Annotated in this window: 54 protein-coding genes (1 of these 54 cut by a window edge); 23 read left to right on the top strand and 31 right to left on the bottom strand. The window is 60.5% G+C overall.

Annotated elements, in window-relative coordinates:
• The 5 genes from ABWL43_RS00270 to ABWL43_RS00250 form a co-directional block, all read right to left on the bottom strand.
• A protein-coding gene (locus ABWL43_RS00270; RefSeq protein ID WP_106576015.1) for a carbonic anhydrase crosses the window boundary here: on the bottom strand, positions 1–626 show its 5' portion. Its footprint begins 106 nt before the window's first position; 626 of the gene's 732 nt are visible here — the first part of the coding sequence; its start codon is at positions 624–626; the stop codon falls past the left edge of the window.
• A gap of 228 nt (positions 627–854) precedes the next feature.
• Positions 855–1,913 carry a PA0069 family radical SAM protein gene (locus ABWL43_RS00265; RefSeq protein WP_404486150.1) on the bottom strand — a complete coding sequence of 353 codons (1,059 nt, stop codon included), beginning with the start codon at positions 1,911–1,913 and terminating at the stop codon, positions 855–857.
• Between the two features lie 70 nt (positions 1,914–1,983).
• A complete protein-coding gene (locus ABWL43_RS00260) occupies positions 1,984–3,282 on the bottom strand; it encodes a c-type cytochrome (protein ID WP_404486148.1) in 1,299 nt (432 codons plus the stop codon).
• A gap of 12 nt (positions 3,283–3,294) precedes the next feature.
• On the bottom strand, positions 3,295–5,079 hold the full coding sequence (locus ABWL43_RS00255) for a GMC family oxidoreductase (RefSeq protein ID WP_145158488.1): 1,785 nt from the start codon (positions 5,077–5,079) through the stop codon (positions 3,295–3,297).
• Positions 5,080–5,081: 2 nt separating this feature from the next.
• Positions 5,082–5,834, bottom strand: coding sequence for a gluconate 2-dehydrogenase subunit 3 family protein (locus tag ABWL43_RS00250; RefSeq protein WP_242200508.1), 753 nt, complete (start codon positions 5,832–5,834; stop codon positions 5,082–5,084).
• A gap of 272 nt (positions 5,835–6,106) precedes the next feature.
• Between ABWL43_RS00250 and ABWL43_RS00245 the strand changes: the two genes are divergently transcribed.
• Positions 6,107–6,793 carry a dual specificity protein phosphatase family protein gene (locus tag ABWL43_RS00245; protein WP_369302759.1) on the top strand — a complete coding sequence of 229 codons (687 nt, stop codon included), beginning with the start codon at positions 6,107–6,109 and terminating at the stop codon, positions 6,791–6,793.
• Positions 6,794–6,799: 6 nt separating this feature from the next.
• Here ABWL43_RS00245 and ABWL43_RS00240 read toward each other — a convergent pair whose 3' ends face one another.
• Positions 6,800–7,072, bottom strand: coding sequence for a YheV family putative zinc ribbon protein (locus tag ABWL43_RS00240; RefSeq protein ID WP_065902760.1), 273 nt, complete (start codon positions 7,070–7,072; stop codon positions 6,800–6,802).
• Positions 7,069–9,168 carry an oligopeptidase A gene (gene prlC, locus ABWL43_RS00235; RefSeq protein ID WP_178119644.1) on the bottom strand — a complete coding sequence of 700 codons (2,100 nt, stop codon included), beginning with the start codon at positions 9,166–9,168 and terminating at the stop codon, positions 7,069–7,071. The genes ABWL43_RS00240 and prlC overlap by 4 nt, the downstream gene beginning before the upstream one ends.
• 54 nt (positions 9,169–9,222) lie before the next feature.
• On the opposite strand from prlC, the gene ABWL43_RS00230 reads away from it, so the two are divergent.
• Both ABWL43_RS00230 and ABWL43_RS00225 read left to right on the top strand, forming a co-directional pair.
• Positions 9,223–9,765 (top strand): gamma carbonic anhydrase family protein, encoded by a 543-nt coding sequence (locus ABWL43_RS00230; RefSeq protein ID WP_404486144.1) that lies wholly within the window; start codon positions 9,223–9,225, stop codon positions 9,763–9,765.
• The gene (locus ABWL43_RS00225) at positions 9,762–10,421 is read left to right on the top strand and encodes an HAD family hydrolase (RefSeq protein WP_404486142.1); all 660 of its coding nucleotides are present in this window, start codon (positions 9,762–9,764) and stop codon (positions 10,419–10,421) included. The genes ABWL43_RS00230 and ABWL43_RS00225 overlap by 4 nt, the downstream gene beginning before the upstream one ends.
• Positions 10,422–10,516: 95 nt before the next feature.
• Here the strand turns inward: ABWL43_RS00225 and ABWL43_RS00220 are convergent, their stop codons facing one another.
• Positions 10,517–11,560 carry an aminopeptidase gene (locus ABWL43_RS00220; protein ID WP_404486140.1) on the bottom strand — a complete coding sequence of 348 codons (1,044 nt, stop codon included), beginning with the start codon at positions 11,558–11,560 and terminating at the stop codon, positions 10,517–10,519.
• Between the two features lie 142 nt (positions 11,561–11,702).
• On the opposite strand from ABWL43_RS00220, the gene ABWL43_RS00215 reads away from it, so the two are divergent.
• Entirely contained in the window at positions 11,703–12,125 is a 423-nt protein-coding gene (locus tag ABWL43_RS00215; protein WP_404486138.1) for a hypothetical protein, read from the top strand.
• On the opposite strand, the gene ABWL43_RS00210 is transcribed toward ABWL43_RS00215, so the two are convergent.
• Both ABWL43_RS00210 and ABWL43_RS00205 read right to left on the bottom strand, forming a co-directional pair.
• The gene (locus ABWL43_RS00210; protein ID WP_010207769.1) at positions 12,126–12,365 is read right to left on the bottom strand and encodes a DUF1161 domain-containing protein; all 240 of its coding nucleotides are present in this window, start codon (positions 12,363–12,365) and stop codon (positions 12,126–12,128) included. It lies immediately after the preceding gene.
• A 250-nt stretch (positions 12,366–12,615) separates the two neighbouring features.
• Positions 12,616–13,047 (bottom strand): OsmC family protein, encoded by a 432-nt coding sequence (locus ABWL43_RS00205; RefSeq protein WP_141156381.1) that lies wholly within the window; start codon positions 13,045–13,047, stop codon positions 12,616–12,618.
• Positions 13,048–13,263: 216 nt separating this feature from the next.
• Here ABWL43_RS00205 and ABWL43_RS00200 point away from each other — a divergent pair, with 216 nt between their 5' ends.
• Positions 13,264–14,265, top strand: a complete 1,002-nt coding sequence (locus tag ABWL43_RS00200) for an LLM class flavin-dependent oxidoreductase (RefSeq protein ID WP_404486135.1) — start codon at positions 13,264–13,266, stop codon at positions 14,263–14,265.
• A 63-nt stretch (positions 14,266–14,328) separates the two neighbouring features.
• On the opposite strand, the gene ABWL43_RS00195 is transcribed toward ABWL43_RS00200, so the two are convergent.
• Positions 14,329–14,556 carry a DUF1161 domain-containing protein gene (locus ABWL43_RS00195; protein WP_145158474.1) on the bottom strand — a complete coding sequence of 76 codons (228 nt, stop codon included), beginning with the start codon at positions 14,554–14,556 and terminating at the stop codon, positions 14,329–14,331.
• A gap of 115 nt (positions 14,557–14,671) precedes the next feature.
• Entirely contained in the window at positions 14,672–14,887 is a 216-nt protein-coding gene (locus ABWL43_RS00190) for a dodecin (protein ID WP_145158472.1), read from the bottom strand.
• 154 nt (positions 14,888–15,041) lie between these two features.
• Between ABWL43_RS00190 and ABWL43_RS00185 the strand changes: the two genes are divergently transcribed.
• Complete coding sequence (locus ABWL43_RS00185) at positions 15,042–15,368, top strand: YqjD family protein (protein ID WP_003170746.1); 327 nt, start codon at positions 15,042–15,044, stop codon at positions 15,366–15,368.
• Positions 15,369–15,376: 8 nt separating this feature from the next.
• Here the strand turns inward: ABWL43_RS00185 and ABWL43_RS00180 are convergent, their stop codons facing one another.
• Positions 15,377–16,273: a LysR family transcriptional regulator gene (locus ABWL43_RS00180; RefSeq protein ID WP_404486132.1), complete on the bottom strand. Its 897-nt coding sequence runs from the start codon at positions 16,271–16,273 to the stop codon at positions 15,377–15,379.
• A gap of 109 nt (positions 16,274–16,382) precedes the next feature.
• Here ABWL43_RS00180 and trpB point away from each other — a divergent pair, with 109 nt between their 5' ends.
• From trpB to ABWL43_RS00165, 3 genes are all read left to right on the top strand, one after another.
• Complete coding sequence (gene trpB / locus ABWL43_RS00175; protein ID WP_404486130.1) at positions 16,383–17,609, top strand: tryptophan synthase subunit beta; 1,227 nt, start codon at positions 16,383–16,385, stop codon at positions 17,607–17,609.
• The gene (trpA, locus tag ABWL43_RS00170; protein ID WP_404486128.1) at positions 17,609–18,418 is read left to right on the top strand and encodes a tryptophan synthase subunit alpha; all 810 of its coding nucleotides are present in this window, start codon (positions 17,609–17,611) and stop codon (positions 18,416–18,418) included. Before trpB ends, trpA begins: the two co-directional genes overlap by 1 nt.
• A 138-nt stretch (positions 18,419–18,556) precedes the next feature.
• Positions 18,557–19,012 carry an RcnB family protein gene (locus ABWL43_RS00165; protein ID WP_262206846.1) on the top strand — a complete coding sequence of 152 codons (456 nt, stop codon included), beginning with the start codon at positions 18,557–18,559 and terminating at the stop codon, positions 19,010–19,012.
• Positions 19,013–19,163: 151 nt separating this feature from the next.
• On the opposite strand, the gene ABWL43_RS00160 is transcribed toward ABWL43_RS00165, so the two are convergent.
• From ABWL43_RS00160 to ABWL43_RS00135, 6 genes are all read right to left on the bottom strand, one after another.
• Positions 19,164–20,474: an MFS transporter gene (locus ABWL43_RS00160; protein ID WP_404486126.1), complete on the bottom strand. Its 1,311-nt coding sequence runs from the start codon at positions 20,472–20,474 to the stop codon at positions 19,164–19,166.
• A gap of 165 nt (positions 20,475–20,639) precedes the next feature.
• Entirely contained in the window at positions 20,640–21,788 is a 1,149-nt protein-coding gene (gene dgoD / locus ABWL43_RS00155; RefSeq protein ID WP_017137927.1) for a galactonate dehydratase, read from the bottom strand.
• Positions 21,789–21,849: 61 nt separating this feature from the next.
• Entirely contained in the window at positions 21,850–22,470 is a 621-nt protein-coding gene (locus ABWL43_RS00150) for a 2-dehydro-3-deoxy-6-phosphogalactonate aldolase (RefSeq protein WP_145158462.1), read from the bottom strand.
• Between the two features lies 1 nt (position 22,471).
• Positions 22,472–23,431, bottom strand: a complete 960-nt coding sequence (locus tag ABWL43_RS00145) for a 2-dehydro-3-deoxygalactonokinase (RefSeq protein ID WP_145158460.1) — start codon at positions 23,429–23,431, stop codon at positions 22,472–22,474.
• 162 nt (positions 23,432–23,593) lie between these two features.
• The gene (locus ABWL43_RS00140; RefSeq protein ID WP_106575995.1) at positions 23,594–23,920 is read right to left on the bottom strand and encodes a DOPA 4,5-dioxygenase family protein; all 327 of its coding nucleotides are present in this window, start codon (positions 23,918–23,920) and stop codon (positions 23,594–23,596) included.
• A gap of 30 nt (positions 23,921–23,950) precedes the next feature.
• Positions 23,951–24,901, bottom strand: a complete 951-nt coding sequence (locus ABWL43_RS00135) for a choline sulfate utilization transcriptional regulator (RefSeq protein ID WP_262206842.1) — start codon at positions 24,899–24,901, stop codon at positions 23,951–23,953.
• A gap of 103 nt (positions 24,902–25,004) precedes the next feature.
• Between ABWL43_RS00135 and betC the strand changes: the two genes are divergently transcribed.
• From betC to ABWL43_RS00120, 3 genes are all read left to right on the top strand, one after another.
• The gene (gene betC / locus ABWL43_RS00130) at positions 25,005–26,519 is read left to right on the top strand and encodes a choline-sulfatase (protein ID WP_404486122.1); all 1,515 of its coding nucleotides are present in this window, start codon (positions 25,005–25,007) and stop codon (positions 26,517–26,519) included.
• Between the two features lie 18 nt (positions 26,520–26,537).
• Positions 26,538–27,452: a choline ABC transporter substrate-binding protein gene (choX, locus tag ABWL43_RS00125; protein WP_145158452.1), complete on the top strand. Its 915-nt coding sequence runs from the start codon at positions 26,538–26,540 to the stop codon at positions 27,450–27,452.
• Between the two features lie 173 nt (positions 27,453–27,625).
• The gene (locus tag ABWL43_RS00120; protein WP_404486120.1) at positions 27,626–29,194 is read left to right on the top strand and encodes a SulP family inorganic anion transporter; all 1,569 of its coding nucleotides are present in this window, start codon (positions 27,626–27,628) and stop codon (positions 29,192–29,194) included.
• A gap of 128 nt (positions 29,195–29,322) precedes the next feature.
• Here the strand turns inward: ABWL43_RS00120 and aroE are convergent, their stop codons facing one another.
• Positions 29,323–30,141: a shikimate dehydrogenase gene (gene aroE / locus ABWL43_RS00115; protein ID WP_242200555.1), complete on the bottom strand. Its 819-nt coding sequence runs from the start codon at positions 30,139–30,141 to the stop codon at positions 29,323–29,325.
• Positions 30,141–31,073 carry an oxygen-dependent coproporphyrinogen oxidase gene (hemF, locus tag ABWL43_RS00110; RefSeq protein WP_145158446.1) on the bottom strand — a complete coding sequence of 311 codons (933 nt, stop codon included), beginning with the start codon at positions 31,071–31,073 and terminating at the stop codon, positions 30,141–30,143. Before hemF ends, aroE begins: the two co-directional genes overlap by 1 nt.
• 176 nt (positions 31,074–31,249) lie before the next feature.
• Between hemF and ABWL43_RS00105 the strand changes: the two genes are divergently transcribed.
• Positions 31,250–32,227, top strand: a complete 978-nt coding sequence (locus ABWL43_RS00105; RefSeq protein WP_145158444.1) for an NADPH:quinone reductase — start codon at positions 31,250–31,252, stop codon at positions 32,225–32,227.
• Between the two features lie 132 nt (positions 32,228–32,359).
• Here ABWL43_RS00105 and ABWL43_RS00100 read toward each other — a convergent pair whose 3' ends face one another.
• The 3 genes from ABWL43_RS00100 to ABWL43_RS00090 form a co-directional block, all read right to left on the bottom strand.
• On the bottom strand, positions 32,360–32,917 hold the full coding sequence (locus ABWL43_RS00100; RefSeq protein ID WP_106575988.1) for an L-threonylcarbamoyladenylate synthase: 558 nt from the start codon (positions 32,915–32,917) through the stop codon (positions 32,360–32,362).
• Between the two features lie 54 nt (positions 32,918–32,971).
• The gene (gene dprA / locus ABWL43_RS00095; protein WP_262206836.1) at positions 32,972–34,066 is read right to left on the bottom strand and encodes a DNA-processing protein DprA; all 1,095 of its coding nucleotides are present in this window, start codon (positions 34,064–34,066) and stop codon (positions 32,972–32,974) included.
• A gap of 63 nt (positions 34,067–34,129) precedes the next feature.
• Positions 34,130–34,897, bottom strand: coding sequence for a peptidoglycan-binding protein (locus tag ABWL43_RS00090; protein WP_404486117.1), 768 nt, complete (start codon positions 34,895–34,897; stop codon positions 34,130–34,132).
• A 135-nt stretch (positions 34,898–35,032) separates the two neighbouring features.
• Here ABWL43_RS00090 and def point away from each other — a divergent pair, with 135 nt between their 5' ends.
• The 5 genes from def (at position 35,033) to ABWL43_RS00065 (ending at position 39,713) form a co-directional block, all read left to right on the top strand.
• The gene (gene def / locus ABWL43_RS00085) at positions 35,033–35,539 is read left to right on the top strand and encodes a peptide deformylase (protein ID WP_016970668.1); all 507 of its coding nucleotides are present in this window, start codon (positions 35,033–35,035) and stop codon (positions 35,537–35,539) included.
• 69 nt (positions 35,540–35,608) lie between these two features.
• Complete coding sequence (fmt, locus tag ABWL43_RS00080) at positions 35,609–36,562, top strand: methionyl-tRNA formyltransferase (protein ID WP_242200561.1); 954 nt, start codon at positions 35,609–35,611, stop codon at positions 36,560–36,562.
• The gene (gene rsmB, locus ABWL43_RS00075; protein WP_404486114.1) at positions 36,559–37,869 is read left to right on the top strand and encodes a 16S rRNA (cytosine(967)-C(5))-methyltransferase RsmB; all 1,311 of its coding nucleotides are present in this window, start codon (positions 36,559–36,561) and stop codon (positions 37,867–37,869) included. The genes fmt and rsmB overlap by 4 nt, the downstream gene beginning before the upstream one ends.
• 21 nt (positions 37,870–37,890) lie before the next feature.
• Entirely contained in the window at positions 37,891–39,264 is a 1,374-nt protein-coding gene (trkA, locus tag ABWL43_RS00070; RefSeq protein ID WP_106575983.1) for a Trk system potassium transporter TrkA, read from the top strand.
• A 137-nt stretch (positions 39,265–39,401) separates the two neighbouring features.
• On the top strand, positions 39,402–39,713 hold the full coding sequence (locus tag ABWL43_RS00065; RefSeq protein WP_404486112.1) for a hypothetical protein: 312 nt from the start codon (positions 39,402–39,404) through the stop codon (positions 39,711–39,713).
• Between the two features lie 136 nt (positions 39,714–39,849).
• Here the strand turns inward: ABWL43_RS00065 and ABWL43_RS00060 are convergent, their stop codons facing one another.
• Entirely contained in the window at positions 39,850–40,737 is an 888-nt protein-coding gene (locus ABWL43_RS00060) for a lysophospholipid acyltransferase (RefSeq protein WP_242200567.1), read from the bottom strand.
• A 40-nt stretch (positions 40,738–40,777) separates the two neighbouring features.
• The gene (locus ABWL43_RS00055; protein WP_262206830.1) at positions 40,778–41,335 is read right to left on the bottom strand and encodes a DNA-3-methyladenine glycosylase I; all 558 of its coding nucleotides are present in this window, start codon (positions 41,333–41,335) and stop codon (positions 40,778–40,780) included.
• Positions 41,336–41,416: 81 nt separating this feature from the next.
• Here ABWL43_RS00055 and glyQ point away from each other — a divergent pair, with 81 nt between their 5' ends.
• From glyQ to ABWL43_RS00035, 4 genes are all read left to right on the top strand, one after another.
• Positions 41,417–42,370, top strand: coding sequence for a glycine--tRNA ligase subunit alpha (glyQ, locus tag ABWL43_RS00050; protein WP_003187265.1), 954 nt, complete (start codon positions 41,417–41,419; stop codon positions 42,368–42,370).
• Positions 42,367–44,421 carry a glycine--tRNA ligase subunit beta gene (glyS, locus tag ABWL43_RS00045; protein ID WP_404486109.1) on the top strand — a complete coding sequence of 685 codons (2,055 nt, stop codon included), beginning with the start codon at positions 42,367–42,369 and terminating at the stop codon, positions 44,419–44,421. The genes glyQ and glyS overlap by 4 nt, the downstream gene beginning before the upstream one ends.
• Positions 44,421–44,960 (top strand): D-glycero-beta-D-manno-heptose 1,7-bisphosphate 7-phosphatase, encoded by a 540-nt coding sequence (gene gmhB / locus ABWL43_RS00040; RefSeq protein WP_177410061.1) that lies wholly within the window; start codon positions 44,421–44,423, stop codon positions 44,958–44,960. Before glyS ends, gmhB begins: the two co-directional genes overlap by 1 nt.
• Positions 44,961–45,042: 82 nt before the next feature.
• On the top strand, positions 45,043–45,813 hold the full coding sequence (locus ABWL43_RS00035) for a 1-acyl-sn-glycerol-3-phosphate acyltransferase (protein ID WP_106575978.1): 771 nt from the start codon (positions 45,043–45,045) through the stop codon (positions 45,811–45,813).
• 181 nt (positions 45,814–45,994) lie between these two features.
• Here the strand turns inward: ABWL43_RS00035 and ABWL43_RS00030 are convergent, their stop codons facing one another.
• Positions 45,995–48,256 (bottom strand): CHASE2 domain-containing protein, encoded by a 2,262-nt coding sequence (locus ABWL43_RS00030; RefSeq protein WP_404486107.1) that lies wholly within the window; start codon positions 48,254–48,256, stop codon positions 45,995–45,997.
• Positions 48,257–48,589: 333 nt separating this feature from the next.
• Here ABWL43_RS00030 and ABWL43_RS00025 point away from each other — a divergent pair, with 333 nt between their 5' ends.
• On the top strand, positions 48,590–49,315 hold the full coding sequence (locus ABWL43_RS00025) for a response regulator transcription factor (protein ID WP_242200576.1): 726 nt from the start codon (positions 48,590–48,592) through the stop codon (positions 49,313–49,315).
• Between the two features lie 103 nt (positions 49,316–49,418).
• Here the strand turns inward: ABWL43_RS00025 and gyrB are convergent, their stop codons facing one another.
• From gyrB to dnaA, 4 genes are read right to left on the bottom strand one after another with little or no spacing between them, the layout of a single operon-like run.
• A complete protein-coding gene (gyrB, locus tag ABWL43_RS00020; RefSeq protein ID WP_145158421.1) occupies positions 49,419–51,836 on the bottom strand; it encodes a DNA topoisomerase (ATP-hydrolyzing) subunit B in 2,418 nt (805 codons plus the stop codon).
• 4 nt (positions 51,837–51,840) lie between these two features.
• Complete coding sequence (gene recF / locus ABWL43_RS00015; protein ID WP_010565854.1) at positions 51,841–52,944, bottom strand: DNA replication/repair protein RecF; 1,104 nt, start codon at positions 52,942–52,944, stop codon at positions 51,841–51,843.
• Positions 52,945–52,964: 20 nt separating this feature from the next.
• The gene (dnaN, locus tag ABWL43_RS00010; protein ID WP_083355987.1) at positions 52,965–54,068 is read right to left on the bottom strand and encodes a DNA polymerase III subunit beta; all 1,104 of its coding nucleotides are present in this window, start codon (positions 54,066–54,068) and stop codon (positions 52,965–52,967) included.
• Positions 54,069–54,106: 38 nt separating this feature from the next.
• A complete protein-coding gene (dnaA, locus tag ABWL43_RS00005) occupies positions 54,107–55,627 on the bottom strand; it encodes a chromosomal replication initiator protein DnaA (RefSeq protein WP_119741254.1) in 1,521 nt (506 codons plus the stop codon).

Below are 55,627 nucleotides of genomic sequence, written 5' to 3'. Positions count from 1 at the left end.
TTGTAGATCCAGCCATGGATAAACAAATGACCATTGGCCATGCGTGAGGCCACGGAAGGGTGGGTGCGCAAATGCTGCAACTGGGCGATGACGTTTTCTTCGGTCAGCACCTTCATGCTTTCGCCTTCATTGGCGCAGTCGCAGTTGTCCTCAACCATCGACTTGGCGACCTCGGCATGACGCAGCCAAGCCCGGACTGTCGGCATTTTTTCCAGGCTCTGGGGGTTGAGTACCGCGCGCATGGCGCCGCAGTCGGAATGCCCGCACACGATAATGTGCTGCACGCCCAGAGCGAGAACCGCGTACTCGATGGCCGTGGAAACGCCGCCGTTCATCTGTCCGTAGGGTGGCACCACGTTGCCGACGTTACGCGTGACGAACAGGTCGCCAGGGGAGCTTTGGGTGATCAGCTCGGGCACGATCCGCGAATCGGCACAGGTGATAAACATCGCCCGTGGGCTCTGGGCCGTGGCGAGTTTTTTGAAGAGTTCTTCCTGCTGGGGGAAGACGTCGTGATGGAAATGCAAAAAGCCGTCAACGATGTGCTTTAGCGCTGCATCGGCGGACTCGGCCACCTGAGGGGCTGAAGCCGACGCAGCCAACGGCTGTTTATCCTTGTCACTCATGATTCATCCTCTTGATTAATGCAGGGAGAGTGTTCAGGTCATTTCGACGCTGGGCCAGTGGATTAGTTGTAAAACGCTGAAGACCAAGGTTCCGACCCACCAGTCACTCGCAGAACAAGGTAACCGCCGAAACTTAACTCAAACTGAATGAACCGCTCTAGATCGCGGGTTTCATTGATGTCAAAACGCGACTACTCCTACAGGCATGTCGCGCCCCTCTTGGTCAGTTTACAACAATGCCATCTGCCTGCCCGGTGGGCAGAACGCCGTGCAATCCAGATTAAACCCTTCCCGACGATTAAGCCCCAGGCGCTTGATCGCCTTGCTGAAGCGCTGCGCCAGCAGATCGGCGAACGGCTCCTCGCCCCGCATGCGCACACCGAAGCGGCTGTCGTACACCTCACCACCGCGCACCTGGCGCACCAGGCTCATCACATGGGCCGCGCGCTGCGGGTAATGCGCCGCCAGCCACTCCTCGAACAACGGCGCCACCTCCAGCGGCAGGCGCAGCATCATGTAGGCCGCACTTTGCGCACCCGCCGCGTGGGCTTCGGTCAGCAGGCTTTCCAGCTCGCTGTCGTTGATCATTGGAATCATCGGTGAACACAACACGCCCACCGGGATGCCGGCCTCGCGCATCACCCGAATCGCCCGCAACCGCGCCTTGGGCGCCGCCGTGCGCGGTTCCAGAATGCGCTTGAGCTCATCGTCCAGGCTCGTGAGGCTGATCATCACCGCCACCAGCCGCTGCCGGGCCAGCTCGGTCAGCAGGTCGAGGTCACGCAAAATCAGCGAGCCCTTGGTGATGATGGTCACCGGGTGGCGGTAGCGCAGCAGCACTTCGAGGGTCTGCCGGGTGATCCTGTACTCGCGCTCGATGGGCTGGTAGGGGTCGGTATTGGAGCCCAGATTGATCGGCGCACACACATAACCTGGCTTCGACAGCTGTTGCTCCAGCACCTGGGCGGCATTGGTCTTGGCGATCAGCTTGGTTTCGAAATCCAGCCCCGGCGACATGTCCCAATAGGCGTGACTGGGCCGCGCGTAGCAGTAGATGCAACCGTGCTCGCAGCCGCGATAGGGGTTGATCGAGCGATCGAACGGCAGGTCCGGCGAGTTATTGCGGGTGATGATGCTTTTGGCCGTTTCGATACGCACTTGGGTGCCCTGGGTCGGCGGCACCTCCTGAAACCAGCCGTCGTCCTCGGCCACACTGACCGTAGGCGCAAAGCGATTGTGCAGGTTGGTGGCCGTGCCCCGGCCACGGGGCGGTAAAGGTGTAGACATGAAAACGCCCCAATACTGTTTTTATATACAGTAATGGGGCGTGATGGTTATGACCAGTGCCGTCTGGCGGTCAGTGCTTTTGCGTCACTTGCCCCAAGTCATCGCCCGAGGTGGTGCGCATATCGCTCTTGCGCAGGTCCGCCACGTCGCTGGCTCTTACTGGCGCGCCTTTGTTGCCCCAGCTGCCGCGGACGAAACTGACCACATCCGCCACTTCCTGGTCCGACAACCGCCAGGCAAACGCCGGCATGGTGAACGTCGACGGTGCCGTGTGCGTAGCCGGCAAGGTACCGCCATTCAACACAATGTTGATCAGCGACGTGGCATCTGCCGTCTGCAACACCGGGTTACCCGCCAGCGCCGGGAACACCCGCGTATAGCCATGGCCGTCGGTACGGTGGCACGCCGCGCAGTTGTCGATGTACACCGACGCGCCCGGCTTGCTGTCGTCACCTTTCCACAACGCCTCGGCGACCTGTTTGTCGTACTGATGCGGCTGATCCTTGGGATCCACCGCCGGCAGGCTCTTGAGGTAGCGGGCAATAGCAGTCAGATCGTCCTGCGACATGTACTGCATGCTGTGCACCACCACATCGCTCATGCCGCCAAACACGGCGCTGCGATCACTGCGGCCGGTCTTGAGAAATTGCACCAGTTCGTCCTCGCTCCAGCTGCCGAGGCCGTCCTTGTGATCGCCACGCAGGCTTTTCGCGATCCAGCCTTCCAACGGCGCGCTGCCGGACAGGAAGGCGTTGCCGTCAGTGGCGCTGAGGGCTTTTTCCTGCATGGTCAGGGCGCGCGGCGTATGGCAGGCGCCACAGTGTCCCAAGCCTTCAACCAGGTACGCGCCACGACTGACCACCGGGTCGGCGGCCGGTTGTGCCGGATGCTCCTCAACGGCCGGCGCAAACATCCAGCGCCAGGCCGCCAACGGCCAGCGCATGCTCAAGGGCCAAGGAATATCGCTGTCTTTGTTCTCTTGGGCGACCGGCTCTACACCCTTCATGAAGTAGGCATACAACGCCTGCATGTCGCTGTCGCTGACACGCGCGTAAGACGGGTAGGGCATCGCCGGGTAAAGCGTACTACCGTTCTTGGCGACGCCATGGCGCACGGCCTTGTCGAAATCTTCGAAGCTGTAGTCGCCCAGGCCGGTCTTGTCCGGGGTGATGTTGGTGGAGTAGATCACGCCGATCGGGGTTTCCATCGGCAGCCCGCCGGCAAAGGGTTTGCCACCCTTGGCGGTGTGGCAGGCCACGCAGTCACCGGCGCGGGCCAGGTATTCGCCCTGCTTGACCAGGTCGGTCTCAGCGGCGCTTACCGAACAGCTGCTCAAGAGTGCCAGGGAGGCGATAACAAGTGCTTTCATGGTCATCGCTCCTTATGCCTGAACCAGTGGGCCGGGGTTTTTCAGGTACTGCTCGCGGATCGCTCGCGCCGACCAATAGGTCAGTGCCGCCACCAGGCCGGTAGGGTTATAGCCCAAGCCCTGTGGGAAAGCTGACGCGCCTGGGACAAACACGTTGTGTACGTCCCAGCTCTGCAGGTAGCGGTTCAACGCACTGGTTTTCGGGTCGGTGCCCATGATCGCGCCGCCGTTGAGGTGGGTGGTCTGGTAGGCCGCAGTGTTGAAGTGCTCACCGACCTTTTTGCCGAGCACAGCAATGGCCTTGGGGTTCATCGCTTCGGCGACCTTGCCCATTTTCTCCATCATGAAGCGGTTCATCTTGATGTCGTTTTCCTGCCAGTCGAATGTCATCCGCAGCAGTGGCAGGCCGTAGGCATCGCGGTACACCGGGTCCAGATCCAGGTAGTTGCCCCGGTAGGATTGGTGCGCACCGTGGGCGTCCATCGATACCTGGTGGGTGTAGTAATCGGCGGTCGCGCGCTTCCAGGCACTGCCCCACGCTGGCGTGCCTGGCGGGTTGGACGTACCGGCAATCGGCCGGCTGCCGGCCTGGTTGACCCACATCGGCGAACCGCCGACAAAGCCGTGCGGCCCATGGTCGAAGTTATCCGCGTTGAAATCATCAATGGCCACGCCATTGCCGCCCGCACCGATGAAGTTGTTGGTGTGGGTGTCCTTGTCGAAGAAGGCTTTGATGGTGCCCATGTTCTGGTAGGCGAAGTTGCGGCCCACCACGCCCTCATTGGTAATCGGGTCGTAAGGTTTGCCGATACCCGAGAGCAACATGAGGCGCACATTGTTGAACTGGAAAGAGCCGATGATCACCAGGTCAGCCGGCTGTTCGCATTCGCGACCCTGGGCGTCGATATAGGTCACGCCGGTGGCCTTGCTCTTGGTGCTGTCCAGGTTGACCTTAAGCACGTGGGAATTGGCCCGCAGCTCAAAGTTCGGTACCTGACGCAGCGCCGGCAGGATGTTCACATTCGGCGAGGCCTTGGAGTACATGTAGCACACGTAGCCGCTGCAGAAACCGCAGAAGTTGCACGGGCCCATCTGTGCGCCGTAGGGGTTGGTGTACGGCCCCGACGTATTGGCCGACGGCAGGTTGTAGGGTTTGTAACCAACCTCGGCGGCCGCTTTCTGAAACAGCTGTGCGGAGACGGTGTTTTTCTGCGACTCCAACGGGAACGGGTTGGAACGATCCGGCGCGTACGGGTTGCCACCACGGCCTTCGCCCACCACCTGACCTTTTACGGTCCAGGCCTGGCCGGAGGTGCCGAAGACTTTTTCCGCGTAGTCGAAAAACGGTTCCAGCTCTTCGTAGCTGACGCCGAAGTCCTGGATGGTCATGTCCTTGGGAATGAAGTTTTTGCCGTAGCGCTCTTCGTAGTGGCTGCGCATGCGCAACTCGATAGGGTCCACACGAAAGTGCACGCCCGACCAGTGCAGGCCCGCGCCGCCCACGCCATTGCCCGGCAGAAACGCACCCAGCTGGCGGTTGGGCAGGGCGACGTCATTCACGCTATGGCGAATGGTCACCGTTTCTTTGGAGATGTCCTGAAAGAGTTTTTTACGCACGCTGTAGGTCAATTCGTCGATGACCTGCGGATAGTTGCCGTCCGGGTAGGTGTCCTGCATCGGGCCGCGCTCCAGCGCTACCACGTTGAGGCCAGCTTCCGTGAGTTCCTTGGCCATGATCGCGCCGGTCCAGCCGAAGCCCACGATCACCGCGTCCACTTTCTTCATGATGGTCGCCACGTTTATGCCCTCTCGCCGCGAATGGAAACAGCCGGGAAGGGGTATTGCTCGTTGCGTTCAACCCAGTCCATAAAGTCGGCGCGGGCGCCGGGGAAGCCGATCATGGTCCAGCCGACCATGCCTTTGTTGCCGCCGTGGATCGGGTCGCAGAAGAACCCTTCCTTGGTGTTTTGCAGCAGCAGGTTGAAGAACATCTTTGCGGGCACCGTCTCAAAGTGCGCAGTCACTTCGCTGCCGCCGGCTTCAAGGCGACGCAGCATATCGTCCTGGGTAGCGCTGTCTTGCGCGGCAAAGGCCTTGCCGTTAAACGCCTTCGACCACGCATCCGTCGCTGCAATGCCCAGGCGATAAATGTCCTTGGGCACCAGCTTGCTCTGCCAGCCCATCTCCGGGGCCGCATCGGCGTTGAACGGGCCCTGCATGAACCACAGCGCGCCCGCGGCGTAAGGCGTGTTCATCTGGCGGTCGATGTATTCCGGCGCACCAGCCTCCAGGGCGCCAGGGCCTTGGGCATCAGCAGGAATCAAACGCGCGACGGCGGCGTTGAGAAACGCCCACTCTTCAGCCGTGAAATAGCTCGGCTCGTAGGCGTTGTCGCTGACCGGCGGCTTAGCCTCGGCAGCCTGCACCGGTTCCGGCGTGGCCATCAGCATCGAACCACCAAAGCCGGTGCTGGCAACCGTGACCACCGGGATCAAGGTCAAGGATTTGCGCAAAAAATCACGCCGGGGGTTGTCTTGATCTTGATCAGACATGGGTGCACCTCATCATGTGGTCACGGGTTTATCAGCCGCTTCTGGGAGCAGCGTGAAGGCTTGCCAGGAAATTGGATCCAAAGGGATAGAACACAGTGGCAAACAATAGTTACAAATGATAGCAGGCTAAGAATTGAGAAAATCGGTTCAGCGAGAAAAACAGCAGATCAGATCGGTATTCACGATTCTTTGACGAGTACCTCACGCCGCATTGACCCCGCGTAGGCGAATCTTTGGCCCATCAGCCATTTCCCTATTCGGTTACAACGCGCATGTTCGAGATTCGATTGCTGCCTGCCCTCGGCATGGCGCTTCTGGCCCTGTTCGCCACCGCGCACGCCCAGGCGGACGGCGCCTCCTCCCTACGCTCACCGGAATGGGCCCAGCCTGTGGGCGACCAGTTCAATCTGCACCAAATGACGCCCACGCTGTATCGCAGCGCGCTGCCCAACGGCAATGCGCTCCCCGTATTGGAAAATCTGAAGATCGCCACGGTGATCAACTTTCTGCCGGAATCTGATGCGACGTGGCTCAAGACTTCTGATATCAAACAGGTGCAGCTGACTTATCGCACCAATCACGTCGACGATTCGGACGTGCTCGCGGCGTTAAGGGCCATTCAGGATGCAGAAACCAAAGGCCCGGTGCTGATGCACTGCAAACACGGCTCGGACCGCACAGGTCTGATGGCGGCGATGTACCGCGTGGTGATCCAGGGCTGGAGCAAGGAAGATGCGCTGAACGAAATGACCCTGGGCGGTTTTGGTACCAGCAACGGTTTCAGGGACAGCGTTCGCTACATGATGAAAGCCGATGTCGACAAGTTGCGTACGGCCTTGGCGAATGGCGATTGCAGCACCAGTGCGTTTGCCCTGTGCTCGATGAACAGTTGGCTCAACACGGCCAATAGCAGCCGTGTCGACACCAAAAAAGACGCTGAACTGGTACTGACACCCTGATGGGCGTCAGTCTTTTTTCAGCTTCGGATTGGGAAAAAACTGCACGGCCTGCACCTTCGGGTCCGGCGCTTTCAATGCCGATGTATTAACCCGCGTGCCCAACTCCTTGGGCACCGACAGACCTTGGTCATTCAACGTGTCGGTATAACCGCAAGCCACACATTCGCGGTGCGGCACGTTGTCTTCGGTCCACATCTTCAACTTGTCCGGCTCGCTGCACGCCGGGCAGACCGCCCCGGCGATAAATTGCTTTTTGGTAATCACAGGCCCTTCGCTCATGCTGCCGCGTCCTCACTCAGGCCGCTGTGGCGCAAGAGTGCGTCAATCGACGGCGCACGTCCGCGGAAGTCGACGAACAGCACCATCGGTGCCTGCGAACCGCCGCGCGCCAGAATGGCTTCGCGGAAGGCGCGGCCGGTCTCGGCGTTCAGCACGCCGTCTTCTTCAAACTTGGAGAAGGCATCCGCCGACAGCACTTCCGCCCACTTGTAGCTGTAGTAACCCGCCGCGTACCCGCCGGCAAAGATGTGCGCGAAGCTGTTAGGGAAGCGGTTGTACGCCGGTGGGCGCATCACCGAGACCTCATCGCGCACGCCTTCAAGCACTTGCGCAACGCTGCGGCCATCGCCGTGGGTGGCATGCAGTTCGAAGTCGAACAGCGAGAACTCAAGCTGGCGCACCATCATCAGGCCGGACTGGAAGTTCTTCGCCGCGAGCATTTTTTCCAGCAGGTCCTGGGGCAGCGGCTCGCCGGTTTCATAGTGGCCGGAAATCAGTGCCAGGCCTTCCGGCTCCCAGCACCAGTTCTCCATGAACTGGCTCGGCAATTCCACCGCGTCCCAGGCCACGCCGTTGATGCCGGAGACGCCGGCGTGTTCGACACGGGTCAGCAGGTGATGCAGGCCGTGGCCGAATTCGTGGAACAGCGTGGTCACTTCATCGTGGGTCAGCAGGGCAGGCTTGCCGCTGTCGGCCGGGGTGAAGTTGCACACCAGGTTAGCCACCGGGCTTTGCAGCACGCCGTCAACCGTGCGGCGACGGTCACGCGCGCCGTCCATCCAGGCGCCGCCACGCTTGTTGGCGCGGGCGTACAGGTCGAAGAAGAAGCGGCCGACGTGCTGGCCGTTTTCCTTGATTTCAAACAGGCGAACGTCCGGGTGCCAAGTGTCGAAACCTTTTTGCTCGGCGATCTCGATGCCGTACAGGCGCTGGACGATGGCAAACAGGCCGCCCAATACTTTGTCGATCGGGAAGTAGGCGCGCAGGGCTTCCTGGGACACGCTGTAGCGCTGCTCGCGGAGTTTTTCGCCGTAGAAACCACTGTCCCAGCTCTGCAGATCCGCACAGCCTTGTTCGGCGGCATACGCCTTGAGCTGTTGCAGGTCCTGGGCGGCAAACGGCTTGCTGCGCTTGGCCAGGTCGCGCAGAAAGCTCAGCACCTGGTCGCTGGACTCGGCCATTTTGGTCGCCAGGCTCAGCTCGGAGAACGACGCATAGCCCAACAGCTGGGCCAGCTCCTGACGCAGGTCGAGGATCTGTTCCATCACCGGACCGTTATCATTCTTACCGGCATTCGGGCCTTGGTCCGACGCGCGGGTGCAGTAGGCCGCGTAGACCTCTTCGCGCAGGGCGCGGTCGTGGGCGTAGGTCATCACCGCGTAGTAGCTGGGGAATTCCAGGGTGATCAGCCAGCCATCGAGGCCTTTGGCCTGGGCGGCGGCGGCCATTTGCGCCTTGGCCGAATCGGTCAGGCCGGCGAGGGTGGCTTCATCGGTAACGTGCTTGGTCCAGGCCTGGGTGGCATCCAACAGTTGGTTGGAAAATTTGCTGCCCAGCTCGGACAGCTTGCTCTGCACTTCGGCGTAGCGCTTTTGCTGCTCAGGCGGCAAATCGATACCCGACAGGCGGAAGTCGCGCAGCGAGTGCTCAAGGATAGTCTTTTGCGCCACGTCGAAACCGGCCGCTTCGGGGCTGTTAGCCAAGGCTTCGAAGGCCTGGAACAGTGCGCGGTTCTGGCCCATTTCGGTGGAGTAGGCGCTCAATGCCGGCAGGCAAGCCTCGTAGGCTTCACGCAGTTCAGCGCTGTTGCATACGGCATTCAGGTGGCTGACCGGGCTCCAGGCGGCGCCCAGGCGGTCATTCAGTTCATCCATCGCCAGCACCAGGCCGGCCCATGTAGGATTTTTACCCTGGCTTTGCAGGATGCCTTCGATGGCAACACGGTTGTCGGCGAGGATCTGTTCGATGGCCGGTTGCACGTGCTCGGCACGGATCGCCGAGAACGGCGGCAGGTCGTAGGACTGCAGAAGAGGGTTGTTCGCGCTCACGGTGGGCACCTTGGCTGAAGAAACATGTAAGAACAAAGATGGGGCCATCTTAATTACAATCAACACCCACCGCAGCTATCAGCAGAAGAGAGAGAGGCTATCGTGACCCTTCGCACCTATCAGAACCACACGCCAACCCTGGGCGCCGGGGCTTTTGTCGATATTTCGGCGGTGGTGATCGGCGATGTCGAAATCGGCGCCGACAGCTCGGTTTGGCCGCTGACGGTGATTCGCGGCGACATGCACCGCATCCGCATCGGTGCGCGCACCAGCGTGCAGGACGGCTGCGTGTTGCACATCACCCATGCCGGGCCGTTCAACCCGGACGGCTTCCCGCTGCTGATCGGCGATGACGTAACCATCGCCCACAAGGTCATGCTGCATGGCTGCACGGTGGGCAACCGCATCCTGATCGGCATGGGCAGCATCGTGATGGACGGCGCCGTGGTGGGGGACGACGTGATCATCGGCGCCGGCAGCCTGGTGCCGCCGGGCAAGAAACTGGAGAGCGGTTTTTTGTACGTGGGCAGCCCGGTTAAACAGATCCGCCCATTGACTGACAAAGAGCGTGCCTTTTTCACCTACAGCGCCGCGAACTACGTGAAGCTCAAAGACCTGCACCTGGCGCAAGGATTCGACCGATGACCCTGAACTACTCCACCGTGCTGTTCGACCTGGACGGCACCCTGACCGACCCGCGCGAGGGCATCACCCGTTCGATCCAGTACGCCCTCGGCAAACTCGGCATTGATGAACCCGACTTGACCAAGCTGGAACACTTTATCGGCCCGCCATTGCTGCAAGCCTTCATGCAGTTCTATGGCTTCGATGAGGCCAAGGCCTGGGAAGCGGTGAATTTTTATCGCGAACGCTTCAAGGTCACCGGCCTGTATGAAAACCGCGTATTCGACGGCGTCATGCCGTTGCTTGAGGAACTGAATGGCCAAGGCCGCCAGCTGTATGTGGCCACGTCCAAGCCGTGGGTATTCGCCCGCGAGATTGCCCGGCACTTTGATTTTGCCAAGCACTTCAAGGTGATCTACGGCAGCGAACTGGACGGCACGCGCACCAACAAGGTTGAGTTGATTGCGCACTTGATGAATGAAGAGGGCCTGGACCCGGCGACCACGTTGATGATCGGGGACCGCAAGCATGACCTGATCGGGGCCCGCAGCAATGGGCTTGACTCCGCGGCGGTGGGGTATGGGTTTGGCAGTTTTGAAGAGCTGAATGCCGAGGCGCCGACCTGGCATTTTGAGACGTTGGATGAGATGCATCAGGCGTTCATGAGGCGCGGCTGATGCCGCTATCGCAGGCAAGCCAGCTCCCACATTCGACCGCATTCTCATGTTGAAACTGGGTCAAGTGTGGGAGCTGGCTTGCCTGCGATGAGGCCCTAACGGCCGCCATCCTCCAACTGCCGCAACGCCGCCTTACGCTGCTCCACCGGCAAGCCACCCATCTTCTCCACCGCCGCAAAGAACTTCACCCAATCCCCACCTTCCTGCGCAAACAACGCCGCAAACGCCGGCACCCATTGGTCATACAGCCCAAACGGCAGCAACCGCGCGTTGTTCATCGGCTGGTTGATCCACACGTCGTAACGTTTATCACCTCCCCACTGGCTATCGCGCATTTGCCGGTAATCGCTGCGCAAACGCTCGAATTCCGCCGCCTTGGCCTGGCGCATCACATCAACTGCCAAGGGCTGTGCGTAAAGCTTTTCCAGGCGTTTACGGGTATCCAGCACCAGTCGGATAAATTGATCACGCTGCTGCAAGGCCGCATCGCTCAGAGGCGCCAAGCCCCGCGCGGCACGCCATTGACGAGTGCCTTCCTGCTCGACGAAGTTGGCATACGACTCGTTGAACTCGGTGTCGTCCTTCACATAAAAACGCTGGTGCGCCAGCTCATGAAAAATCAGCGTGGCCAGGCGCTCATCGCCCCAGTTCATCATCGAATTCATGATCGGGTCGTTGAACCACCCCAAGGTGGAATAGGCCTCGACGCCACCAATCGACACGTCCATGCCTTGTTGCTGCAGCAACGCCGCCTCACCGCGCGCCGCGCCCTGGTTGTAATAACCGCGATAGGCGACGCATCCGGCAATCGGGAAGCAATGGGTTTCGGGAGAGAGGGAAAATTCCGTCGTGGCGAATACATTCCAGACTACGTATGGCCGGCCAATGTCCGCGTACAACCTGTAACTCTGGTTGTCGGGCAAGTGCAGGTGCTCACTGGCGAACGTGCGGGCTTTTTGCGACTGCACCAAGTGCTCACGCAATACCTGTGGGCGAGAAGGGTCGGCGATCACCTCGGCAACCGGCTCACGGGCCCGCAGCAATTGCCATTGGCCGCTGGCGAGCTGGCTGTAATAACTGACACTTGAGCAGCCGCTGAGCAATACCATCGTTAGCCCTGGAAGAAAGCGCCTCAACATGCTCCGACTGCTCCTGGGTAATTTGCTCGCCAGCCTATCCTGCCTGCACGGAATTTTTCCATGGCCTGGCGTGTTTATACTCATGAGGAGTCTGCTGCCATCGGCGCCGGGCTCAATTCCTTCCTACCGTTGAGTGCCTGCCATGCGCCAGCTCCTGCTACCCGTGACCGTTCTGTTTCTCAGCGCCTGTGCTTCTACGCCGATTCCCCCGTTGGATCCGCATCAGGCCTGGGTCGACTTCGCCACCCCGACACCCGGCGCCAAACTGGTGATGGCCCAGCGCCTGGACGGCAAGAATCTGAATGACGGGCGTTTTTTCCAAGTGCCACCCGGCAGCCACGAGCTGATGGTGCGCTTTGATTTCGAGGTGAACACAGGTACAGGCTTTGGCGGGCTGGACCAGACGCACGACCGCACCTGTTTCATGACCCTGCAGTACGACAATTTCCAGGCAGGCCAGCGCTATGTGCTGGAAGGGCGCTCGCTGGCCTTCACGCCCAACATTCGGCTGTATAACTCAGCGCGTCAGTTGCTGGCGCAGGAGCGCAGCGTGAACTGCATCTGATCAGTCGTTGTTCTTCTGATAAACGATGGCTTTGGTGCCGTTTTCACAGCTGCCGACGACCATGGCGCTGTCATGCTTGTCGGCTTCTTCCTTGCTGACGATTTCCAAGGTGTAGGACGGCACGGCGTTAGCCTGGATCTTGACCTCGATCTCTTTTCTAAGCTCTTCACAATCTTTTGGAGCGGCCACGGCCGAAGTGGCCAAAACACCGCAGATGATCGCCAAGGCAAAACGTTTCATGTGTGAAGCTCCCTGAATGCATGCGCACGAGTGTGCGCCTAGCTGCATAGGCTATAGGACCACATAGGGGAAACACGAGTTCTGATTTAAAGCAGAACTAAATGTGGGAGCGGGCGTGTGTGGAAGCTGGCTCGCCTGCGATGGCAGTGCCTCGGTGCAACTGCAAAACCAAGGTGTGCCTATCGCGGGCAAGCCCGGCTCTCACACAAACCCACTCCCACACTGGATCTACGCGGTTACGCAGACCGCATTAGCTGACGAGCGTGGCATCCAGGCTGATCTTGGCGTTCAGCACCTTGGACACCGGGCAGCCTTCCTTAGCCTTCTTGCTCAGTTCGTCGAACTGCGCCTGGCTTGCGCCCGGGATCTTGGCTTTCAATACCAAATGCACAGCAGTAATTGCGAAGCCGCCTTCCACTTGGTCCAGCGTCACTTCAGCCTGGGTGTCGATGCTGTCAGCCTTGAGGCCGGCGTCGCCCAGAATCATCGAAAACGCCATGGAGAAACAGCCGGCGTGCGCCGCACCAATCAGCTCCTCAGGGTTTGTGCCCTTGCCGCCTTCGAAACGGGCCTTGAAGCCGTAGGGCGCTTCGCGCAGTACGCCGGTTTCAGTGGAAATGGAACCCAGGCCTGTCTTCAGATCACCTTCCCAATGCGCGGATGCTTTTTTAACGATACTCATAGCGGTCTCCTCGAACGGTGGTTTTGCTTCAGTAAGGTTCTGAGGATAGAAGCTCTGGCAAAGTTCATCTTGTCGGAGAAACCTAGCATTCCAGTAGGAAATTTCCCTAGCTACTATTGAATCTCGGGTATATGCCCTCATTGCATACAACATGCACATGAAGCGGCAGGTTTTGGTTCGTCTATAAGCCTGCGCACCTATTGGAGAAGCAGGCTTATGAAATCGCTGTCCGACGTGAAATTCTCGACCCTGGACCTGGTGCCCGTGCGCGCCAATGGCAGCCCGGCGCAGTCGTTGCGCAATTCCCTGGACTTGGCCCAGCACGTGGAAAAGTTTGGCTACAACCGTTTCTGGGTGGCCGAACACCACAACATGGATGGCATCGCCAGCTCTGCCACCTCGGTATTGCTCGGCTACCTGGCCGGTGGCACCTCGACCATCCGTGTCGGCTCCGGCGGCGTAATGCTGCCCAACCATGCACCGCTGGTGATCGCTGAGCAGTTCGGCACCCTGGAAAGCCTGTATCCGGGCCGGATCGACCTGGGCCTGGGCCGCGCGCCGGGTTCTGATCAGATGACCGCCCGCGCCCTGCGTCGCGAACGCTCGGGCAGCGCCGACGACTTCCCTGATGATGTGGCCGAGCTGATGGCTTACCTGGGCCCACGCACGCCGGATCAACGGGTTATTGCCGTGCCGGGCACCGGAACCAATGTGCCCGTGTGGTTGCTCGGCTCCAGTTTGTTCAGCGCGCAATTGGCCGGTGAGCGCGGTTTGCCCTACGCCTTCGCCTCGCATTTCGCACCGCGCCTGATGCATGAAGCTATTCGCGTGTACCGCAATCACTTCAAGCCTTCAGCCGTATTGGACAAGCCCTACGTGATGCTTGGCATCCCGCTGGTGGCCGCCGATACCGACGAGCAGGCCGATTACTTGGCCACCTCGGTGTACCAGCGCATCCTCGCGCTGATGCGCGGGCAAAGCCTGGTGCAACGTCCGCCGGTCAAGACCATGGACGGCCTGTGGCTGCCCCATGAAAAAGACGCGGTCGCCAGCTTCCTCGGCCTGGCCATGGTCGGCAGTCCGGGGAAGATCCGCGCAAAACTGGACGTGCTGGTTGAGCAGACCGGTGCCGATGAGCTGATCTTTACCTGCGACCTATACGAGCATGCCGACCGGATTCATTCCTACGAGCTGCTGGCGCAGTTGATGAAGGGCTAACAACATCCGCAGACAAAAAAAACGACGCACCTGTGCGTCGTTTTTTATGTCTGGAGCAAGGGGTTAACCGCGCTTGTAGACGATTTCCTTGGTGCCGGCTTCGCAGCTACCGACGACTGTGTGGTCGCTGGGTGCCGCGCCTTTGTCTACTACCTCCAGCGAGTAACCCGAGGCGCCCTTGGCGTCGATTTTCGCTGCGATTTCGCTTTTCAGCTCTTCACAAGGCTTGCCCGCCGCCAGGGCTGTGCCCGCAATGCTCAACAAACCTACCGCTAACAGGAACTTCTTCATCCGTTACTTTCCTTGCGCTGATCGAAAAGAGCGTGCCGACGCTTTCGCATCGGCACCCATTGGTTGTAGCGCAGGTTATGGCAATCGGCCAGTCGGCAAAGTTCAACCGACGTGATCAACTACTGGCGATTCGGAACCCCACCTTGAGCGTGACCTGGAAGTGCGCAGCCTTGCCGTCCTTGATGTGACCACGGGTTTCAGTCACTTCGAACCATTCCAGGTGCTTGATGCTTTTGTTCGCTTCGGCGATGGCGTTGTTGATGGCGTCTTCGATGCTGGTCGCCGACGAACCCACCAATTCGACTTTCTTGTACGTGTGATGATCAGACATGGCGTTTCTCCTGAGGTCTTTAGTGAGCGTAGCAGTCAATGTTCGTACTGCTTCTGGCGACTATTCCCACTCAAAAGTTCAGATTTACTGCACTTTCTGAAAACGCTGGAGTCGGTATCTACACATGCCACTCAATCACTTCAGGAGAGTCCACATGGCCAACACTTCTTTACGCAAAGCGTCGCTGGAAAGCATGGAAGCCGAGATTTCGAGCCTTCTCAAGTCCCTTGAGAGCCTTAAGGACGATGCGTCCGACGAGTCGCGCAAAACGCTGAAGGCCCTGAAAAGCAATGCCGAGAATGCCCTCAAGCACTCCCGTCATCTGATCAGCGATGCCTACGAAGAAAGCAAAGTCAAAATCCGCGAAACCGGTGTTGCAACCCGGGACTACGCACAAGAGCACCCATGGACTACCGCCGGCGTCGCCGTTGGCGCGCTGGGTCTGCTGGCGGCTTACCTGCTGTGCAAACGTGGCGACTGAAATACCGGCTACACCGGCTGGCGCAACAGCTCTGCCTTGAGCCACTGCGCCAGTTGACCCGCGCGTCCGTCTGCGGCGCGCTTGGGTAGCCACAGCGCCAGGTGCGCCGGGGTTTCGCTGAAACCCCACGGCGCCACCAGGCGACCCGCACGCAGGTCCTCTGCCACCAGCGGTTCTGGCGCAATTGCCACCCCAAGCCCTGCCACCGCCGCCTCCAGCAAATAATACAAATGCTCAAACCCCTGGCCGTGTTTCAACGCGCCGGGTGCAATGCCGTATTGCTGCGCCCAACTGGGCCAGGCTTGCGGGCGCGAGGTGGTGTGCAACAAGGCTTCGCCGCACAAGGCTTGCGCCGGGGCCTGGCGCAAACGCTCGTAACTGGCAAAGCGCGGACTCATTACCGGGCCAATGCGCTCGCTGGCCAACTCGTACACCTGCATGTCCGCCGGCCACGGCGGCTCAGCGAACACCAGCAGGGCGTCGAGGCCGGGACGCCTGGGGTCAAGATCGCCGTCACCTGCTGACAGGTGCAGGCGCAAGTCCGGCAGGTCGGCGTTCAAGCGGCCCAGGCGCGGGATCAACCAGCGCGCCAACAAACTGCCCGAGCAGCCCAGCACGAACGGCGCATCGGCGCTGGCCTGGGTCAGCTCGGCGCACACATCCCTCAAACGTTCGAACGCCTCTGCGCTGGCATCGCGTAGCCGAACACCGGCATCTGTGAGTTTAAGGCCGCGTCCCTCTTTGGCGAACAGGCTGACACCCAAATGCTCTTCGAGCACCTTCAACTGGCGGCTGACGGCGCCGTGTGTCACATGGAGTTGCTCGGCAGCCTGGCTAACGCTGTTGAGCCGGGCGGTGGCTTCAAATGCACGCAAGGCATTGAGGGGTGGTAGGTCTCGGCTCATCTGTGAGTTTTCCTGACAGGTTTCGGCGATCTTATCGGTTTTCAGCGTAGCGTGTCAGGGGTAGAGTGGGCCTCATTGCCTCTCCTCACATTCTTTACCGGAGCGCCCCATGACTCAGTCCCAGACCGATCTACGCAACGGCCCAGACGCCAACGGCTTGTTTGGCGCGTTCGGTGGCCGCTACGTCGCTGAAACCCTGATGCCGTTGATCCTCGACCTGGCCCGCGAATACGAAGCCGCCAAGATCGATCCGGCATTCAACGAAGAATTGGCCTACTTCCAGCGCGACTACGTCGGACGTCCAAGCCCGCTGTATTTCGCTGAGCGCCTGACTGAATTCTGCGGCGGCGCCAAGATTTACCTCAAGCGCGAAGAGCTCAACCACACCGGCGCGCACAAGATCAACAACTGCATCGGCCAGATCCTGCTGGCGCGGCGCATGGGCAAGAAACGCATCATCGCCGAGACCGGCGCCGGCATGCACGGCGTGGCCACCGCCACCGTGGCCGCGCGTTTTGGCCTCGACTGCGTGATCTACATGGGCACCACCGACATCGAGCGCCAGCAGGCCAACGTGTTCCGCATGAAGCTGCTGGGCGCCGAAGTGATCCCGGTGGTCGCCGGCACCGGCACCCTCAAAGACGCGATGAACGAAGCCCTGCGTGACTGGGTGACCAACGTCGACAGCACCTTCTACCTGATCGGCACCGTCGCCGGCCCACACCCCTACCCGGCGATGGTGCGCGACTTCCAGGCCGTGATCGGCAAAGAAACCCGCGACCAACTGCAAGCCCAGGAAGGCCGCCTGCCGGACAGCCTGGTGGCGTGCATCGGCGGCGGTTCCAACGCCATGGGCCTGTTCCACCCGTTCCTGGATGACACCAGCGTCGAGATCATCGGCGTTGAAGCGGCCGGCCACGGCATCGAAACCGGCAAACATGCCGCCAGCCTCAACGGCGGCGTACCCGGCGTGCTGCACGGCAACCGCACCTTCCTGCTGCAGGATGACGACGGCCAGATCATTGACGCCCACTCGATTTCCGCCGGCCTCGACTACCCGGGCATCGGCCCTGAACACGCCTGGTTGCATGACATCGGCCGCGTCCAGTACACCTCGGTGAACGACGACGAAGCCCTCGAGGCGTTCCACACATGCTGCCGCCTGGAAGGGATTATTCCCGCACTGGAAAGCGCCCACGCCCTGGCTGAAGTGTTCAAACGCGCACCGAACCTGCCGAAAGATCACCTGATGGTGGTCAACCTTTCCGGCCGTGGCGACAAAGACATGCAAACCGTGATGCACCATATGCAACAGTCGAAGCAGGAGAAACACTGATGAGCCGCCTGCAAACCCGTTTTGCGCAACTCAAAGAACAAAACCGCGCCGCGCTGGTGACGTTCGTCACCGCTGGCGACCCGGGTTATGACACCTCGCTGGCGATCCTCAAAGGCTTGCCGGCAGCTGGCGCCGACGTGATCGAGCTGGGCATGCCCTTCACCGACCCGATGGCCGACGGCCCGGCGATTCAACTGGCCAACATCCGCGCGCTGGAAGCCAAGCAGAACCTGGCGAAAACCCTGCAAATGGTTCGCGAGTTCCGCAAAGACAACAACGACACGCCGCTGGTGTTGATGGGCTACTTCAACCCGATCCACAAATATGGCGTGCCGCAGTTCATCGGCGACGCCAAGGAAGCCGGCGTAGACGGCCTGATCGTGGTCGACATGCCGCCTGAGCATAACGGCGAGCTGTGCGACCCGGCCCAGGCAGCAGGCATCGACTTTATCCGCCTGACCACGCCAACCACCGATGACGTGCGCCTGCCGACCGTGCTCAATGGCAGCTCCGGCTTTGTGTACTACGTGTCGGTGGCCGGTGTGACCGGTGCCGGGGCGGCCACCCTGGAGCACGTTGAAGAAGCCGTGACTCGCCTGCGTCGGCATACCGACCTGCCGATCAGCATCGGCTTTGGTATCCGCACGCCGGAACAGGCAGCCGCTATCGCGCGCCTGGCGGACGGTGTGGTGGTCGGTTCGGCGCTGATTGATCACATCGCCACTGCCAAAAATGATCAGCAGGCGATTGATGGCTTGTTGACCTTGTGCGCGGCGCTGTCGGAAGGCGTTCGCGACGCCCGTAAGTAAACGCCGTGTAGCAGTAGGTAAAGTTCCTGATACAGAGGAATCATACTGTCGAATCAGTACCTAAACTGACAAGACCAAGGGATTTCGAACCCGGTTCGAAATCCCTTTTTTGTTCGTGCAGTACTGAGGAAACACCCCATGAAAATGCCTAAACGTTTGATCGCTGGTCTCGGCGTGCTGATGCTCGGCGCGAGTGCCTTGGTGCAGGCCGCGCCACCTGACCAACGGGGCGATGACAATGGTCCTGGCCCTGGCCGTGGCGGCCCGCAAGGCCAGCACGAGCAACGCGGCGATGACCATCGTGGCCCGCAGAACAACCGTCGTGGCCCGCCTCAGGACTTCGGCCCGGTACGCCAGATCATCCACGACAACCACGGCCAGTTCGCCCGTGGCGCACCGCCGCCACCGAATGTACGCCTGGTCCGCGGCCAGCCACTGCCACGCGGCTACTACGGCGAACGCCTGGACAACCGCGCCCTGGCACGCCTGCCGGTTTACCCGGGTTATGAATGGCGCCGTTCCGGCCCGGACGTGGTCTTGATTGCAGTCGGCACAGGCATCGTCTACGAGATTCTGGACGGCGTACTTAACTAATCCCTCGCACTACCCTGTGGCGAGCGGGCTTGCCCCGCGTTGGGGTGCGAAGCGCCCCCAAAACCGGATAACGCGGTTTCCCTGAGACACCGCAGTGGCCCTGATGGGGCTGCTGCGCAGCCCAACGCGGGGCAAGCCCGCTCGCCGCAGGCTATTCCTTCAGTTCAATACGTTCGACTTTGCCTACAAGCAACACATAGGACAGCGCGCCCAACAGCGCCAGCACCGCAATGTAGGTAATCGCCGGCGCAAACGAATCCCCGCTGGCCAAAAAGCCAATCACAATCGGCGTCGTAATCGCCGACAAGTTACCGATAAAGTTAAACACCCCACCGGTCAACCCCAGCAGCCGCGCAGGCGCCAAGGTCGACACCAGCGACCAGGTAATCGACGCCAGGCCATTCCCAAAGAACGCCACCGCCAGAAACGCAATCACCCACGTCGTCGAATCCACATAGTTGGCGCCAATGATCGCCGTGGAAATCAGCAGCCCGCCAATAATCGGCAACTTGCGCGCAAAGCCTACCGACGTGCCCCGGCGAATCAGCCAGTCAGAAAACAGCCCCGAACACAGTACGCCGACAAAAGCCGCCAGAAACGGCAGCGACGCCAGCAAGCCCGACTTGATGAAGTCCATGCCGCGATATTTCACCAGGTAGGTCGGGAACCACGTCAGAAAAAACCACAACGTGGAGTTCAGGCAAAACTGCCCCAGGTAGATGCCCCACAGCTTGCGCTTGCTCAGTACGATCCCAAGGTCGACCCAACTGAATGGCGCCTTGACCGCTTTGGCCTGCATATCCACCAGCCCGCCGCCTTCGCGAATCAGCTCGATTTCAGCCGCATTGGCGCCTTTGAAGTCCTTCGGCTCGCGGTACACCGCGTACCAGATCAGCGCCCACACAATGCCCACGCCACCGGTGGTGACAAACACCATGTGCCAGCCAAACGCGTGTTGCAGCCAGGCCAGTACCGGTGTGAGAAACGCCAGCCCGACAAACTGCCCGGAGGTATAAACGCCAATCGCCGTGGCCCGCTCGCGCTCGGGAAACCAGGTGGTGACCACGCGACTGTTGATCGGATAGGCCGGCGCCTCCAGCGCGCCGACCGCCATGCGCAGCACAAACAGCGCGATAAAGCTGGCGGCAAAACCAAGCATCACCGTGGCAATCGACCACAGCAGCAAGGCCACGGTGTAGAGAATGCGTGGCGGCACACGGTCCACCAACCAGCCGCCGGGAATCTGCATGGCGGCGTAGGTCCAGCCGAATGCCGAGAAGATCAGCCCGACATGCACCGGGTCGATGCCCAACTCGCTGGTCAGCGCCGGGGCGGCAATCGACAGGTTGCTGCGGTCGAGGTAGTTGATCACCACGGTGATAAACAGCAGCACCATGATGAAGAAACGCTTTCTGCTGGGCGTGACGAGAGAAGCCTGCCCGGTGAAGGATTCAGGGTGCATGGGGGTTGCCTCTTCTTATGTTTATTGAGGACAGGTCTTACTGGACCAAAGGTAAGAGGGGGCTTGCCCCCGATGAGGAGTGCCAGTCACCGAATGCATCAACTGATACACCGCTATCGGGGGCAAGCCCCCTCCCGCATTTGTGTCCGATTCGTCAGGGGCTGATCACCACTCGGCAAAGCTGCCGTCGGCATGCCGCCAGATCGGGTTGCGCCAGCGGTGGCCGATAGCCGCGCGCTCGATCACGTATTCCTCGTTGATCTCGATGCCCAGGCCTGGCCCGTTGGGGATTTTCACAAAGCCTTTGTCATAGTCGAACACGCCCGGGTCGCGCACATAGTCGAGCAGGTCGTTGCTCTCGTTGTAGTGAATGCCCAGGCTTTGCTCCTGGATAAACGCGTTGTAGCAAACCGCGTCCAGTTGCAGACAGGCCGCCAATGCAATCGGGCCCAGCGGGCAGTGCAGGGCCAGGGCCACGTCGTAGGCTTCGGCCATGTTGGCGATCTTGCGGGTTTCGGTGATGCCGCCGGCGTGGGAGGCGTCCGGCTGGATGATGTCGACGTAACCTTCGCTGAGCACGCGCTTGAAGTCCCACCGTGAGAACAGGCGCTCGCCCAGTGCAATCGGCGTGCTGGTCAACGGCGCCAGTTCTTTGAGCGCTTCGTAGTTTTCGCTGAGCACCGGCTCTTCGATAAACATGAGCTTGTAAGGGTCGAGTTCTTTCATCAGCACCTTGGCCATGGGCTTGTGCACCCGGCCATGGAAGTCGACGCCAATGCCGACGTTCGGGCCCACCGCATCGCGCACGGCGGCAACGTTGGCCAGGGCCAGGTCGACTTTTTCAAAACTGTCGACAAACTGCAGCTCCTCGGTGCCGTTCATTTTCACGGCAGTGAAGCCACGGGCCACGGCCTCTTTGGCTGCACGCGCGGTATCGGCGGGGCGGTCGCCGCCGATCCATGAATACACGCGAATCTTGTCGCGTACCTGGCCGCCCAACAGGTCGCTGACCGACACACCGAGCGCCTTGCCCTTAATGTCCCACAGCGCCTGGTCGATACCGGCGAGGGCGCTCATGTGCACGGCGCCGCCCCGGTAGAAGCCGCCGCGATAGAGCACCGTCCAGATGTCTTCGATATTGCGTGGGTCTTTGCCGATCAGGTAGTCGGAAAGTTCTTCGACAGCCGCCGCCACTGTGTGCGCGCGGCCCTCGACCACAGGTTCACCCCAGCCGGTCACGCCCTGGTCGGTTTCGACCTTGAGGAAGCACCAGCGCGGCGGGACGATGAAGGTGGTCAGTTTGGTGATTTTCATCTTCTTATCTCTCTTGTCGATGCAGCGCCGAGGGCGCAAAACTTGCGTTCTTTTCAGGCCATCAATTCAGCGCATTCCAGGCGGCGACATACGCCTGGGCACTGCTCGCCACTTGATCCACAGACATGCCCGGCTTGAACAACCCGGACCCCAGGCCGAAGCCCTTGGCGCCTGCGTCGAAATACACCTGCATGTTGTCCGGGGTCACGCCGCCGACCGGCAGCAGCAACGTGCCCGCCGGCAATACCGCCAACCACGCCTTGATCACGGCCGGGCCCATTTGCTCGGCCGGGAAAAGCTTCAGTACGTCGGCGCCTTCGGCCAACGCGGCGAAGGCTTCGGTGGGCGTGGCCACACCCGGCGACAGGTACAAGCCCGCCGCTTTCGCGGCGCGTAGCACCTTGGCATCGCTGTGGGGCATGACGATCACTTGGCCACCGGCGGCTTTGACGTGCTCGACCTGCTCGGGCGTCAACACGGTGCCCGCGCCGATCAGGCAATCGGCGGGCAGGCTGTCGCGCAGCGTGCGGATGCTGGTGTAAGGGTCCGGCGAATTGAGCGGAACTTCGATCACGCGAAAGCCGGCCTGATAGAGCACTTGGCCGATCGCTTCAGCTTCGTGCGGTCGTACACCGCGCAGGATTGCGATCAAACCGTTGTGTGCGAGTGCTTGCTTGAGCATGTCAGGCCTCCAGGACCGGTTGAGTGAGCCCGGCCGCCACGGCCAATTGCCACAGGCCGCGTTCGGTGGCCGCTTGCGCCAGGCTGACGTGGGCGAAACCGCAGAGGGCGAGGGCGCGCTGGTAACGGGCGCAGAGCGCTGCGGTGCCGACCAGGACGATGGGCTTGTGTTTTGCAGGTGCCGGTAAACCGGCGAGTTCATGCCCGATCAGCAGGCCGGACAGGTAATCCGGTTGCTGGTCGGGAGCCAGTTCGGCGGTCAGCCCGAGTGTGCGGGCGCTGAACAATGTCGAGAGCACGCCACGCTGGCCGTCGTTGGAGAGTGCCACCTGCACGCCGCGATCAAAGGCTTCGGCCTGGAAGTGGTCGGAGGTTTTTTGCGTACGGCCGAGAATGCTGTGCTGGCTCAGCACGGCAAACAGTTCGCCGGTCATGAAGGTGTCGAAGTGGGTGATGCAGCCATCCACCACCTCGACCCATTTGGAATGGCTGCCCGGCAGGCCGATCAATACCTCGGCCGCGAGGCCTTGCAGCACGCCCAGCACCTGGGTTTCTTCGCCGCGCATCACATTGGGCAAGCCCACCTGTTCGATCACGCCGGGCACGATATGCACCGCCACGCCGCGCAGGCTGCGCACGCTGTGCAGCGCCTGGCCGAGGCTTGCGACATCAACCGGCGTATTGCGATACGCCGCCTCACTCCAGCCCTGGGCACTGCCCACCATGCCGCAGGCGATCACCGGCAAGTCGGGCTGGGCGTCGAGCCAGTCGCCGCAGGCCGCGTCGAACGCCAACTCGAAGCCATCGCTGCAACGCACGCCGGCAATGTCACGGGGTTCGCTGGGCAGGTGCATGATGCCGAACGCCAGTGCGCGCTGGTCGAGCACCTTGCCGGCCGGGCCGAGTTTATAAGCACGAAGGGAGCTGGTCCCCCAGTCGAGCGCGATCAATTGCGCCTGCATCGCTTCACCTGAAATGAGTGGGTGCTGAAAAAAGCAGATGGGCGAATATAAACCTATGACTGGCGATATCTCAATATATAAATAACAGTCCCATATATTGGGCTAAACCATAAAAAATCCCATCGCCTTTGCACTAGGGGATGGGATTTTCATACGCACTGGTTAAAAAATAGACAGGTCCAGCTCGCGCATCGCGCCCATCCAGATCGCGTAATCGGTGTGATCCTTCAGGTCATCGCCGGTATCAGGGTGCAGGAACACCACCAGCCCCTCGCGATGCAAAGCCAGCCATGGCAACACCACACCGATGTATTCCGGCTCGAACGCCAGCTGGCAACTCCAGTCCGGGTGCGGGCCAACCGGGCGTTCATGCACGCGGCCCATGCGCAACGGAAACAGCTTGGCCGCGTCCTCGCAGAGCTGGCGCGCCTGGTCGATCGTGCTGGCGTCGAAGTAGATGTGAGCGTGGTAGCCCTTGATACGTTGCATGGCGAAATCCGGATCCAATATGCGCCGATCCTAGACCGCAATCGACGGCAGGGCCAGCCCGGTCAGCGACTGTGCGCTGCTGGCTTGCTCGGCCACCAGCCAGTCGACAAAGCGCTCGACCAACTGCCCCCGGCGTTTGCGCTGGGGCTGCACCACGTAATAACCGAAGCGTGAGATCACCGTGTCGCTGATCGGCCGGCACAGCCAGTTCTGCTCCAGCAGGTTATCCACCAAGTGGCGCCAGCCGATGGCCACGCCCTGGCCGGCAATCGCGGCCTGGATCAACAGGGTGTAGTTGTCGAAGCGCAGTTGGCCGGGTGTGGGCGCGGTGGTAATGCCCAGCTCGCGAAACACACCGCTCCAGTCGAACCACTGGCTGTTGTTTTCCTGGCGCAGGTGCAGCAGCGGACAGTCCGGCAGCGTCTGCACGGTCAGCGGCGTGGCCTGATCCTTGAGCCATTGCGGGCTGCACACCGGGAACACTTCCTCGTTGAACAGCCAGAGGCTGTCGCCCTGTTTGAAACGGCCATCGCCAAACAACACCGCCACGTCGATATCGCTGCGCAAGGTGGCATGGTTGCGTTCGCTGGTGACCAGGCTCACGTCAACCTGCGGGTTGGCCTGGTGAAAGCGGTGCAGGCGCGGCATCAGCCAGTAGGCGGCGAAGGCAAAGTCGGTGGCCACTTGCAGCACTTCATGCTGGTCTTGCTGGGTGATCGCGCTCAGGCCTTGGTTGATGGCCTGCAAACCGCCCTGCGCATGCTCAAACAACAGCGCGCCCGCGTCGGTCAGCTCAATGCCACGGTAGATGCGATCAAACAAACGCAGCCCAAGCTGTTCTTCGAGGCGTTTGATCTGCTGGCTGATGGCCGGCTGGGTGGTGCCCAGCTCCACGGCGGCAGCGGTAAAGCTGCGGTGGCGTGCCGCCGCCTCGAATGCGCGCAGCAGGTCGAGGGAAAGGTCGCCAAGGGCTTCATACATAAGCTGTGCTTATCCTAGACATTGCTTTTCATGGGCTTTACCCCATTTTCCATGGGCCGCATGCTCATTCGCATAAACACCGCCTATGGAATGCCGAAGACTCATGAAGCGCAAGAACATTCTTTTCATCATGGCCGATCAAATGGCCGCGCCGCTGCTTCCGTTCTACGGACCTTCCCCGATCAAACTGCCAAACCTGAGCCGCCTCGCCGAACAGGGTGTGGTGTTCGACGCCGCCTATTGCAACAGCCCGCTGTGCGCGCCGTCGCGTTTCACCTTGGTCAGCGGCCAGTTGCCGAGCAAGATCGGCGCCTACGACAACGCGGCAGACTTCCCTGGCGATGTGCCGACCTATGCCCACTACCTGCGCCGCCTCGGCTACCGCACCGCGCTGTCGGGCAAGATGCACTTCTGCGGCCCTGACCAGTTGCACGGCTATGAAGAACGCCTGACCAGCGACATTTACCCCGCCGACTATGGCTGGGCGGTGAACTGGGATGAGCCGGACGTGCGCCCCACCTGGTATCACAACATGGCATCGGTGCTGCAAGCCGGCCCGTGCGTGCGCACCAACCAGCTGGATTTCGATGAAGAGGTGGTGTTCAAGGCCCAGCAATATTTGTTCGACCATATCCGCAATGAGGGTGACCAGCCGTTCTGCCTGACCGTGTCGATGACTCACCCACACGACCCGTACACCATTCCCAAACCGTTTTGGGACCTGTACGACGACAGCGACATCCCATTGCCTACGACGCCGGCCCAGGCCGACCTCGACCCGCATTCGCAGCGCCTGCTCAAGGTCTACGACCTGTGGGACAAGCCGCTGCCGCTGAACAAGATCCGTGATGCGCGCCGTGCCTATTTTGGCGCGTGCAGCTACATCGACAGCAACGTCGGCAAACTCCTGCAAACCCTGGAAGACACGGGCCTTGCCGATGACACGATCATCATCTTCTCCGGCGACCACGGCGACATGCTCGGCGAACGCGGCCTCTGGTACAAAATGCACTGGTTTGAAATGGCCGCCCGCGTGCCGCTGCTGGTCAGTGCGCCGGGGCAATTCGCGGCGAGCCGCGTGACCAAAGCGGTTTCCACGGCCGACCTGTTGCCCACCTTGGTGGAGCTGGCCGGCGGCGAGCTGGACCTACGCTTGCCGCTGGACGGACGCTCGCTGGTCCCGCACTTGCAGGGGCAGGGCGGGCACGACGAAGTGTTTGGCGAATACATGGCCGAAGGCACCATCAGCCCGCTGATGATGATTCGCCGTGGCGCGTACAAGTTCATCTACAGCGAGGACGATCCTTGTCTACTGTTCGATGTGCACAACGACCCGCACGAGCGGGAAAACCTCAGCCAGTCACCGGAACACCGGCCACTGTTCGAGGCGTTTTTGAGTGAGGCGCGGGCCAAATGGGACATCCCGGCGATCCATCAGCAGGTGCTCGCCAGCCAACGCCGTCGCCGCCTGGTGTTTGAAGCGCTGACCCAAGGCAAGCTGAAGAGCTGGGATCACCAGCCACTGGTGGACGCCAGTCAGCAATACATGCGCAACCATATCGACCTCGACGACCTGGAGCGCAAGGCACGTTACCCACAACCCTGCCAAAACCAATAAATAGACAGAGGGAAGGCCATGCAAAAGTTGACTGTAGTGCTGGGCATGTTGGTGCTCAGTAGCGCCAATGCGTACGCGGACGCTAGCTGCGACACGGTGAAGATGGCCGATCCAGGCTGGAGCGATATCGCCGCCACCAATGCCATCACCGGTTTTCTGTTGAACGGCATGGGCTACAAGGCCAAGGTCGATACCCTGGCGGTGCCGATCACCTTTGGCGGGCTCAAGGACGGCCAGGTGGACGTGTTTCTGGGCAATTGGATGCCGGCGCAGCAGGGCTTCTATGACAAGTTCGTGGCCAATGGCGATGTGGTGCAACTGGCGAAAAACCTCGACGGCACCGAGTTCACCCTTGCCGTGCCGGACTACGTGTGGGACGCCGGGGTGCATGACTTTGCCGACTTGAACAAATTTGCCGACAAGTTCGACAAGAAGATCTACGGCATCGGCTCCGGCGCGCCGGCCAATATTTCGCTGCAGGAGATCATCAAGAAGAACGACTTCGACCTCGGTCAGTGGAAGCTGATCGAGTCGAGTGAACAGGCGATGCTGGCCGAAGTGTCGCGGGCGGTTAAAAAACAGAAGTTCGTGACCTTCCTCGGCTGGACGCCGCACCCGATGAACGTGCAGTTGAACATGCATTACCTCAAGGGCGGCGAGAAGTACTTCGGTGACACCGGCAGCGTGTATACCTTGACCCGCAAGGGCTATGCACAAGCCTGCCCGAATGTCGGAAAACTGCTGACCAACCTGAGTTTTACCCAGGAGATGGAGAACAGCATCATGGCGGAGGTGGTGAATAAAAAAGTCAGCAATGCTGATGCGGCGAAGGCCTGGATCAAGGCCAATCCGGCGGTGTTGGACAAGTGGCTCGATGGGGTAAAAACCGTGGATGGCCAGGATGCGTTGGCTGCGGTAAAAGCCAAGCTCTAACCCCCGAAATCGATCCTTTTTGGGAACTGGCTTTTGTGGGAGCTGGCTTGCCTGCGATCCAGGCACCTCGGTATTACTGATACGCCGCGGTGATGCTATCGCAGGCAAGCCAGCTCCCACGGGGGACTGTGTGTGCTGATACCCTGATGCAAACCTTTCGAACCGAGCCTTTCATGCCCCGGCCCAACCGCCATACACTCTTTCCCTTCCTCGCCTGGCTCCCGCGCCAAACCCGCGCCAGCGTCGGCCGGGATGCGATGGTTGGCTTAAGCGGTGCCGTGCTCGCGCTGCCGCAGTCGATTGCCTACGCGCTGATCGCCGGTCTCCCACCCGAATACGGCTTGTACGCCGCCATCATCCCGGTATTGATCGCCTGCCTCTGGGGTTCCTCCTGGCATCTGATCTGCGGCCCTACCGCCGCCATCTCCATCGTGCTCTACGCCAGCATCAGCCCTTTGGCTGTGCCAGGGTCGCAGGACTACATCACGCTGATCCTGCTGCTGACCGTCCTCGCTGGCGTTTTCCAATGGCTGCTGGGCATGCTGCGCTTCGGCGCGCTGGTCAATTTCGTCTCTCATTCGGTGGTGCTGGGGTTCACCCTCGGCGCTGCCGTGGTGATCGCCTTGGGGCAGTTGCCCAACCTGCTGGGGCTGGCTCTGCCCAGCCAAGCCACAGCGATCAAGAGTTTGCTGGCGCTCATCGATCACAGTGGCGAATGGGACCACGCCTCCCTCGCCCTAGGCCTGGGCACTTTGCTGGTGGGCGCGCTGCTCAAATACCTGGTGCCACGCTGGCCAACACTGTTGATCGCCCTGGCCTTGGGCAGCCTGGTGGCGTGGCTGTGGCCGTCGATGTTCGGGCATGTGGCGCGGGTCAGTTCGTTTGTGGGCACACTGCCGCCGTTCAGCCCATTACCGTTGGACCTGGACATGCTCCTGCGCCTGCTGCCGAGCGCGGTGGCGGTGGGCATGCTCGGGCTGGTGACCAGCTTGTCGATTGCGCGCTCGCTGTCGGCGCGTTCGCAGCAACTGCTCGACGCCAATCAAGAAGTCCGCGCGCAGGGCTTATCCAATATCGTCGGCGGATTTTTCTCCGGCTACTTGTCGGCCGGTTCCTTTACCCGCTCCGGCCTCAGTTACGAGGCGGGCGCTTGCTCACCGTTGGCAGGCGTGTTTTCCGCCGGCTGGGTGGCGTTGTTTGCCGTATTTGGGGCGGCGTTGATCGCGCACATACCAATCCCCAGCATGGCGGCGAGCATCCTGCTGATTTGCTGGGGCCTGGTGGATCATCGCGGCATCCGCGCGCTGTTTCGCGTGAGCCGCGCAGAATTTGTGGTGATGAGCCTGACGTGTGTGGCCACCTTGCTGCTGGAGCTGCAAACGGCGATTTACGCCGGGGTGCTGGCGTCGCTGTTTTTCTACCTCAAACGCACTTCGCAACCGCGTGTTCAGCAGTGGCGCGACGGTGATGAAGATGTATTGCGGGTGGGGGGTTCGATCTTTTTTGGCGCCAGCCATTACCTGCAAGTGCGCCTGCAGAGCTTGCAGGGTGAGCGGGTGGTGATCGAGGCGCAGCAGATCAACTTTATCGACTATTCCGGGGTGGAGATGCTGCACCAGGAGGCGCGGCGGTTGCGGGGAATGGGGCGTAGCTTGACGTTGCGTAGGGCCCGGCCGCAGGTGGTGGAAGAGCTGAAAAAACTCGAAGGGGCCGACAACTGCCCCATCCATTTCGAAGACTGAATGCGGTTAAAACTGTGGGAGCTGGCTTGCCTGCGATGCGGACGACTCGGTCTGTCAGTTGGACCGAGGTGATCCTATCGCAGGCAAGCCAGCTCCCACAGTTTGACCGTGCCCACGTTGGCGTTGTGTTACGCCAACTGGCGGCGTAGCTCAGCCAACACCGGCGCCGAATCCGGGCGCACGCCGCGCCACAGGAAGAACGCTTCCGCCGCCTGCTCCACGAGCATGCCCAGACCATCCATCGCCACGGCTGCGCCATGCTCTGTCGCCCAACGGCAGAACGCGGTGGGCTCCTTGGCGTACATCATGTCGTAGCAAAAGGTCTTGCCCGGCTCGATCAGGCTGCTGGCAATCGGCGGTACATCGCCTGACAGGCTCGCGGACGTGGCATTGATGATCAGGTCCACCGGCTCACGCAGCCAGTCGAAACCGCTGGCTGACACAGGGCCCAGATCGTCAAACAGCCCGGCAAGCAACTCGGCCTTTTCCACCGTGCGGTTGGCGATGATCAGCGCGGCAGGCTGCTCGGCCAGCAAGGGCTCCAACGCGCCACGTACGGCGCCGCCAGCACCGAGCAACAGGATGCGCTGGCCTTGCAGGTTCAGCCCGGCGTTCACTTTCAGGTCGCGCACCAGGCCGGCGCCGTCAGTGTTGTCACCCAGCAGGGTGCCGTCGGCCAGCTTGCTCAGGGTGTTCACCGCCCCGGCGCGCTGGGCACGTTCAGTCAGGCTGTTGGCCAAGCGGTAGGCGTCTTCCTTGAAGGGCACCGTGACATTGGCGCCACGGCCTTGCTGAAAAAACTCGCGGGCACAGCCGGTGAAATCCTCCAAAGGCGCGAGCAAGGTGCTGTAGTCCAGTTGCTCGCCGGTCTGCTCGGCGAACATGCGATGAATCAACGGCGACTTGCTGTGGCCGATAGGGTTGCCGAACACCACATAACGGTCCATCAGACGGCCGCCTTGGGCGCGGCGAGGCCCAGCCAGTCGCGGTCTTGCAGGAAGTAATCGGTGAGACGCGCTTCTTCGCTACCGGCCTCGGCCTTCCAGTCATAGCTCCAGCGCACTTGCGGCGGCAGCGACATCAGGATCGACTCGGTGCGCCCGCCCGACTGCAGGCCGAACAGGGTGCCACGGTCGTAGACCAGGTTGAATTCGACGTAGCGCCCTCGGCGGAACTCCTGGAACTGGCGCTGCTGTTCGGTGTAAGCCAGGGCCTTGCGGCGCTGCACGATCGGCAGGTAGGCGTCGATGTACGCATCGCCGATGGCGCGGATGAAGGCGAAGCAGGTGTCGAAGTCCCACTCGTTCAAATCGTCGAAGAACAGGCCGCCGATGCCGCGCGGTTCGTTGCGGTGCTTGATATGGAAATACGTATCGCACCAGGCTTTATAGCGCGAGTACACATCCGGGCCGAACCGCGCACAGGCCTGCTCGGCAACGCGGTGCCAGTGGATGCAGTCTTCCTCGTTGCCGTAGTAGGGCGTAAGGTCGAAGCCGCCGCCGAACCACCACACCGGTTCTTCGCCTTCTTTTTCGGCGATGAAAAAGCGCACATTGGCGTGGGACGTCGGAACATGCGGGTTGTGCGGGTGGATCACCAACGACACGCCCAAGGCTTCAAACCCGCGACCGGCCAGCTCAGGGCGATGCGCGCTGGCGGACGGTGGGAGACCGCTGCCGAACACGTGGGAAAAGTTAACGCCGCCTTTTTCGATGACCGTACCGTTTTCGATCACACGGGTGCGACCGCCGCCACCGGCAGGCCGGGTCCAGGCGTCTTCGATAAAGCGAGTGTCTGTCTCGAAGGTTTCCAGGGCGCTGCAAATACGGTCTTGCAGGTCGAGCAGGTAGGCTTTAACAGCCTCGGTGCGGGTAGTCATGGCATCACCTTGAATCGGGCAAAGCTACGCGAGGCCATGCGGCGTCGGCGGCAAATGGGCGCACAGGATACCACTGCACTTACGTGGCACTGCACTTAGGTGCGCCGCAGTTGACGAAGATCAAGCATAGGAGTGGGATAGAGGGCTACGCGAATTCGACCTCAGGAGAAGTGCAGATGGCCAAACGTATCCAGTTCAGCGCCCATGGCGGCCCCGAAGTGCTTGAGTATGTGGACTACACGCCGGCAGCGCCTGGCCCGCAGCAGGTTCGTGTGCGCAATGAGGCCATTGGCCTGAACTTTATCGATACCTACTTCCGTAGCGGCCTTTACGCGCCGCCGGCCCTGCCATCGGGCCTGGGCGCAGAGGGCGCCGGTGTGGTCGATGCCGTGGGCAGCGAGGTCACGCAATTCAAAGTCGGCGACCGTGTGGCCTACGGCAGCGGCCCGCTGGGCGCCTACAGCGAATTGCACGTGCTGCCCGCCGCCAACCTGGTGCACCTGCCGGACGACATCAGCTTCGAACAGGCTGCCGGTGCGATGCTCAAAGGCCTGACCGTGCAGTACCTGCTGCGTCAAACCTACGAATTGAAGGGCGGCGAAACCATTCTGTTCCACGCCGCTGCCGGTGGTGTGGGTTCACTGGCCTGCCAATGGGCCAAGGCCTTGGGCGTGAAGTTGATCGGCACGGTGAGTTCACCGGAAAAGGCCGCCTTGGCCAAATCTCTCGGCGCCTGGGAAACCATCGACTACAGCAAGGAAAACGTCGCACAACGCGTACTTGAATTGACCGACGGCAAAAAAGTCCCGGTGGTGTACGACGGCGTCGGCAAGGACACCTGGCTGACCTCGCTCGACAGCGTGGCGCCACGTGGGCTGGTGGTGAGTTTTGGTAATGCGTCGGGCGCGGTGGATGGGGTGAACCTGGGGATTCTGGCGGCGAAGGGTTCGCTGTATGTCACCCGGCCGACCTTGGCGACTTACGCCAGCAACCCGAAAGACTTGCAGGCGATGGCGGATGATTTGTTCTCGATGATCAAGAGCGGCAAGGTGCGCATTGATATCAACCAGCGGTTTTCGCTGGCGGACGCGGCGAAGGCGCAGACTGAGCTGTCGGGGCGGCGGACGACGGGGTCGACCATTCTGCTGCCATAAGGCGGTAGATCTTTTGAGGTTGTAAGGGCCTCATCGCGGGCAAGCCCGGCTCCCACATTTTGATCGCATATCAACTGAAGGAACGCGGTCGAGTGTGGGAGCGGGCTTGCCCGCGATGGCCGCACCGCGGTCTCAGGAAGGCCGCACCACCTCACCCGTCGCCAAATCACGAATCAGGCTCGGGTTCTTGCGCCCACCCAAGGCGCCGCCCAATACCCGATCTACCTGGCCACGGAAGTATTGCTCCACGCGAAGCCGCGTACGCGCAGCCGGGCGCCCTTGCGGGTTCGCCGAGGTGGAAATCAGCGGCCCCACCAGCGAGCACAAATCCCGCACCAGCGGATGATCAGTCACCCGCAACGCCACCGTGTCATGCACACCCGTTACCCACTCAGGCAGCAAGTCCTGATGGGGCACCAGCCAGGTATTGGGCCCAGGCCAGGTGCTGGCCATGCGCTCGATCCAGGTGTCCGGGAAGTCTTCAAAGAGAAAATCGAACTGGCGAATATTGTCCGCCACCAGGATCAGGCCCTTGTCCACCGACCGATTCTTGATCGCCAGCAGCCGGTCCACCGCTTCTTCGTTCCACGGATCGCAGCCAAGGCCCCAGACCGCTTCGGTCGGGTAGGCAATCACCGCGCCTGCGCGAATTTCCCGTGCGGTTTCCAGCACACGCCACCTGTTGACCATTACTCACTCTCCGGACTAAAGCTCTGCGCAGTTTACCGATCTTCTTTACAAAACCTAGCAGCGCGCAAGCCAGCGCCCGCTTTCGCAGATCACCTGGCCTTCGAGCTCAAGCTCGGTGAGGGTTGCCAGCACCTGGGACAACGGCCGCCCGCTGGCAATGGCCAAGCCTTCACTGGTGTGAGGCGCGGCGTGCAGCAACGCCACCAGCGGATGAGTGACCGGCATGGGGGCCGGACGGGACAGCGCCTGCCAGCCACGTAACCCTTCCAGAATGTGCTCGATGGATTCCACCAGCGTCGCGCCATCGCGGATCAATTGATGGCAGCCCTTGGCGCCAGGGTGATGGATGGAGCCCGGGATCGCGTACACCTCGCGCCCTTGCTCGGCCGCCAGCCGCGCGGTGATCAACGAGCCACTGGCCATGCTGGCCTCCACCACCAGCACGCCCAGCGACAGGCCACTGATGATCCGGTTGCGCCGGGGGAAGTTGCCAGCTTGTGGCGAGGCGTCCAACGGAAACTCGGAAACCACCGCGCTGCCCTGGGCAATCATCGTGGCTGCGAGCTGTCGGTGGCGCTGTGGATAAAAGTTTTCAAGCCCGGTACCGAGCACGCCGATTGTCTGGCCGCCGACATCCAGCGCTGCCTGGTGCGCCGCGCCATCTATACCCAAAGCAAGACCACTGGTGATGACAAAACCGGCGCTCGCCAAGCTGCGGGAAAAGGCCGCTGCGGTGTCCATGCCGGGTCGCGAAGCACGGCGACTTCCGACCATGGCCAACTGCGGTTTTTCCAGGATTTTTGGGTCACCGGCGACGAACAATAACGGCGGGGCATCGTCGATCTGGGCGAGGAGTGCCGGGTAATCAGGTTGGTCCCACATCAGCAAATGCTGGGCCGGCTGCGCCAACCACGCCAATGCCTCACTGGCACCGTCACGTATTTCAGGGCTGCGGCGGGCATCGGCGCTGACGGCCGGCAACCCGAGGGAACGCCATGCACTGGCAGGGGCGCTGATGGCTTTTGAGGCAGAGCCGAAGGCTTCGAGCAACACACGAAAACGCTTGGAACCCAGTTCCGGCAGCCTGTGCAAGCGTAGTCGAGCTTCCAGTTCTGACGGGGAAATTTCGCTGCTGTTTATCGGATACATTTGATCATCCTTGACCGGAACAAGCTGTGGATAACTCTGTTGGTAACTTATTTAGCAGGCTATTTATTGTGTTTGTTGGGCAGTCTCGAATCGGTCCATGACCGCCAGCGAGCGTGAGGCGCTGAGAACCAGGCCATAGCTGAGCCTTTCATAGGTGCGAAACACCAGCAGCGTGCCGGCGCGCTCATCGGGGAGCTGGGTTGCCGTGCCAGTGAGGGTGTCGCGGACCGTCGCACCGGCTTTGATCACGGTGAGCAATTGGCCTTCAACCAGCCCGTCGCGTCGGCCTTTGTTCAGGGTGACGGCGTCCAGTACGCCAATCTGGGTGACGCCTTTGGGAATGTCGATGATGTGCCCCTTAACACAGGGCGCACGCTTCACGGGGGCCGACTCAACCGGAGGTTCGGCGCGCAGCAGCCGATCGCCGGGACGTACTTCCTGGGTGACTCGCTGCACCGCCAGCGTGGTGAGATCGCCGGCCATTACGAAGCGCGCGGTGCCGATGTTGTCGGCATTGATGCCCAGCAATTCTTGAGTGTCGGGGTCGGTGTAGGCCTTGGCGCGGCGAAAAATTCCGTAATTGGGCTGTGTGGGGTCCAGGGCGCCCCTTGCATACACACGGTCACCATTGGCGCCCAGCACCCGGCCAGCATCGGCCGCGACAATGTAAGGTGCGCTGTCCAGGTCGTGAGCCGTATCGAGAATGCGGTTGTGCAGTAAAAAGGACTGGATAGCCTGCTGCGTTGCTGGTTCCAGGCGCTGGCCGGGCGGTGGGATCAAGGCCATCGTGAGCGGCGTCCACAGCAGCAAGACGAGTAGCGATTTCCTCATGGGGTCAATCTCCTTTATTATGTGCGTTCGCGTGAAATGCCATAGCCTTCGCGGCTTTCGAACCTTTCACACCGGCTGCCTGGGTCCATCCCACCGCCGATTTGCCTCTACCTCACATGTGCAGCAATTACGCTTATGGCTATTTTGAACATCCTCGAATTTCCCGACTCGCGCCTGCGCACGATCGCCAAACCGGTGGCCGTAGTGGACGACAAGGTTCGTCAGTTGGTCGATGACATGTTTGAAACAATGTATGAAGCCCCGGGCATCGGCCTCGCCGCCACCCAGGTCAACGTGCATCAGCGCGTCGTGGTCATGGACCTGTCGGAAGATCGCAGCGAACCGCGGGTGTTTATCAACCCCGAGTTCGAACCGCTGACCGAAGAGATGGGCGAATACCAGGAAGGCTGCCTCTCGGTGCCGGAGTTCTACGAGAACGTCGAACGCCCGCTGCGCGTGAAGATCAAGGCACTGGACCGTGACGGCAAGCCCTACGAGCTGATCGCCGATGGCCTGCTGGCCGTGTGCATCCAGCACGAGTGCGACCACCTCAACGGCAAGCTGTTTGTGGATTACCTGTCCACGCTTAAACGCGACCGGATCAAGAAGAAGCTGGAAAAAAAGCATCGCCAGCAAGCTTGATGCCCTTCTTCCAAAGGCTTGCTGCGGCAAGCCTTTTTCTTTTGTGACTGTTTTTAACCGAGACCTCCCATGACCGAGCCACTGCGCATTGTTTTTGCCGGCACTCCCGAATTCGCTGCCGAACACCTCAAGGCGCTGCTTGCCAGCCCTTATGACATTGTCGCGGTGTACACCCAGCCGGACCGCCCGGCCGGTCGCGGGCAAAAACTGATGCCAAGCCCGGTCAAGCAGCTGGCGCTGGAACACAACCTCCCTGTGCTGCAACCGCCAACCCTGCGCAACGCCGAGGCCCAGGCGGAACTGGCGGCGTTGAAGCCAGACCTGCTGGTGGTCGTGGCCTATGGCTTGATCCTGCCTCAGGCGGTGCTGGATATCCCGCGCCTGGGCTGCATCAACAGCCACGCTTCGCTGTTGCCACGCTGGCGCGGTGCGGCGCCGATCCAGCGCGCCGTGGAAGCCGGCGACCGTGAAAGCGGTGTGACCGTGATGCGCATGGAGGCGGGCCTGGACACCGGCCCTATGCTGCTGAAAGTCACCACTCCGATCACCGCCCAAGACACCGGCGGCAGCCTGCATGACCGCCTCGCCGAGCTGGGCCCGCCTGCTGTGGTCCAGGCCATCGCCGGCCTGGCCGCCGGCACCCTCGAAGGCGAAGTGCAGGACGACAGCCTGGCCACCTACGCCCACAAACTCAATAAAGACGAAGCGCGCATCGACTGGAGCCGCCCGGCCGTAGAGCTGGAACGCCTGGTGCGTGCCTTCAACCCATGGCCAATCGGCCACAGCACACTCAGTGGCGAAGCCTTAAAAGTGCTGGCCGCCACCTTGGCTGAAGGCAAGGGCGCCCCCGGTGAAATCATCGGCGCCAGCAAAGAAGGCCTGTTGGTCGCCTGCGGCGAACAGGCGCTGTGCCTGACGCGTCTGCAATTGCCCGGCGGTAAAGCGCTTAATTTCAGCGATTTGTTCAACAGCCGTCGTGAGAAATTTGCCCTGGGCACGGTTCTCGGGGCGGTCGCTCAATGAACCCGCGTCTGGCCGCCGCCAAGGCCCTCGCCGCCGTCCTGAATGGCAAGGCGTCACTGAACAGTTCGCTGCCCACGCAGCTGGATAAGGTTGAAGACCGTGATCGCGGTTTCACCCAGGACCTGGCCTTTGGCACCGCGCGCTGGCAGCCACGCTTGTCGGCGCTGGCAGCCAAGCTGCTGCAAAAGCCGTTCAAAGCCGCGGATGCGGATGTGGAAGCGCTGCTGCTGGTCGGCCTCTATCAACTGCTCTACACCCGCGTGCCGGCCCACGCCGCCATCGGTGAAACCGTTGGGTGCGCCGACAAGCTGAAAAAACCTTGGGCCAAAGCGCTGCTCAACGCCGTGCTGCGCCGCGCTCAGCGCGAGAGCGAGGCGCTGCTGGCCGAGCTGGAACACGACCCGGTGGTGCGCACCGCACACCCGCGCTGGCTGCAAAAGTCCCTGAAAGCCTTCTGGCCTGAGCAATGGGAAGCCATCTGCGCGGCCAACAATGCGCACCCGCCAATGATTCTGCGGGTCAACCGTCGCCATCACAGCCGCGACGCCTACCTGCAATTGCTCACCGACGCCGGCATCAACGCCACGCCGTGCGTGTACAGCGTCGACGGCATCGTGCTGGAAGCGGCCACCGACGTGCGCAGCCTGCCAGGCTTTGCCGAAGGCTGGATCAGCGTGCAGGACGAAGCCGCGCAACTGGCCGCCGACCTGCTCGACCTGGCGCCCGGCCAACGCGTGCTCGACGCCTGCTGCGCGCCGGGCGGTAAGACCTGTCACATTCTGGAAGTCGAAAAAGACCTCGCCGCTGTCGTCGCCGTCGACCTGGAAGCCAAGCGCCTGGTACGCGTGCGTGAAAACCTCGCCCGCCTGGGCCTGAGCGCCGAGCTGATCGCCGCTGACGGCCGCGACACCGCCACTTGGTGGGACGGCAAACCCTTCCAGCGCATCCTGCTGGACGCGCCATGCTCCGCCACTGGCGTGATTCGCCGTCATCCGGACATCAAGCTGACCCGCCAACCCGACGACATTGCCGCCCTGGCCGTGCTGCAAGGCGAACTGCTCGACGCCCTGTGGCCAACCCTGGAAGTCGGCGGCATCCTGCTCTACGCCACGTGCTCGACCTTGCCCACCGAGAACACCGAGGTGATTCAAGCCTTCCTCGCCCGCACCAGCGGCGCGCGCGAACTGGACCTCGCCACGGCGGCCGGCATCAAGCAGCCCCACGGCCGCCAGTTACTCGCGCAAGAAGGCGGACACGATGGCTTCTACTACGCCAAACTGATCAAGATTGCCGCCGCGCGCGGCTAATGGGTTTAAGGGAGTGACCGGATGAAAATCATCATCCTTGGGGCAGGGCAGGTCGGCGGCACGCTGGCCGAGCATTTGGCCAGCGAAGCCAACGACATCACGGTGGTCGACACCGATGCCGAGCGCCTGCGCAACCTCGGCGACCGCCTCGACATCCGCACCGTACAAGGCCGCGCGTCATTCCCGACGGTGCTGCGCCAAGCCGGTGCCGACGATGCTGACATGCTGGTCGCCGTCACCAACAGTGACGAGACCAACATGGTCGCCTGCCAGGTCGCCCATACCCTGTTTCACACCCCGACCAAAATCGCCCGTGTCCGTGAGGCGGCTTACCTGACCCGTGCAGGGCTTTTCGACAACGACGCGATTCCAGTGGACGTGCTGATCAGCCCTGAACAAGTGGTGACTCACTACATCAAGCGTCTGATCGAAATTCCGGGCGCCTTGCAGGTGATCGACTTTGCCGAGGGCAAAGCGCAATTGGTCGCCGTTAAAGCCTATTACGGCGGTCCGCTGGTGGGCCAGCAACTGCGCCAGCTGCGCGAGCACATGCCGAATGTGGAAACCCGCGTGGCGGCGATTTTCCGGCGCGACCGGCCGATCCTGCCCCAGGGCGATACCGTGATCGAGGCCGACGACGAAGTATTTTTCATCGCCGCCAAAGCGAATATTCGCGCGGTCATGAGCGAAATGCGCCGGCTGGACGAGACCTACAAACGCATCGTCATCGCCGGCGGTGGGCAGATCGGCGAGCGCTTGGCCGAGGCCATCGAAAGCCGCTACCAGGTGAAGATCATCGAGATGAACCCGGCGCGCTGCCGGCATTTGTCCGACACCCTCGACAGCACCGTCGTACTGCAAGGCAGCGCCTCGGACCGCGACCTGCTGATGGAGGAGAACATCGCCGACGCCGATATTTTCCTGGCACTGACCAACGATGACGAGGCCAACATCATGTCCTCGCTGTTGGCCAAGCGGCTGGGAGCGAAGAAGGTCATGACCATCATCAACAACCCGGCTTATGTCGACCTGATCCAGGGCGGCGATATCGACATCGCCATCAGCCCGCAGCTGGCCACCATCGGCACCTTGCTTGCTCACGTGCGCCGTGGCGATATCGTCAGCGTGCACTCCCTGCGCCGGGGCGCGGCGGAGGCCATCGAGGCGATTGCCCATGGCGATTCGAAGTCGAGCAAGGTGATCGGCAAGGCCATCCGCGATATCGGCTTGCCGCCGGGCACCACCATTGGCGCGATCATTCGTGACGAAGAGGTGCTCATCGCCCACGACGATACGGTGATCGTCACGGGCGACCATGTGATTCTGTTTCTGGTGGATAAAAAACATATCCGCGACGTGGAGAAGTTGTTCCACGTGGGGTTGAGCTTTTTCTGATCAAACCATTCAGGTGAGCCTGCCGTCGTCATCGCGGGCAAGCCCGCTCCCACAGGTGATCGCGTTTTTAACGCGCAAGCGGGCTTGCCCGCGATGACGCGCTTGAAAACCTAACCTAGCTGAAAGGACACGCCACCATGCTCGAATCCCTGGAAAAAATGCTCGCCAAGGGTGTGGATAATTCATTGCTGCGCTTTGGCTTGGGCAAGGGTTATCTGGACGCGAAGAACAACGCCAAGGCGGCCGAGCATTTGCACAAGTGCGTGGAATTCGATCCGAAGTATTCGGCGGCGTGGAAGTTGTTGGGCAAGGCGCAGGCGGGGTTGGGTGACAGTGCGGCGGCGCGGCTGGCGTGGGAGAAGGGCATTGAAGCGGCCCAGGCCCATGGCGACAAGCAGGCCGAAAAAGAGATGACGGTGTTCCTGAAAAAGCTCGACCGCCAGGCCTGAATGGAGATCAAAAATGTGGGAGCGGGCTTGCTCGCGAAGGCGGAGTGTCAGTCACTGAATGTGTAGCTGATAAACCGCCTTCGCGAGCAAGCCCGCTCCCACATTGGTGTTGCATCGAGCTTGAGTCAGTCGGGTATCAATACCAACGCGCCTCACCCGGCGGGCGTTTCTTGAAGCGCTTCATGCTCCACATGTACTGGCTCGGGTAGGCGCCGACATAGCGCTCCACCACCTTGCTCATCGCCGCGCAGGACGTGGCGGTGTCGGTGCTGTACATGTCTTCCGGCGCCGCTTCCAAAATCACTTTGTAACCCGAACCGTCCGGCAGCCGCAGCGCATGCAGGAACACGCCCACCGCTTTATGGCCCGCAAGCATGTTGGGTACAAACTTGCTGGTCAGCGCCTGGGTGGCGAAGAACGGCACAAAGATCCCGGCCGACTCAGCCGGCTCCGGGTCGGCGGGAATGCCCACCTGGCCGCCTTTGCGCACTTCCTTGATCACGCTGAGAATGCCTTCCTTGGTGGACGCCGCCACGCGGTTGCCCAATTGCACGCGCTGTTTTTGCAGCAGTTCATCCACCGCCTTGAGCTTGGGCGGGCGGTAGAAAATGATCGGTTTGCACTGGTTGCAATAAAAGTGATTGAGCACTTCCCAGTTGCCCAGGTGGCTGGTGATGCCCACCACGCCTTTGCCCGAAGCCAGGGCTTGGTGCAGCACTTCCAGGCCTTCGACTTCACGCACCAGGTCGATGGAGCGCTGGGCCGGCCAGATCCAGGCGCAGGCGCTTTCCGTCAGGGACTTGCCGATGTCCATCAAGCTCTGGCCGACCAGGCGCTCGCGGGCGGCGGGGTCCATGTCCGGGAAGCATTTGGAGAGGTTGATCCGCACTGTTTCGCGGGAGCGGTTGGGGGTTTTCCACATGATCCAGCCAATTGCCGTGCCGACGGCCTGAACAGCGCGCCATGGCAACAAGGCAAACAACCGAAGAGCGCCTACCAGCAAGGCGCCTTTAAACTTTTCCACAGGTCACTCCTGATCGTGTGTGGTGCGCAAAGCGGGCATTCTAACCGGCGTTGGCCAAGTCCGCGTAACGGTCGCAGTCTTGAGTGTGGTCCATGACCATTCCGCTGGCCTGCATGAAGGCGTAGCAAATGGTTGGCCCGACGAAGGTGAAACCGGCTTTTTTCAGGGCGCGGCTCATGGCTTCAGCCTCGGGCGTAATCGCCGGGACCTCACTGCGATCCTTGAAGTGATTGACCTTGGGCACGCCGCCGACGAACGACCAGAGCAAACCCACCGGGTCTTCCAGCGCCAGCCAGGCCGCGGCATTGCGGCGGGTGGCGTTGAGCTTGAGGCGATTGCGCACGATGCCAGGGTCGAGCATCAGCGCCTCGATCTCGGCCTCGCTGAGGCGCGCCAGACGCTGTGCATCAAAGCCGAACAGGACCTTTCGATAATGCTCGCGTTTGCGTAAAACGGTGATCCAGGACAGGCCCGCCTGGAACCCTTCGAGCAAAAGCAACTCGAACAGACCCTGCGCATCGCGCAGCGGCGTTCCCCACTCCTGATCGTGATAAGCCATGTACAGCGGATCTTCAGAACACCAAAAGCAGCGTGGCATAAGGCTCCAGGGGATGGTGGCGCGGCCGAATCGGGTATACTCCCGCTCTTTAAATCGCAGCCCAAGTAACAGGTGAATTTCGTGAGCCAGCCTACGCCAGCCGTGCGTACCTTCCAAGACTTGATCCTCGCCCTCCAGCAATACTGGGCCGAGCAAGGTTGTGTGGTACTTCAGCCCTACGATATGGAAGTAGGCGCCGGCACTTTCCACACCGCTACATTCCTGCGGGCCATTGGCCCGGAAACCTGGAACGCCGCTTATGTGCAGCCCAGTCGTCGCCCGACTGACGGCCGCTACGGCGAAAACCCGAACCGCCTGCAGCACTACTACCAGTTCCAGGTGGTACTCAAGCCCAACCCGGACAACTTCCAGGAGCTGTACCTGGGCTCGCTGAAACATGTCGGCCTGGACCCACTGGTGCACGACATCCGTTTCGTCGAAGACAACTGGGAATCGCCGACCCTGGGCGCCTGGGGCCTGGGCTGGGAAGTCTGGCTCAACGGCATGGAAGTGACGCAGTTCACTTACTTCCAGCAAGCGGGCGGCATCGAGTGCTACCCGGTGACCGGCGAGATCACTTACGGCCTCGAGCGCCTGGCCATGTACCTGCAAGGCGTGGACTCGGTCTACGACCTGGTGTGGGCTGACGGCCCGTTCGGCAAAGTCACCTATGGCGATGTGTTCCATCAGAACGAAGTGGAGCAGTCCACTTACAACTTCGAACACGCCAACGTCGACAAGCTGTTCGAGCTGTTCGACTTCTATGAAAGCGAAGCCAAGCGCCTGATCGAACTCGACCAGCCGCTGCCGTTGCCAAGCTATGAAATGGTGTTGAAGGCCTCCCATACCTTCAACCTGCTGGATGCCCGCCGTGCCATCTCGGTCACTGCGCGCCAGCAATACATCCTGCGTGTACGCACCCTGGCGCGTTCCGTCGCCCAAGCCTACTTGCTGGCTCGCGCCAAGCTGGGCTTCCCGATGGCAACCCCGGATCTGCGTGATGAAGTGTTGGCTAAGCTGGAGGCTGCACAATGAGTGCTCAAGATTTTTTGGTTGAACTGGGCACCGAAGAGCTGCCGCCCAAGGCACTCAACACCTTGGCCGACGCGTTCCTGGCCGGTATCGAAAAAGGCCTGCACACAGCCGGCCTGAAGTTCGCTGCGAAAAAAGTCTACGCCGCGCCACGTCGCCTGGCTGTGTTGCTGACCGCGCTGGAAACCCAGCAGCCGGACCGCAGCATCAACCTCGACGGCCCGCCGCGCCAAGCCGCTTTCGATGCAGAAGGCAACCCGACTCAAGCAGCCCTGGGTTTTGCCAAAAAGTGCGGCGTCGAGCTGAGTGAGATCGACCAGAGCGGCCCGAAACTGCGTTTCAGCCAGGTCATCACCGGCAAGCCGACGGCGAGCCTGTTGCCGACCATCGTTGAAGATTCCCTCAACGACCTGCCGATCCCCAAGCGCATGCGCTGGGGTGCTCGCAAAGAAGAATTCGTACGCCCAACCCAATGGCTGGTGATGCTGCTCGGTGACCAGGTCATCGACTGCACCATCCTCGCTCAAAAGGCGGGCCGTGATTCCCGTGGTCACCGCTTCCACCATCCAGAAGCCGTGCGCATCACTTCGCCCGCCAACTATGCCGCCGACCTGCGCGCCGCTTACGTGCTGGCCGATGCCAATGAGCGTCGCGAGCTGATCAGCAAGCGCACCGAAGAGCTGGCCCGCCTGCAGGAAGGCACCGCCATCGTGCCGCCAAGCCTGCTCGACGAAGTGACCGCGCTTGTTGAATGGCCAGTGCCGCTGGTGTGCTCGTTCGAAGAGCGTTTCCTCGATGTGCCGCAAGAAGCGCTGATCACCACCATGCAGGACAACCAGAAGTACTTCTGCCTGCTGGACGTGGATGGCAAGTTGCTGCCGCGCTTTATCACTGTGGCCAACATCGAAAGCAAGGACCCGCAGCAGATCATCGCCGGTAACGAAAAAGTCGTGCGCCCGCGCCTGACCGACGCCGAGTTCTTCTTCAAGCAAGACAAGAAGCAGAAGCTCGAAGACTTCAACCTGCGCCTGCAAAACGTGGTGTTCCAGGAAAAACTTGGCAGCGTCTACGACAAAGCCGTGCGCGTTTCCAAGCTGGCGGCCTACATTGCGCCACGCATTGGTGGCGATGCCGCCTGGGCTGCCCGCGCTGGCTTGCTGTCCAAGTGCGACCTGGCCACCGAAATGGTCGGCGAGTTCCCGGAGATGCAAGGCGTTGCCGGTTACTACTACGCCCTCAACGACGGCGAGCCGGACGATGTAGCCCTGGCGCTGAACGAGCAGTACATGCCGCGCGGTGCCGGTGCTGAGCTGCCAACCACCCTGACCGGTGCGGCCGTGGCCACCGCCGACAAGCTGGACACCTTGGTGGGTATCTTCGGTATCGGCATGTTGCCCACCGGCAGCAAAGACCCGTACGCCCTGCGCCGTGCTGCCTTGGGCGTGCTGCGTATCCTGATCGACAAAAAGCTCGACCTCGACCTGACCCAGGCCGTGGTGTTTGCGGTCGGCCAGTTCGGTGGCAAGGTCAAGCAAGCCGGTTTGGCCGAGCAAGTGCTGGAGTTCGTATTCGACCGCCTGCGTGCGCGTTACGAAGACGAAGGCGTGGATGTTTCGGTGTACCTGTCGGTCCGTGCCCTGCAACCCGGCTCGGCACTGGACTTCGATCAGCGTGTGCAGGCCGTACAGGCTTTCCGCAAGCTGCCGGAAGCCGATGCACTGGCTGCCGTGAACAAGCGCGTGTCGAACCTGCTGAGCAAGGCCGACAACCTCGGCAATACCGAAGTCGACCCGTCCCTGTTTGCCGATGCCAAGGAGTTCTCGCTGAACTCGGCCATCGCCAAGGCCGAAAACGCAGTGAAGCCGCTGCTCGCTGAACGTAACTACGCCGAAGCTCTGGCGCGCCTGGCCACCTTGCGTGAGCCGGTGGATGCGTTCTTCGAAGCCGTGATGATCAATGCCGACGATGCCGGCGTGCGGAAAAACCGCTACGCCATGCTGGCGCGTCTGCGGGGTTTGTTCATCAACATCGCTGACATTTCCGTACTGGGCTGATCATGTTGAAACTGCTGATTCTCGATCGGGACGGAGTGATCAATTACGACTCCGACGCTTACATCAAGTCGGTGGCGGAATGGATTCCACTGCCCGGCTCGATCGAGGCCATCGCGCAGTTGAGCAAAGCCGGCTGGACGGTGGCCATCGCCACCAACCAGTCCGGCATCGCCCGTGGTTATTACGACATCGCCACCCTGGACGCCATGCACGCGCGCTTGCGCACGTTGGTGGCCGAGCAGGGCGGTGAGGTGGGACTGGTGGTGTACTGCCCTCACGGGCCGGATGAGGGCTGCGATTGCCGCAAACCCAAGCCTGGCATGTTGAAAACCATTGCAGAACATTACAAGGTGCCCTTGGCTGGGCTATGGTTCGTCGGGGACAGCCTCGGTGACCTGGAGGCGGCCAAAGCCGTCGACTCTCAGCCAGTTTTGGTTAAGACCGGGAAAGGCGAAAAGACCCAGGCGAAAGACCTGCCGGTAGGCACTTTGATTTTTGACGATCTGGCGGCGGTTGCCGCAGAACTTATCAACAACTAGCCGCCCTCGACTTCCTGACCAAGGACTGTTCGGGAGTGCGCTTTTAACAGGCGGGCCGTGTCCCGCAACGGTAAATGCCGCCATGTCGATCTTGCAGGCCATCAGAACCTTTTTCTTTTACCTGCTGCTGGGCACCAGTTCGTTTCTCTGGTGCACCCTGAGCTTTTTTATTGCGCCGTTCCTGCCGTTCAAGGCGCGCTATCGCTTTATCAACGTTTATTGGTGCCGCTGCGCGTTGTGGCTGACCAAGGTGTTCCTGAACATCCGTTTCGAAGTGAAGGGCGCTGAAAACGTCCCGGAGCAGCCCTGCGTGATTCTGTCGAACCACCAGAGCACCTGGGAAACGTTCTTCCTCTCTGCGTACTTTTCGCCGTTGAGCCAGGTGCTCAAGCGCGAGCTGCTGTATGTGCCGTTCTTTGGCTGGGCCATGGCCATGTTGCGCCCGATCGCCATTGATCGTGACAACCCCAAGGCGGCGCTCAAGCACGTCGCCAAAAAAGGCGATGAGTTGCTCAAGGATGGCGTTTGGGTACTGATCTTTCCGGAAGGTACGCGTGTGCCTTACGGCACCGTAGGCAAATTCTCGCGGGGCGGCACCGCTTTGGCGGTGAATGCCAACCTGCCGGTATTGCCGATTGCGCATAACGCCGGCAAGTTCTGGCCGAAGACCGGTTGGGCCAAACGCGCAGGCACCATCACGGTAGTGATTGGCGAGCCGATGTACGCAGAAGGCGAAGGGCCACGTGCGATTGCAGCATTGAATGACCGCGCTGCAGCGTGGAATGAAGCGCAGCAACGGGCCATGGGTTCATTGCCTCCCGAGCCTGTGGTGGTAGAGACGCCGGCGATTTGAGCTTCTGTGGATAACCTGTGTACGGTTTGTTGGCGAATCGCCGTTTTTGGTTCGTAAGAAGCTGATTTACTTACATATTTCTCAAGCTAATAAAATCGCGAAAAACGTGCATAAGTTTTTTGCGCATTAAAAAACCGGTCTTTTTGACCGGTTTTTTATGCACAGCAGAAAACCAGGGTTTTCACGTATCGAGCAGGGGCAGTTTCAGGCTGAAGGTCGAGCCCTTGCCTAACTCGCTCTCGCACAGAATACGGCCGCCATGGCGCTCAATCACGGCTTTGACCATGGTCAGCCCCAAACCCAAACCCTCACTGCCCTGGGCTGAATCGAAGCGTCGGTACTGGCTGAACAGCTCCGGCAAATCCCCAGGCGCGATGCCCAGTCCCTGATCGCTGATGCGACATTCCAACCAACCTTGCGCGCTGCCGTGGCTCAGCGTGACGGTGGTGCCTGACGGGGAGTACTTGATGGCGTTTTCCAGCACGTTGAACAGCGCCCGGGTCAGCAATGATTGATCGGCTGACACCATGCCCTCATCCGCCTCATCCAAGTCGTGTACCAAGTGAATGCCCTTGAGCTGCGCGATCACTGCCACCTGGTCAAAGGCATCCATGACCAGCATGGCAAATAGCGTTGGCTGGAAGTGGTAGCCGTCGGCTTCGGCTTTGGCCAACTGCACGAAGGATTCGGTGAGGCTCAATGCGCGTTTCACCTGTTGTTCGATCTGGGCAAATATCGGTGAATCGCCGTTGTGCACATCCAGCAACGCCAGGATCGCCGAGTGCGGCGCACGCAGGTCATGGGACAGGAAGCGCAACATCGTCTCGCGGTGTTGTTGGGCTTCACGCTCCTTGCTCAAGTCGGTAAGGCTCAGCAGCCAGCCAAGGGCGACATCACCTTCGGCCGGCAGCAAGGGTGCCAGCTCCATGCGCAGGCTGCGCTGGTGGATATCACGGAACTCGATAAGCTGCAGCGCCGACAGGGCAGGGCGAACGCCGTTGTGCAGCGGCGGGTAGCCGAGGTCGGCGAGTTGCTCCAATAGATTTGTGGCCACCAGATCGTTGCCGAACACCTCACGGGCGACGCGGTTGGCCAGCAGGATGCTGCCGTGGGGATCGGTAATCAGAGTCGCCACCGGCAGGCACTCCAACCCGTCCGCCATAAAGCGCCGCGTGTCGCGCGTGCGGCTTACCGCCTGCTCAAGCGCAAAGATCCGCCCCTGCAACACGTCACCTTTGCTGGCGGGCGCACGGCGGCGCTCGGGCAGCACTTTGGGTTCGTTATCCAGGCGTGCCAGTTCCCAGCCGAAGTAAGCAAGGATCACGCTCAGGCGGCGCCAATTCCAGATCAGGTAGCTGAGCAGCAACCCGATCAGACACGCTGCAGGTGACCACCAATGCCCCAGGCGCAGCAGGGCCCATGAGCCGAGCAGTGCGGTGACCATGCAAGCCAGGGTCATCCACAGCGCATAGCGCGGCCGATACAACAGCAGCCCCAGCAGCAACGCCACTAGCGATGCGGCCATCAATGCGGCAAGCCAGCCTGGAAGATCGACGATGCTGCGCCCCAGCAGCAATCCATTGAGGATGTTGGCCTGGATCTCCACTCCGGCCGTGGAGCCCACTGTGGAGGAGAGGGGCGTGACAAAGCGATCACCCATTCCATAGGCCGTGGCACCGACCAATATCAACCGGCCACGCAACACGTCGGGCGGTACCTCGCCCTGTAATACGCTGACGTAGGACACGCTGGGAAAGTGGCCCTGCGCGGTGTAAGGAACACGAACAGCGTGTTCACGATGCCAATGCTGACCGTCAGGTTCCTTGGCGAGCCCCGGCATGGGTGAGGTTTGCCCACTCAACCCATAGGCAAGCCATGCCAGCTGCGCAAGCGTGTTGCCGGGCGGGCCCTCGCGCATATACAGGCTGCGTACCACACCATCGTTATCGGCTTCGACATTGATCTGGCCCATGCCTTTGGCGCATTTGAGCAGTGGCAACAGTTGCTCATCCGCCGCGTCGGAACTCGCCGTGGGCAACAACACATTGCCGGCCCTGCACACCGCGTCGGCCAGTCGTTGGTCATCCGCCGCATCGCCGGGCTCGCTGAAGATCACATCAAACAATATGCCTGCCGGTCGAGCGGTACTCAGCCGGTCAATCAGGTCAGCATGCACGCTGCGCGGCCAGGGCCACTGGCCCAGCTTTTTCAGGCTCTGGTCATCAATGGTCACCAGCAGGATCCGTGGGTCGACCGGCAATGGGGTCAGGCGACGAAGGCTGTCGTACAGCGGGTTATTGAGGGCCAGGCCTGGGCTCAAGGACAGGTAAACAGTGAAGGGCAGCAGAACCAGGCCAATCAATAGCCATTCGCGTATCAAACCGTGGAACAGCAGTTGGGCTCGAGTGAGTTGGCGTTTTTCTGATTTGCGCCACAGCATCACCGAGCCACCGTCGCAGGCGTGTAGAGGTGTCGAGAGTGGATAGTTGAACGCGCCATATGCCCCGGCCTCTCCCTTTTCGATATGAGCGGTGTACTGAACCCAGTGAAGCTCATATCGGTCTCACTGTTAGACTTTCCTGAGCGATTCATGCTGAACCTTTTCCTTACGGGCAGGAGTGGGTATCTTTCCTCCAAGGTATCGAGGTCTTCCAACGGATTAAAGGCTCTTTGATATCAGCGTATCGATAGATTCATGGTCCGCTGAATCTGACCACAATTATTCAGATTCGATGGCCGGCATTTGCGCCGTTTTTTTAGTAGAAGGGACCCACCCATGCGTGTCGCAATACTGGATGACGAGCCCGCTGAGTTGCGCCGGGTTGAGCAGACACTGCGACAGATTCCCAGCACCGCGGAACAGCCGTGGTCCGTGCATTGCTTCGAGCGTGGTGAAGACCTGCTACGCCAGCTGCGCCGGGAAACCTTTGACTTGCTGATACTCGACTGGCAGCTGCCCGACATCACGGGTATCGCGCTGCTGCGCTGGACCCGCGAGCACATGGAGTCACCGCCCGCCGTGATCATGCTCACCAGTCGGGACGCCGAGAGCGACATCGTCACGGCGCTGAACAGTGGGGCGGATGATTACGTCAGCAAACCCTTCCGGCCCAATGAACTGAAAGCCCGGATCACGGCCGTGCTGCGTCGCCATGGTCTGCAAAAATCGACGGCCCATGAAGTGCAGAGCTTCAACGATCTGACCTTTGACGATGCTGAGCTGACCGTCACTCGTGCGGGCAAACCTATCAACCTGACTGAGCGTGAATACCGCTTGGCCAGTTGCTTGTTCGCCAATCTGGCGCGTCCGTTGTCTCGTGAATATCTGTATGAACGGTTCTGGTCTCATGAGGAGATGGTCTCCTCGCGCCCGCTGGACACGCATATCTATCGCCTGCGCAACAAGCTGGGGCTGACCGCCGACCGTGGCTGGCAACTGCTGACAATCTACGGATACGGTTATCGGTTGGAGAGTGTGGCGGCGGTAAACCCGGGCCAATAAGCTCGATGTTCCACGTGGAGCATTAGAAAAACTGCTTTTTCAGACCCAATAAAAAAGGCCAACGCTGAGCGTTGGCCTTTTTTATTTTAGCAGGCTGACCTGATCAGAAGTCTAGGTTGGACACTGCCAAGGCATTGCTTTCGATGAAGTCACGGCGAGGTTCGACCGCATCACCCATCAGGGTGTTGAAGATCTGGTCTGCGCCAATGGCGTCTTCGATGGTCACGCGCAACATACGACGCTGAGCTGGGTCCATGGTGGTTTCCCACAGCTGATCCGGGTTCATTTCGCCCAGACCTTTGTATCGCTGAATGGTGTGACGCTTGGTGCTTTCTGCCATCAGCCAATCAAGGGCTTCTTTGAATTCCTTGACTTGCTTCTTGCGTTCGCCGCGCTGAATGTAAGCACCGTCGTCCAGCAGGGTGCTCAATTGCGCGCCGAGGGTAACGACGGTTTTGTAGTCGTTACTGCCGAAAAAGTCGCGGTTGAAGGTGACGTAGTTCGACAGTCCGTGGGAGATCAGTTCGACCTCCGGCAGCCACACGTTACGCTCACGGTCTTCACGCAGGCTGGCTTTGTACACCAGGCCAGACTTCTCGACGGTACGCAGGCGCACTTCGTACTGGGCCAGCCAATCCTGCATCGCAGCGTGATCGCCCAACTGCTCCAGGCTGACGGCCGGCAGGTAGATGAAGTGCTCGGTCAGCTCCTGAGGGTACAGGCGCGACAGACGCTTGAGAGTCTTCATGACCATGCGGAAATCGTTAACCAGACGCTCCAGCGACTCACCAGAGATACCCGGAGCTTCGTCGTTCAAGTGCAGGCTGGCATCTTCCAGGGCCGACTGCGTCATGTACTCTTCCATGGCGTCGTCGTCTTTGATGTATTGCTCTTGCTTGCCTTTTTTCACTTTGTACAACGGCGGCTGAGCGATGTAGATATAGCCACGCTCAATCAGCTCCGGCAACTGACGGAAGAAGAAGGTCAGCAGCAGGGTACGGATGTGCGAACCGTCGACGTCAGCATCGGTCATGATGATGATGTTGTGGTAGCGCAGCTTGTCGATGTTGTACTCGTCGCGGCCAATACCGCAGCCCAGGGCTGTGATCAACGTGCCGACTTCCTGAGAGGAAATCATCTTGTCGAAGCGGGCTTTCTCAACGTTGAGGATCTTACCCTTCAACGGCAGGATCGCCTGGGTGCGACGGTTACGACCCTGCTTGGCGGAACCGCCAGCAGAGTCACCTTCCACCAGGTACAGCTCGGAGAGGGCAGGGTCCTTCTCCTGGCAGTCTGCCAATTTGCCCGGCAGGCCGGCGATATCCAGCGCGCCTTTACGACGGGTCATCTCACGGGCTTTACGCGCCGCTTCACGCGCACGTGCAGCGTCGATCATCTTGCCGACAACCAGCTTGGCTTCGTTCGGGTTCTCCAGCAGGAAGTCGGAGAAGTATTTGCCCATCTCCTGTTCCACAGCGGTCTTCACTTCGGAAGACACCAGCTTGTCTTTAGTCTGGGAGCTGAACTTGGGATCTGGCACTTTCACCGAGATAATCGCAGTCAGGCCTTCACGTGCGTCGTCACCGGTGGTGGCGACTTTGTGCTTCTTGGCCAAGCCTTCGGCTTCGATGTAGGTGTTCAGGTTACGCGTCAACGCCGAACGGAAACCCACCAAGTGAGTGCCGCCATCACGCTGAGGAATGTTGTTGGTGAAGCACAACAGGTTCTCGTTGAAGCTGTCGTTCCACTGCAGGGCGATTTCTACGCCGATGCCATCTTCACGCTGGATGTTGAAGTGGAACACCTGGTTGACCGCAGTCTTGTTGGTGTTCAGGTATTCAACAAACGCACGCAGACCGCCTTCGTACTTGAACAGCTCTTCCTTGCCGCTGCGCTCGTCCTTGAGAACGATGCCCACACCGGAGTTGAGGAAGGACAGTTCACGAATACGCTTGGCCAGGATGTCCCAGCTGAAGTGGATATTCTTGAAGGTTTCAGCCGATGGCTTGAAGTGGATCTGCGTACCAGTGGATTCGCTGTCACCGACGATTTTCATCGGCTCTTGTGGCACGCCGTGCACGTAAGTCTGTTCCCAGATCTTGCCGCTACGGCGAACGGTCAGAATCAGCTCTTCCGACAAAGCGTTCACTACCGACACACCTACACCGTGCAAACCGCCGGAGACTTTATAGGAGTTGTCGTCGAACTTACCGCCGGCGTGGAGCACGGTCATGATGACCTCTGCCGCCGAAACGCCTTCCTCTTTGTGCACGTCTACCGGAATGCCGCGACCGTTGTCGCGCACGGTGATGGACTCATCCGGGTGGATGATGATGCTGATGTCGTCGCAGTGACCGGCCAACGCTTCGTCGATGGAGTTGTCGACCACCTCGAAGACCATGTGGTGCAGACCGCTACCATCATCGGTGTCGCCAATGTACATACCGGGACGTTTGCGTACGGCATCCAAACCTTTCAGCACTTTAATGCTGGTCGAGTCGTACGTGTTTTCTTCGCTCATGCCTTCACTCCCGATGGTCGTGGGTCTGGGTGATACGGCCTTGTTCCACGTGGAACAAAGCGACTGGCGTTTCCGTCTGCCAGCCTTCCCTCAATAATTCGTGGTCTACACAGGTAATGAATACCTGGCAGCGTAAGTCTTCCAACAAGCGGCATAACGCGCGGCGGTGTTGCTCGTCGAGTTCGGACGGCAAGTCATCCACCAGATAAATACACTGACCGCGTCGAGCTTGGCTAACCAAATGCCCCTGGGCGATACGCAGTGCGCACACCACCAACTTCTGCTGACCGCGGGACAAGATATCCGCGGCATTATGTGCGCCTAATCTAAGACGCAGATCAGCCCGTTGGGGGCCTGCCTGGGTATGGCCAATTTGCTGATCCCGTTGCAGGGACGTGGCGAGCACTGCGCTCAGCTCACGCTCTTTATCCCAACCACGGTAGTAGCTTAGCGTCAGCCCCTCGAGATCCAACAACTCACTCAAGGTCTGCTCAAAGACTGGTTTCAAGGCTTTGATATAGGCGCGGCGGTATTCATCTATTTCGTCGCTGGCCAGGCACAGTTCCCGGTCCCAGGCTGCTTGCGAAGCGGCGTCAAGTGTACCATGCCGCAGCCATGAGTTCCGCTGCCGCAGGGCCTTCTGCAGGCGCTGCCAAGTGGCCATGAAACGCGGTTCCACGTGGAACACTCCCCAATCGAGGAATTGCCTGCGGATCTTCGGTGCACCTTCCAACAGGCGGAAGCTGTCGGGGTTGATCAACTGCAGAGGCAGAATTTCCGCCAACTGGGCAGCGCTGCGAGCATTTTGCCCGTCAATGCGAATTTGAAATTCCCCGCCGCGATCACGAGATATTCCCAGGCTGCTGTGTCCGCCTTCAGCCAATTCAACTTGGCCAAATACAGTGCATGCCAACTGCTCGTATTGAATCACCGGCAAAAGACGTGCACTGCGAAAAGAACGGGCGAGCCCCAGCAAATGAATGGCTTCCAGCACGCTGGTTTTGCCACTGCCGTTGGCGCCGTGGAGGATATTGATGCGGGGGGAGGGGGAGAAGGTCACCGGGTGCAGATTGCGCACCGCGGTGACCGAGACGCGACTGAGGGACATCTAGCTTCTGCTGAGCATGATTACAGGCGCATCGGCATAACTACGTAAGCCGAGTCGTCGTTATCAGATTCTTGCACCAGGGCGCTGCTGTTGGAGTCAGACAGAATCAGGCGAACCTGTTCGGTGGTCATCACGCCCAGCACGTCCAATAAATAGCTGACGTTGAAGCCGATCTCCAGCGAGCCGCCGTTGTAGTCAACGCCTACTTCTTCTTCCGCTTCTTCCTGCTCAGGGTTATTCGCCTGAATTTTCAACTGACCATTGGCCAGTTGCAGACGGATACCGCGGTACTTCTCGTTCGACAGAATTGCGGTACGGCTGAACGCTTCGCGCAAGGCCTGACGATCGCCGATCACCAGCTTGTCGCCGCCTTTAGGCAGCACGCGCTCGTAATCCGGGAACTTGCCGTCGACCAACTTGGACGTGAAGGTGAATTCACTGGTAGTGGCGCGAATGTGGTGCTGGCCCAGAACGATGCTGACGTTGCCGTCCGGCTCGGTGAGCAGACGCGCCAACTCCAGGATACCTTTACGCGGGACAATCACTTGGTGACGATCTGGCTGACCAATATCGGCACGCATGGAGCACATCGCCAACCGGTGACCGTCGGTGGCCACGGCGCGGATGATGCCTTCAGAGACTTCCAGCAACATACCGTTGAGGTAGTAGCGAACATCCTGCTGGGCCATGGCGAAGCTGGTGCGCTCGATCAAACGGCGCAGTTTGCTTTGTTCCAGGCTGCAGGTCAGCGAGCCAGGGCCTTCTTCGACGGTCGGGAAGTCATTGGCTGGCAAGGTGGACAGCGTAAAACGACTGCGGCCGGCCTTGACCACCAACTTCTGCTCATCGACTTTAATGTCGATCAGCGCTTCGTTTGGCAAGCTTTTGCAGATATCCATCAGCTTGCGCGCAGGTACGGTGATCTCGCCCGGCTCAGCAGGCTCTTCCAGCTGCACGCGGCCAACCAGCTCGACCTCAAGGTCGGTACCGGTCAAGGACAATTGCTGGCCTTCGACAACCAGCAATACGTTTGAGAGCACCGGCAAGGTCTGTCGGCGCTCGACGACGCCTGCGACCAGTTGCAGGGGTTTCAACAGGGCTTCGCGTTGAATGGTGAAATGCATGGTCTAGTCCCTTGCCTTAATAAGCTGCGCTGGTGTCATCACGTAGTCAGTGTACGCAGCAGGTTCTTGTAGTCCTCGCGAATATCCGCGTCGGATTCCTTAAGTTCGTTGATCTTGCGGCACGCGTGCAAGACCGTGGTGTGGTCGCGACCGCCAAACACATCACCGATTTCCGGCAGGCTGTGGTTGGTCAGCTCTTTGGAGAGCGCCATCGCCACCTGACGCGGACGTGCCACCGAGCGCGAACGGCGCTTGGACAACAGGTCGGAAATCTTGATTTTGTAGTACTCAGCTACGGTGCGCTGAATGTTATCCACACTCACCAGCTTGTCTTGCAGGGCCAGCAAATCTTTCAGGGATTCACGGATCAACTCGATGGTGATATCGCGGCCCATGAAGTGCGAGTGAGCAATGACTCGCTTGAGCGCGCCTTCGAGCTCACGCACGTTGGAGCGAATGCGTTGAGCAATAAAGAAGGCCGCATCGTGTGGCAGATCGACTTTCGCCTGGTCGGCCTTTTTCATCAGGATCGCGACGCGGGTTTCCAACTCCGGCGGTTCTACCGCAACGGTCAGGCCCCAGCCGAAGCGTGACTTCAAACGTTCTTCCAGGCCTTCGATTTCCTTCGGGTAACGGTCGCTGGTCAAGATGACCTGCTGGCCACCCTCGAGCAGGGCGTTGAAGGTGTGAAAAAACTCTTCCTGAGAACGTTCCTTGCGGGCAAAAAATTGAATGTCATCGATCAGCAACGCATCAACCGAGCGGTAGAACCGCTTGAACTCGTTGATTGCATTGAGCTGCAAGGCCTTGACCATGTCAGCGACGAAGCGCTCCGAGTGCAGGTACACGACCTTGGCATTCGGGTTCTTCTTTAATAGATGGTTACCCACAGCGTGCATCAAGTGCGTCTTACCCAAGCCGACGCCACCATAAAGGAAGAGCGGGTTGTAACCATGCTTGGGGTTGTCGGCTACCTGCCAGGCGGCCGCGCGGGCCAGCTGGTTGGATTTACCTTCGACGAAGTTTTCAAAGGTGAACGTACGGTTCAGGTAGCTGGTGTGCTTGAGCGCACCTTCTACCTGCACGGTGCGCTGTTCGGCGCGCACCGGTGCTTGCTGCGAGCTGGCGCCGGCCATCGGGTCGAAGCTGTCACGGGACGGCTCTTCATTTATAGGCGCGTTTTTCTGCGCCGATGATTTCGAAGGCGTCTGGGCAACGGGTGCTGGCGAGTTATTAACAGGCGCGGCTGCGGCCTGAGCCTGCGAGGCGCTCGCTGCCAACGGTGCATTCGGCGCGGCACGCGGTGCAGAGCTACGTTTGCTGCCTATTAATAGGGAGAGTACGGGCGCCAGGCCATTGCCGTGCTCATCGAGCAATTCGAGAACGCGGCTCAGGTACTTCTCATTAACCCAATCGAGAACAAAACGATTCGGCGCGTAGACACGCAACTCGTCGCCTTCGGCTTCGACCTGTAGCGGACGGATCCAGGTGTTGAATTGCTGGGCAGGCAGCTCTTCGCGCAAAAGCTCCACGCACTGCTGCCAAAGTTCCACTGACAC

Source organism: Pseudomonas sp. HT11 (assembly GCF_044875395.1).
In the GTDB taxonomy this organism is placed as follows: Bacteria; Pseudomonadota; Gammaproteobacteria; order Pseudomonadales; family Pseudomonadaceae; genus Aquipseudomonas.
Note: the sequence above shows the minus strand (reverse complement) of the source record. Positions and strands in the feature narration are given on the sequence as shown.

What these genes read in the sequence shown, in the direction of transcription:
- ABWL43_RS00145 (WP_145158460.1), bottom strand. Translation starts at nt 23,431, where the DNA reads ATGCAGGCGCAATTGATCGCGCTCGACTGGGGGACCAGCTCCCTTCGT.
- trpA (WP_404486128.1), top strand. Translation starts at nt 17,609, where the DNA reads ATGAGCCGCCTGCAAACCCGTTTTGCGCAACTCAAAGAACAAAACCGC.
- ABWL43_RS00120 (WP_404486120.1), top strand. Translation starts at nt 27,626, where the DNA reads ATGCCCCGGCCCAACCGCCATACACTCTTTCCCTTCCTCGCCTGGCTC.
- ABWL43_RS00250 (WP_242200508.1), bottom strand. Translation starts at nt 5,834, where the DNA reads ATGTCTGATCAAGATCAAGACAACCCCCGGCGTGATTTTTTGCGCAAA.
- ABWL43_RS00035 (WP_106575978.1), top strand. Translation starts at nt 45,043, where the DNA reads ATGTCGATCTTGCAGGCCATCAGAACCTTTTTCTTTTACCTGCTGCTG.
- gyrB (WP_145158421.1), bottom strand. Translation starts at nt 51,836, where the DNA reads ATGAGCGAAGAAAACACGTACGACTCGACCAGCATTAAAGTGCTGAAA.
- dprA (WP_262206836.1), bottom strand. Translation starts at nt 34,066, where the DNA reads ATGTATCCGATAAACAGCAGCGAAATTTCCCCGTCAGAACTGGAAGCT.
- aroE (WP_242200555.1), bottom strand. Translation starts at nt 30,141, where the DNA reads ATGGACCGTTATGTGGTGTTCGGCAACCCTATCGGCCACAGCAAGTCG.
- ABWL43_RS00055 (WP_262206830.1), bottom strand. Translation starts at nt 41,335, where the DNA reads ATGCCACGCTGCTTTTGGTGTTCTGAAGATCCGCTGTACATGGCTTAT.
- ABWL43_RS00240 (WP_065902760.1), bottom strand. Translation starts at nt 7,072, where the DNA reads ATGAGCGAAGGGCCTGTGATTACCAAAAAGCAATTTATCGCCGGGGCG.
- ABWL43_RS00160 (WP_404486126.1), bottom strand. Translation starts at nt 20,474, where the DNA reads ATGCACCCTGAATCCTTCACCGGGCAGGCTTCTCTCGTCACGCCCAGC.
- fmt (WP_242200561.1), top strand. Translation starts at nt 35,609, where the DNA reads ATGACCGAGCCACTGCGCATTGTTTTTGCCGGCACTCCCGAATTCGCT.
- ABWL43_RS00135 (WP_262206842.1), bottom strand. Translation starts at nt 24,901, where the DNA reads ATGTATGAAGCCCTTGGCGACCTTTCCCTCGACCTGCTGCGCGCATTC.
- ABWL43_RS00190 (WP_145158472.1), bottom strand. Translation starts at nt 14,887, where the DNA reads ATGTCTGATCATCACACGTACAAGAAAGTCGAATTGGTGGGTTCGTCG.
- ABWL43_RS00225 (WP_404486142.1), top strand. Translation starts at nt 9,762, where the DNA reads ATGACCCTGAACTACTCCACCGTGCTGTTCGACCTGGACGGCACCCTG.
- prlC (WP_178119644.1), bottom strand. Translation starts at nt 9,168, where the DNA reads ATGGCCCCATCTTTGTTCTTACATGTTTCTTCAGCCAAGGTGCCCACC.
- ABWL43_RS00205 (WP_141156381.1), bottom strand. Translation starts at nt 13,047, where the DNA reads ATGAGTATCGTTAAAAAAGCATCCGCGCATTGGGAAGGTGATCTGAAG.
- ABWL43_RS00265 (WP_404486150.1), bottom strand. Translation starts at nt 1,913, where the DNA reads ATGTCTACACCTTTACCGCCCCGTGGCCGGGGCACGGCCACCAACCTG.
- rsmB (WP_404486114.1), top strand. Translation starts at nt 36,559, where the DNA reads ATGAACCCGCGTCTGGCCGCCGCCAAGGCCCTCGCCGCCGTCCTGAAT.
- ABWL43_RS00105 (WP_145158444.1), top strand. Translation starts at nt 31,250, where the DNA reads ATGGCCAAACGTATCCAGTTCAGCGCCCATGGCGGCCCCGAAGTGCTT.
- glyS (WP_404486109.1), top strand. Translation starts at nt 42,367, where the DNA reads ATGAGTGCTCAAGATTTTTTGGTTGAACTGGGCACCGAAGAGCTGCCG.
- def (WP_016970668.1), top strand. Translation starts at nt 35,033, where the DNA reads ATGGCTATTTTGAACATCCTCGAATTTCCCGACTCGCGCCTGCGCACG.
- betC (WP_404486122.1), top strand. Translation starts at nt 25,005, where the DNA reads ATGAAGCGCAAGAACATTCTTTTCATCATGGCCGATCAAATGGCCGCG.
- ABWL43_RS00180 (WP_404486132.1), bottom strand. Translation starts at nt 16,273, where the DNA reads ATGAGCCGAGACCTACCACCCCTCAATGCCTTGCGTGCATTTGAAGCC.
- ABWL43_RS00195 (WP_145158474.1), bottom strand. Translation starts at nt 14,556, where the DNA reads ATGAAGAAGTTCCTGTTAGCGGTAGGTTTGTTGAGCATTGCGGGCACA.
- ABWL43_RS00025 (WP_242200576.1), top strand. Translation starts at nt 48,590, where the DNA reads ATGCGTGTCGCAATACTGGATGACGAGCCCGCTGAGTTGCGCCGGGTT.
- ABWL43_RS00215 (WP_404486138.1), top strand. Translation starts at nt 11,703, where the DNA reads ATGCGCCAGCTCCTGCTACCCGTGACCGTTCTGTTTCTCAGCGCCTGT.
- recF (WP_010565854.1), bottom strand. Translation starts at nt 52,944, where the DNA reads ATGTCCCTCAGTCGCGTCTCGGTCACCGCGGTGCGCAATCTGCACCCG.
- ABWL43_RS00100 (WP_106575988.1), bottom strand. Translation starts at nt 32,917, where the DNA reads ATGGTCAACAGGTGGCGTGTGCTGGAAACCGCACGGGAAATTCGCGCA.
- trkA (WP_106575983.1), top strand. Translation starts at nt 37,891, where the DNA reads ATGAAAATCATCATCCTTGGGGCAGGGCAGGTCGGCGGCACGCTGGCC.
- ABWL43_RS00140 (WP_106575995.1), bottom strand. Translation starts at nt 23,920, where the DNA reads ATGCAACGTATCAAGGGCTACCACGCTCACATCTACTTCGACGCCAGC.
- dnaN (WP_083355987.1), bottom strand. Translation starts at nt 54,068, where the DNA reads ATGCATTTCACCATTCAACGCGAAGCCCTGTTGAAACCCCTGCAACTG.
- dgoD (WP_017137927.1), bottom strand. Translation starts at nt 21,788, where the DNA reads ATGAAAATCACCAAACTGACCACCTTCATCGTCCCGCCGCGCTGGTGC.
- ABWL43_RS00220 (WP_404486140.1), bottom strand. Translation starts at nt 11,560, where the DNA reads ATGTTGAGGCGCTTTCTTCCAGGGCTAACGATGGTATTGCTCAGCGGC.
- choX (WP_145158452.1), top strand. Translation starts at nt 26,538, where the DNA reads ATGCAAAAGTTGACTGTAGTGCTGGGCATGTTGGTGCTCAGTAGCGCC.
- ABWL43_RS00260 (WP_404486148.1), bottom strand. Translation starts at nt 3,282, where the DNA reads ATGAAAGCACTTGTTATCGCCTCCCTGGCACTCTTGAGCAGCTGTTCG.
- ABWL43_RS00065 (WP_404486112.1), top strand. Translation starts at nt 39,402, where the DNA reads ATGCTCGAATCCCTGGAAAAAATGCTCGCCAAGGGTGTGGATAATTCA.
- ABWL43_RS00185 (WP_003170746.1), top strand. Translation starts at nt 15,042, where the DNA reads ATGGCCAACACTTCTTTACGCAAAGCGTCGCTGGAAAGCATGGAAGCC.
- ABWL43_RS00165 (WP_262206846.1), top strand. Translation starts at nt 18,557, where the DNA reads ATGAAAATGCCTAAACGTTTGATCGCTGGTCTCGGCGTGCTGATGCTC.
- trpB (WP_404486130.1), top strand. Translation starts at nt 16,383, where the DNA reads ATGACTCAGTCCCAGACCGATCTACGCAACGGCCCAGACGCCAACGGC.
- hemF (WP_145158446.1), bottom strand. Translation starts at nt 31,073, where the DNA reads ATGACTACCCGCACCGAGGCTGTTAAAGCCTACCTGCTCGACCTGCAA.
- ABWL43_RS00245 (WP_369302759.1), top strand. Translation starts at nt 6,107, where the DNA reads ATGTTCGAGATTCGATTGCTGCCTGCCCTCGGCATGGCGCTTCTGGCC.
- ABWL43_RS00210 (WP_010207769.1), bottom strand. Translation starts at nt 12,365, where the DNA reads ATGAAACGTTTTGCCTTGGCGATCATCTGCGGTGTTTTGGCCACTTCG.
- ABWL43_RS00200 (WP_404486135.1), top strand. Translation starts at nt 13,264, where the DNA reads ATGAAATCGCTGTCCGACGTGAAATTCTCGACCCTGGACCTGGTGCCC.
- ABWL43_RS00090 (WP_404486117.1), bottom strand. Translation starts at nt 34,897, where the DNA reads ATGAGGAAATCGCTACTCGTCTTGCTGCTGTGGACGCCGCTCACGATG.
- ABWL43_RS00150 (WP_145158462.1), bottom strand. Translation starts at nt 22,470, where the DNA reads ATGCTCAAGCAAGCACTCGCACACAACGGTTTGATCGCAATCCTGCGC.